At 53.8% G+C, this 57,671-nt stretch carries 42 protein-coding genes (1 of these 42 running past the window's edge); 6 read left to right on the forward strand and 36 right to left on the reverse strand.

Translation table 11 applies throughout. The annotated features are described in order from the left end of the window. Window positions 1-390: 390 nt before the first annotated feature. From OEZ10_10955 to oxyR, 21 genes are all read right to left on the reverse strand, one after another. A complete protein-coding gene (locus tag OEZ10_10955; GenBank protein MDH5633498.1) occupies window positions 391-1,011 on the reverse strand; it encodes a hypothetical protein in 621 nt (206 codons plus the stop codon). Then, window positions 1,001-1,966: an RHS domain-containing protein gene (locus OEZ10_10960; protein ID MDH5633499.1), complete on the reverse strand. Its 966-nt coding sequence runs from the start codon at window positions 1,964-1,966 to the stop codon at window positions 1,001-1,003. The genes OEZ10_10955 and OEZ10_10960 overlap by 11 nt, the downstream gene beginning before the upstream one ends. Window positions 1,967-2,252: 286 nt before the next feature. Beyond that, window positions 2,253-7,391 (reverse strand): OmpA family protein, encoded by a 5,139-nt coding sequence (locus tag OEZ10_10965; protein MDH5633500.1) that lies wholly within the window; start codon window positions 7,389-7,391, stop codon window positions 2,253-2,255. A 26-nt stretch (window positions 7,392-7,417) separates the two neighbouring features. Then, window positions 7,418-17,011 (reverse strand): isopeptide-forming domain-containing fimbrial protein, encoded by a 9,594-nt coding sequence (locus OEZ10_10970; GenBank protein MDH5633501.1) that lies wholly within the window; start codon window positions 17,009-17,011, stop codon window positions 7,418-7,420. Window positions 17,012-17,363: 352 nt separating this feature from the next. Continuing rightward, window positions 17,364-18,683 (reverse strand): AgmX/PglI C-terminal domain-containing protein, encoded by a 1,320-nt coding sequence (locus tag OEZ10_10975; protein MDH5633502.1) that lies wholly within the window; start codon window positions 18,681-18,683, stop codon window positions 17,364-17,366. 24 nt (window positions 18,684-18,707) lie between these two features. Then, window positions 18,708-19,205, reverse strand: a complete 498-nt coding sequence (locus tag OEZ10_10980) for a biopolymer transporter ExbD (GenBank protein ID MDH5633503.1) — start codon at window positions 19,203-19,205, stop codon at window positions 18,708-18,710. Beyond that, window positions 19,202-19,699, reverse strand: coding sequence for a biopolymer transporter ExbD (locus OEZ10_10985; protein ID MDH5633504.1), 498 nt, complete (start codon window positions 19,697-19,699; stop codon window positions 19,202-19,204). The genes OEZ10_10980 and OEZ10_10985 overlap by 4 nt, the downstream gene beginning before the upstream one ends. A 6-nt stretch (window positions 19,700-19,705) precedes the next feature. Next, on the reverse strand, window positions 19,706-20,359 hold the full coding sequence (locus tag OEZ10_10990) for a MotA/TolQ/ExbB proton channel family protein (protein MDH5633505.1): 654 nt from the start codon (window positions 20,357-20,359) through the stop codon (window positions 19,706-19,708). 32 nt (window positions 20,360-20,391) lie between these two features. Further along, on the reverse strand, window positions 20,392-20,676 hold the full coding sequence (locus OEZ10_10995) for a hypothetical protein (protein ID MDH5633506.1): 285 nt from the start codon (window positions 20,674-20,676) through the stop codon (window positions 20,392-20,394). Next, window positions 20,673-21,281 carry a tetratricopeptide repeat protein gene (locus tag OEZ10_11000; protein MDH5633507.1) on the reverse strand — a complete coding sequence of 203 codons (609 nt, stop codon included), beginning with the start codon at window positions 21,279-21,281 and terminating at the stop codon, window positions 20,673-20,675. The genes OEZ10_10995 and OEZ10_11000 overlap by 4 nt, the downstream gene beginning before the upstream one ends. 5 nt (window positions 21,282-21,286) lie before the next feature. Next, on the reverse strand, window positions 21,287-24,448 hold the full coding sequence (locus tag OEZ10_11005; protein ID MDH5633508.1) for a tetratricopeptide repeat protein: 3,162 nt from the start codon (window positions 24,446-24,448) through the stop codon (window positions 21,287-21,289). Next, complete coding sequence (locus tag OEZ10_11010; protein MDH5633509.1) at window positions 24,445-26,430, reverse strand: hypothetical protein; 1,986 nt, start codon at window positions 26,428-26,430, stop codon at window positions 24,445-24,447. The genes OEZ10_11005 and OEZ10_11010 overlap by 4 nt, the downstream gene beginning before the upstream one ends. A 54-nt stretch (window positions 26,431-26,484) precedes the next feature. After that, window positions 26,485-27,009 carry a hypothetical protein gene (locus OEZ10_11015; GenBank protein MDH5633510.1) on the reverse strand — a complete coding sequence of 175 codons (525 nt, stop codon included), beginning with the start codon at window positions 27,007-27,009 and terminating at the stop codon, window positions 26,485-26,487. 520 nt (window positions 27,010-27,529) lie between these two features. Continuing rightward, entirely contained in the window at window positions 27,530-29,029 is a 1,500-nt protein-coding gene (locus OEZ10_11020; GenBank protein MDH5633511.1) for an ATP-binding protein, read from the reverse strand. Between the two features lie 342 nt (window positions 29,030-29,371). Continuing rightward, window positions 29,372-30,064, reverse strand: a complete 693-nt coding sequence (locus OEZ10_11025) for an aspartate/glutamate racemase family protein (GenBank protein ID MDH5633512.1) — start codon at window positions 30,062-30,064, stop codon at window positions 29,372-29,374. A 48-nt stretch (window positions 30,065-30,112) separates the two neighbouring features. Beyond that, window positions 30,113-30,502, reverse strand: coding sequence for a GNAT family N-acetyltransferase (locus tag OEZ10_11030; GenBank protein ID MDH5633513.1), 390 nt, complete (start codon window positions 30,500-30,502; stop codon window positions 30,113-30,115). A gap of 72 nt (window positions 30,503-30,574) precedes the next feature. Further along, window positions 30,575-30,823 carry a hypothetical protein gene (locus OEZ10_11035; protein MDH5633514.1) on the reverse strand — a complete coding sequence of 83 codons (249 nt, stop codon included), beginning with the start codon at window positions 30,821-30,823 and terminating at the stop codon, window positions 30,575-30,577. A 75-nt stretch (window positions 30,824-30,898) separates the two neighbouring features. Then, on the reverse strand, window positions 30,899-32,182 hold the full coding sequence (gene bioA / locus OEZ10_11040; protein ID MDH5633515.1) for an adenosylmethionine--8-amino-7-oxononanoate transaminase: 1,284 nt from the start codon (window positions 32,180-32,182) through the stop codon (window positions 30,899-30,901). 113 nt (window positions 32,183-32,295) lie between these two features. Then, window positions 32,296-33,576: an NAD(P)/FAD-dependent oxidoreductase gene (locus OEZ10_11045; protein ID MDH5633516.1), complete on the reverse strand. Its 1,281-nt coding sequence runs from the start codon at window positions 33,574-33,576 to the stop codon at window positions 32,296-32,298. Between the two features lie 11 nt (window positions 33,577-33,587). Then, complete coding sequence (locus tag OEZ10_11050; GenBank protein MDH5633517.1) at window positions 33,588-33,926, reverse strand: hypothetical protein; 339 nt, start codon at window positions 33,924-33,926, stop codon at window positions 33,588-33,590. A gap of 175 nt (window positions 33,927-34,101) precedes the next feature. Further along, window positions 34,102-34,998 carry a DNA-binding transcriptional regulator OxyR gene (gene oxyR / locus OEZ10_11055; protein MDH5633518.1) on the reverse strand — a complete coding sequence of 299 codons (897 nt, stop codon included), beginning with the start codon at window positions 34,996-34,998 and terminating at the stop codon, window positions 34,102-34,104. A 157-nt stretch (window positions 34,999-35,155) separates the two neighbouring features. On the opposite strand from oxyR, the gene OEZ10_11060 reads away from it, so the two are divergent. Then, window positions 35,156-35,905: a glutathione peroxidase gene (locus OEZ10_11060; GenBank protein ID MDH5633519.1), complete on the forward strand. Its 750-nt coding sequence runs from the start codon at window positions 35,156-35,158 to the stop codon at window positions 35,903-35,905. Window positions 35,906-35,974: 69 nt separating this feature from the next. Here the strand turns inward: OEZ10_11060 and OEZ10_11065 are convergent, their stop codons facing one another. The 3 genes from OEZ10_11065 to OEZ10_11075 are packed head-to-tail and all read right to left on the reverse strand — an operon-like array spanning window position 35,975 to window position 37,086. Beyond that, on the reverse strand, window positions 35,975-36,355 hold the full coding sequence (locus OEZ10_11065) for a GFA family protein (protein MDH5633520.1): 381 nt from the start codon (window positions 36,353-36,355) through the stop codon (window positions 35,975-35,977). A gap of 9 nt (window positions 36,356-36,364) precedes the next feature. Next, window positions 36,365-36,715 carry a GFA family protein gene (locus tag OEZ10_11070; GenBank protein MDH5633521.1) on the reverse strand — a complete coding sequence of 117 codons (351 nt, stop codon included), beginning with the start codon at window positions 36,713-36,715 and terminating at the stop codon, window positions 36,365-36,367. A 26-nt stretch (window positions 36,716-36,741) separates the two neighbouring features. After that, the gene (locus OEZ10_11075) at window positions 36,742-37,086 is read right to left on the reverse strand and encodes a 4a-hydroxytetrahydrobiopterin dehydratase (GenBank protein MDH5633522.1); all 345 of its coding nucleotides are present in this window, start codon (window positions 37,084-37,086) and stop codon (window positions 36,742-36,744) included. Window positions 37,087-37,326: 240 nt separating this feature from the next. Between OEZ10_11075 and OEZ10_11080 the strand changes: the two genes are divergently transcribed. Continuing rightward, a complete protein-coding gene (locus OEZ10_11080; GenBank protein MDH5633523.1) occupies window positions 37,327-37,779 on the forward strand; it encodes a VOC family protein in 453 nt (150 codons plus the stop codon). Window positions 37,780-37,818: 39 nt separating this feature from the next. Here OEZ10_11080 and OEZ10_11085 read toward each other — a convergent pair whose 3' ends face one another. Further along, entirely contained in the window at window positions 37,819-38,190 is a 372-nt protein-coding gene (locus OEZ10_11085) for an STAS/SEC14 domain-containing protein (GenBank protein ID MDH5633524.1), read from the reverse strand. A gap of 249 nt (window positions 38,191-38,439) precedes the next feature. Here OEZ10_11085 and OEZ10_11090 point away from each other — a divergent pair, with 249 nt between their 5' ends. Beyond that, a complete protein-coding gene (locus OEZ10_11090; GenBank protein MDH5633525.1) occupies window positions 38,440-40,512 on the forward strand; it encodes a hypothetical protein in 2,073 nt (690 codons plus the stop codon). 262 nt (window positions 40,513-40,774) lie between these two features. On the opposite strand, the gene ccsA is transcribed toward OEZ10_11090, so the two are convergent. The 6 genes from ccsA to OEZ10_11120 all read right to left on the reverse strand — a co-directional run bounded on the left by ccsA (window position 40,775) and on the right by OEZ10_11120 (window position 49,737). Then, window positions 40,775-41,593, reverse strand: coding sequence for a cytochrome c biogenesis protein CcsA (ccsA, locus tag OEZ10_11095; protein ID MDH5633526.1), 819 nt, complete (start codon window positions 41,591-41,593; stop codon window positions 40,775-40,777). Beyond that, complete coding sequence (locus OEZ10_11100) at window positions 41,586-42,554, reverse strand: cytochrome c biogenesis protein ResB (GenBank protein MDH5633527.1); 969 nt, start codon at window positions 42,552-42,554, stop codon at window positions 41,586-41,588. The genes ccsA and OEZ10_11100 overlap by 8 nt, the downstream gene beginning before the upstream one ends. Before the next feature lie 4 nt (window positions 42,555-42,558). After that, window positions 42,559-43,128, reverse strand: coding sequence for a tetratricopeptide repeat protein (locus OEZ10_11105; GenBank protein ID MDH5633528.1), 570 nt, complete (start codon window positions 43,126-43,128; stop codon window positions 42,559-42,561). A 145-nt stretch (window positions 43,129-43,273) separates the two neighbouring features. After that, complete coding sequence (locus OEZ10_11110; protein ID MDH5633529.1) at window positions 43,274-44,347, reverse strand: hypothetical protein; 1,074 nt, start codon at window positions 44,345-44,347, stop codon at window positions 43,274-43,276. A gap of 10 nt (window positions 44,348-44,357) precedes the next feature. After that, window positions 44,358-48,281 carry a hypothetical protein gene (locus OEZ10_11115; GenBank protein ID MDH5633530.1) on the reverse strand — a complete coding sequence of 1,308 codons (3,924 nt, stop codon included), beginning with the start codon at window positions 48,279-48,281 and terminating at the stop codon, window positions 44,358-44,360. Window positions 48,282-48,303: 22 nt separating this feature from the next. Next, a complete protein-coding gene (locus OEZ10_11120; protein ID MDH5633531.1) occupies window positions 48,304-49,737 on the reverse strand; it encodes a hypothetical protein in 1,434 nt (477 codons plus the stop codon). A 233-nt stretch (window positions 49,738-49,970) separates the two neighbouring features. Between OEZ10_11120 and OEZ10_11125 the strand changes: the two genes are divergently transcribed. After that, window positions 49,971-50,255, forward strand: coding sequence for a hypothetical protein (locus OEZ10_11125; GenBank protein ID MDH5633532.1), 285 nt, complete (start codon window positions 49,971-49,973; stop codon window positions 50,253-50,255). A gap of 156 nt (window positions 50,256-50,411) precedes the next feature. Here OEZ10_11125 and OEZ10_11130 read toward each other — a convergent pair whose 3' ends face one another. Next, on the reverse strand, window positions 50,412-52,595 hold the full coding sequence (locus OEZ10_11130) for a PhnD/SsuA/transferrin family substrate-binding protein (GenBank protein MDH5633533.1): 2,184 nt from the start codon (window positions 52,593-52,595) through the stop codon (window positions 50,412-50,414). 351 nt (window positions 52,596-52,946) lie between these two features. Between OEZ10_11130 and OEZ10_11135 the strand changes: the two genes are divergently transcribed. Beyond that, window positions 52,947-53,573 carry a chemotaxis protein gene (locus tag OEZ10_11135; protein MDH5633534.1) on the forward strand — a complete coding sequence of 209 codons (627 nt, stop codon included), beginning with the start codon at window positions 52,947-52,949 and terminating at the stop codon, window positions 53,571-53,573. An 18-nt stretch (window positions 53,574-53,591) separates the two neighbouring features. Beyond that, complete coding sequence (locus tag OEZ10_11140; GenBank protein MDH5633535.1) at window positions 53,592-54,320, forward strand: FprA family A-type flavoprotein; 729 nt, start codon at window positions 53,592-53,594, stop codon at window positions 54,318-54,320. On the opposite strand, the gene OEZ10_11145 is transcribed toward OEZ10_11140, so the two are convergent. From OEZ10_11145 to OEZ10_11160, 4 genes are all read right to left on the reverse strand, one after another. Next, window positions 54,317-55,087: a CYTH domain-containing protein gene (locus OEZ10_11145; GenBank protein MDH5633536.1), complete on the reverse strand. Its 771-nt coding sequence runs from the start codon at window positions 55,085-55,087 to the stop codon at window positions 54,317-54,319. The two genes, OEZ10_11140 and OEZ10_11145, sit on opposite strands and share 4 nt — an antisense overlap. Before the next feature lie 8 nt (window positions 55,088-55,095). Continuing rightward, entirely contained in the window at window positions 55,096-56,613 is a 1,518-nt protein-coding gene (locus tag OEZ10_11150; GenBank protein ID MDH5633537.1) for a B12-binding domain-containing radical SAM protein, read from the reverse strand. Between the two features lie 88 nt (window positions 56,614-56,701). Beyond that, window positions 56,702-57,373 (reverse strand): CPBP family glutamic-type intramembrane protease, encoded by a 672-nt coding sequence (locus OEZ10_11155; protein ID MDH5633538.1) that lies wholly within the window; start codon window positions 57,371-57,373, stop codon window positions 56,702-56,704. Between the two features lie 28 nt (window positions 57,374-57,401). Further along, on the reverse strand, window positions 57,402-57,671 hold the 3' portion of the coding sequence (locus tag OEZ10_11160) for a GNAT family N-acetyltransferase (protein ID MDH5633539.1). 303 nt of this gene lie beyond the right edge of the window; only the last 270 of its 573 coding nucleotides appear in the window; its start codon lies off the right edge, out of view — the gene reads right to left on this strand; the stop codon is at window positions 57,402-57,404.

Below are 57,671 nucleotides of genomic sequence, written 5' to 3' on the forward strand. Positions count from 1 at the left end.
GATCATTACAACCATGTCAGGCCGCACAGTTCACTGGATTATATGACACCGGTTGCCTATGCAAATAATGCAGCTTAAGATGAATATTCTCTACTTGGTCGTGGTACTAAGCCGGGGGAAAGGTCACCCAAGCTTCGTGTTTTCCAAACCCGGCCTGCAGAAAGCCGGCATTACTTTCGTAAACCGGGCTTTTCGGATCCGGTAACCGGGGCCTAAGGCTGGAAGCTGGGCAATTCTGAGGACTTAATGGCTTGTTATTAATGGTTTGGGCAGGTCCGACCCCGTGCTGATCAGACCCCGTGCTGATACTTTGTTACAAATCGGTTACGCGGGTCTGACCGCGAGCGGTGACGAACTGTGATCACAAAATATTCTTTCGCTCTTTTTGTTTTACCAAATAATATTTGCTGACTTATTCAAGTAAAGCAGCACCCTTCTAATATTATTAACAACAATATCCAAATATTGATCTTGGTCAACTCTAGGCCTTACGCTATTACGCTCTGTAATACTTTTTGTCCCCCGATATTGAATTGTTAGACGATAACAATTTCCATCTTCTTCGGGCTCACCAACTACATTTACAGAATCTGTAATTTCCAAAGTTTGGAATAAATTAACAACCTCATTTGTGTTTAGTCTTAATGTTCTCATCTTGTTATATATCCACTTACCGCCCTCGCTAAATATCATATTTGTTCTCATCATGGACTCTTCGTTAGATAGACTAATTAATGAATAATTGTATTCTGCCCACCCAACGCCTATTGATTCCAGCAGTATATAATCCATGCCTTCTTTTATGAATTTTCTATCCAGATCGGCCTTGGCTGGCCCAGACATATGGCACTTCAGCTTGCCGATACTGTCATTTAGCGAAATCTGGTCATTATTCCTATCGTCTTTAACCTCAATATCATAATATTCATTGTACCTCGACGCACATCCCGCTAATACCACTATGGCAATAATTGTAGCGCCAATGAATTTATCAGAAAAATTAGTTTCCATATAATGTTGATGTCTCTAAGGGCATGTTAGAATATCTAGTTCTATCACCATACAGACCCAGATCCCTTCTAACTCTATTCTCCGTTAGAACCGCCTCCTCCTCTGAAAAACGAATGTTGGATTTCTTATTTGTATCTCTATTTAGTGTGCCCCTGTTATGGTCATCTAGATGATGCAATTCATGACCGAGAACTGACAACGGAGTGGAGTCATCTGCTCCAGGCATTAAATCCAGCTGGCCCGGTGACCACTGGGGATCAAAATAAAAAGTACTACCACTTCCAACGCCATGTGTTTCTGCGTTATTACGATTAGCGGGTATTGCTTCTGGTCCGCCAGCACGTTTACGAACAGCAAATACATGTTTCGACTTTTCTAAATCTCTAATGACAACTGACATGGTCGGAGACGAATTTGATAAAATATTCAGCATTGATCGAAAATTATTTTCAAAATTTGGATCATTAAATTGAAACTGCTCCCCATCCGGATCAATATATTTATACGGATTATTGGCTGCGTAAGAATATCGGTTGAAAGTATGATGGTTGCCTTCCTGGTAATGGACAGGATCCGTACTCAGAAACCGTCCTATCGTAGGATCATAATACCTTGCTCCCATGTAAGTGAGGCCAGTATTGCTGTCTTCCGGGTGGCCGGTGAAATAGCGGGTATTGGTGGCACTATTGGGTTCCTTGAGTCTTCTGAGACCGTAGGATTCATAGGATTCCCGCCAGAGTACGGTACCTGTTTCATCCGTAGCGGCTTCCGGAGAGCCCAGGGCATTGGTGTGATAATAGGTGACGGTTTCAAGGGCATGGGCGGGAGTGGCGAGACTCATGCCCAGGGCCAGGAACAAGGTCAGTGCCAAGACCAGGCCAGATGGCAGGCACCGTGCAACACCGCAGTGATCTGCCCTGCCTGGGAATGAACGAAGACGGATGGGTCGGTTCATGGGAGTCTCCTGGAAGCCTATTCTGGGCGGTTACGGGGTTCAGGGCAAGGGCGCCGGCTTGTTGTCAGCCGGGGTAATGGGCTTTTTGCGCTTACCGGGAGGTATCGGCGCCAACGTCATGCCCCTGCCAACACGCGGAGGAAGCGCCGCCGCAGGCACCGCAGCAGGTTTGGCTTTTTTGGTTACCGGCTTGGCAATCTCACCCGCCTGGATGTTTTTGATTTGATTGATGACAGACTGGCCGGGGCAGGCATCAGCTGCTCGTAATACACGCTTATAAATTAGCCTAGAACTTGCCCACCAGGTTCACAAACCAGCCCTGGCTGTCGTAGTCGAGATCGGTGAGATCGTCGGAGAAGTCGGTGAAGTTATAACCGGCGCCGAACCTGACATGGTTGCCCATTTGCCGGTAGAGCCCGACCAGTGCACCGCTGCGGCTGTCGCCAATATCCGGCTGGGAAAGCTTGCGGCCTTCCAGCATCAGGTCCCACTTGTGGACGAAGTGCCAGTCCACGCGAGCAATGTACAGGTCCGCGCTGTTGGCAAAGAATACCGGGTCAACACGATCCAGCGCAACTTCACCCTCGCGATGACCGTACTTGGCGCCGATGCTCCAGCGACTGGTCAGGTCATAGGTGATATCCAGAGAAACAATATTACTCTTCTGAATGTATTCCACCGCAGTGTTGGCCACGGTGACCTGGTCCGCTGCCGGCAGGTTATAGAAATACGTATACTTGGCCAGTACATTCAATCGATCATTATCGATCGGCCTGTAACCGTAACCGAGCACCGCCTCGGTAAAGTTGCCATTGTAAAATTCACCCAGGCTGCTTTCGCTTTCCGAGTAATTGACCTTGCCGATCAGTCGCGAGCTGGGCGTAAACTGGTACTTGAAGGTATTGCGCGTCAGCCAGGTGGTGCGCTCGGTTGTCGTGGTATCGGCCTGCTCGGTTTCATCAACACGATACTCAAAGGCGCTGGACAGCTTGATGGCATCCTGGCCATAACCGACGTTAAAGCCATAGGCCTGGCGCTTGGTCAACGCGCCGGTGGTATTGTCTTCCAGTGAGCCGACATCAATCCGGGCGCCGAGATTCCACTTGTCAGCCGGTACCAGGTCAACACCAACCGTACTGGTCAGGCCGGTGGGCACGTCACCGTGAGTGTATTTCTCTTCGGCGTATACACTGGCGCTGTCCGAGTACCTGGTCTTGAAGCCCGTCGCCACGTTACCGCGGCGTGACCGCACGCCGTTGTCGGCTCGTTCATCGCCCAAGGTATAGTTGGCGTACAAGGTGGTGGTATCGGTATACAGGTACTCGGTGCCCAGTTTGCCGGCACCACCCAGGTCGCCGCCAGAGGCTTCGGCGCTGAACTTGAACCGGTCACTGGCACGGTAAGAACCGCCAACACCGGTACGATCATTTTCTTCACGATTGCCCGTGGTCTCTACCGTGCCCTGGGTAAACAGGTAGGCATTCCATTTTTCCATGGAATTGTAATCCACGCGCAACAACGCATCGCTGCGCTCACCCTGCTTCTGGGTCAGCGGCACCACCGGCGAGTTATCGACGCGCTCATCCTCACGATAACCAACACTCAGTTTCCAGTTGGCATTGATGCTGTAGTCTATATTGGTTTCGGTTGCCGACGTCTCCAGGCCCTGGTCTACCGTCTTGGTATCGGATTTGATCTTCACCTGTATCGACTTGGTCACCGGCAGACTGGCGGCAACACCGGATTGCTCGGTATCGGTCAGCGCAACGATACCGGGCGATGAATATCCCGCACCGACTTCCTGCTTGTAGCCGGTAATGCTGCCGTTATAGCCGTCAAACAGTTCACCGAGGCCAATGCTGGCGTCCACGCGGCTGGCATCCGCGGTAACATCGGTACCGGCTGGTTGCGCCACCTGGCCAAAGCCGTAACCACCATCACTGGAGACCATGGTTTCCGGACCGAGGCCGACGCTGGTTGCGTTTTGTACTTTCAGCCACGTACGCGCGCTCTTGCGCAAGGTGACGTCCGTACCCTGCAAGCTTGATGTCGTGACACCATCATCGGTTTCGGTGGCAGTGACGCCAATCTTCACATACTCACCCAGCCAGGCATGACTGCGGCCACCGGTAATCACGGTATCGATTTCTTCAAAGCCGGGCGTATATTCATAGCGGACAACGAGATAGGCATGATCACCGGCGCTGCCGCCGGTATTGATGAGCATGCTGTCACTGGCAAAGGCGGAAAGCGGTTCGGACAGCATGATGCGACCCTGGATGTAATCGATATCATAATCCAGTGCCGCGCTGAGATTCTTGACGCCGACAACCATGCCCGAATCCTTGTCACGAATTTCGATACGCACACGATCAGAACCCATGAGAATATCCTGGTGACGCATGAAGTACAGCGATCCACCGGTGCCACGGAACTCGTCACGACCGGCTATTGTGCCGGGATCAGCAGCAAAGCCATCAAGACTGAAATACTTTTCGCCGAAGCTGGTAGCGCCATCAGTTTCGTAATGCAGGTTGGCGCCATACAGGCCGCGATCCACGTGTGCCAGGTCGTTGTCGGTATAACTGCTCTTGAAATTACCCCAGAGCAACTGGTTCTTGTTCTTGTTCAGCTTCAGGTAGAACTTGCCCAGTGTGGGCGCACCCTCTTCGACCGTGCCGTCATCACCGTAGGTCGGGTAGTAGTAATCCGAATCCATGCGACGGAACAGCGCATCCGGTGACTTGTCGACAAAGTTGCTGAACATGTCATCTACCGGGCCTTCACGGGTATCGGCACTGGTAGTCAGTTCCCAGTCGGTCCAGAACTTGCCCTTGGCATACCAGGCAACACGACCATCGACCGCCAGGTCGTTGTCGTAATGGGTCTCATCACCGGTGACCAGCCTGGCCGGACCATTGGTGTTGTCCTTGCTGGCTGTAACGTCAGCAATGCCGACGTAGAACCATTCGCTGGAATCCAGCTTCAGGTCACGCAGGAACAGCTCACCGCCACCATTCTGGTCGAGCACCGCCACTTCCAGCGTATGCAAGCCAACCGGGATGATTTCCTCGAATACAAACTTGCCGTCCTTATCAAGCGGTGCCGCGCGCCCGGCCACCCAGACGTTATGACCTGCAGGGATATCGGCGCCATTGACCTTGATCGTACCGCCGGCCTTGTTGATATTTTCCAGCGCCAGGCGGTTCTCGCCGTACCCGGCCAGCAACTCTTTCGCGGCATCACGATCGCGCACGCCCGGTTCCTGCATGTCCACTACCCACATCGGTTGAGCGCGGGTCTCATCAAATCGCCCGTTGCGATCATAGGCGCGTATCACGAATTGCAGTTCACGCCCCGGTGCCTGGTAGTCCGCAAAGTTGGCGCGCCATGTCGCCAGGCCCTTGGCATCCACCGGCGCAATCGCCAGCGGCGTATCACGAACGGACTGGGCCTTGTCAAAAATCCGGACCTCGGCCTTGTCAATAAAGGCCGGGTAATTGCTGTACAGCCTGAATTGCACTTCGTCTTCAAAGTGTTCGGTTTCCGGCAGATCGCTGAAACGGATGGTATGCGGCCACGCGGTAACATTCAGACGCGGCTTGAGTTCAAGACCATCATAACGCAGCTGAACCCTGGCCTTTTCCAGCGAGGTGTCAGTGCAACGCTGCACATCCTGGGAACTCTTGTTGGGATCATGCAGTGGCTTGCCGTCAACGGTAATGCGCATCAGGTTAAGCATGTACGGATCCTTGAGCGTCACTTCGCGCTTGAAGCGGGTGACTTCCAGGCCCTCTTCTTCCTCGGCCGATGCCAGGTCATCATAGACCGCCTCGATCAATACATAGGAAGCGCCGCTGTTGCCAAAGCCCTTGTTGACTACATCTTCGGACTGCACCGAGCCGCGACCTTCGTGCTCCACCTGCTTGTCAGTGAGCTTGAGTTCTTTCTGCACCAGCTCCATGACCCGTCGCGCGCGGGCGGCGGACAGGCCGATATCGTCGCCATAAACCATGGCAGTACGACGATCGAGGCGCTCGTTACCGGTAAAGCCGACAAAGCGCAGGCGTGCATTGGACTTGCCCTGCAGGCCACGCATAATCATGTTGATCTGGCCGGCGTAGTTCAGCGGCATCACCGGCTTGCCCTTGTCAAAGTAGACAGGCTGCACGTTGCCTGCCGGCGGATCATAAACACGCGTTACGGTTTCTGCTGCTGCCTGCTCCGGGCACACCTGCGGCTCATCCGGCAATTCCTGCAAGGCATCGTCATACCAGAATTCCACTTCAACGCGACGGTTCTGGGCGCGGCCACGCTCGGATTCGTTAGAGGCGATGGGGAATGCTGAACCCTTGCCATCACTGCTGATGGCGCGATTGGGCAGCCTTAATGCTTCCTGTACCGACAGCGCAACCCGGCGGGCACGCGCCTTGGACAGTCCATCGTGCGTACCATAGATCCTGGCTTCGCGACCGGTAAGCGAGATGCTGTCGGTATGACCGATCAGCTTGATAGCGATGTTGTCCTTGCCTTTCAGGTTGCCCATGGCACGGGCAACTTGATCAATGAAATAGTCCGGCACACCGGTAGTGCCTTCCTGGAACTGCAGCGGTGGAACCAGGTTGCGTATACGCGCGCGCTTGGAGTGACCTTCCTTGTAGCGCAACTTGCACACGGTCTCGATGCGGCACACCTTGATGCGCGTCATCTCGGCGGCAACGACTACATCTTTCTCGACCATCTTCTCGTTGATCTCGTCGTACCAGACCTGCACCTCCACGCGACGGTTTTTCGCGCGACCGGCTTCAGTCTTGTTGTCCGCCAATGGCTGCTGTTCACCGACACCATCATAGGAAATGGCCTCCGGCGGCAACTTCAGCGCACGCTGGAAGTATTCCGCTGTTGTGCCTGCGCGTTCGCGCGACAGGCCGGCATTGTTGCCGTACTTCTGTTTCAGCTTGCCCGACAGCTTGACGTCATCCGTATGACCAATAAAGTGCAGGCGCACGTTCTTGCGATCCTTGACCTTGTTCAGCGCCTCGCGCAGCAGCGCCACGTAATTCTCGGGGATCTCGGCCTGGCCGGACTTGAACAGGATCGGCGGCACCACGTTGGTCAGTTTCTTTGTGATCACTTCCTGCTCGAGCACGTTCTTCTTCTCAAGCTTGTCTTCTGCCTGGTCCACTTCCTTAAGCTTCCAGTCCGCTTTCTTTTCGTCTACGGACAGGTGTTGCTCCTGGTTGGGTTCGATGCCTGCGTTGACCTTCAGCGCATCAGACTCCTTGACCAGGACAGGCTCATCTTTTTTCGCGCTGACTGTTTCGGCGTTGACAGCAAGTGGTGCCAGGCTCGCCAGCGCAATCACAAGCATGCCCATCCTGTTGCGCCAGCAACCGGACAGGTCAGTCATGATCATTCTGTTCATCCTGTTCAACATTCCTGCTCTCTTTGCTATCGCGCCGGTCTGCCGCGGCGCCAGAATATTTCGGTTTCAATAGTCAGCGCATCACAACACTTTTGTTGCTCACGCAGCTTTTCGATCGCATCCCTTATCGCTTCAATACGATCACTTGCAAGACCACTGGATTCAGTGTCGCCAAGATACGAAATTCGCAGAATCGCCGGACCCTTGGCCAGTTCCTCGATCAATAGATTCAATCTCGGCTTCCATTGCAGGCGCATCTCGGTACTGTTGTTCTCGAATACCGGGTCGGCCACATCCAGGCGAATCACCCGGTGAATGCTGGCGCCGAAACTGAATTTAACCATCTTGCCCCGGGTAACACGCTGGACACGCGGGTTCTCGGTAACAATGCGATAGCCGCTTGGCAAGCTGCGCTCATCCACCTTGAGAATGAAGTTGGAACCACGCGCTTCGTTGGGTACCGCGGCGCAGGTTATATGGAACCGGCCATGAGCATCAGTCTTCATGATCAGGCCGCGTGCACTGACCACGCGCACATTGGCGATACCGTTTTCGCCACTGTCCTGGTAACCGTTGAGATTACGGTCATCAAATACCTTGCCGACAACATCGGTGCAGTCAAAGGTCGGGTCCGGTACGACACGCACCGTGGCTATTGCCTCCTGCGCCGCAGACTGGTTGCTGATGTTGTCCCAGACATTAGCCCGGTTGACATACTCACCTTCTGTAACACCGGAGCCAACTACCAGCAACAGCTTGATCACATGCTGGGTATTGGTATTGATCGACATGTTGGCCCAGGTGAGATCACGACCATTGATGGCGGGCTCCTGGGCCACTCCATCAATGCGCGCCGAACCTTTCACATACTGGAACCCGGCCGGGAACGTATCGATGATATTTACGTTGGGCAATGCGCCGGCCAGCGAGTTGGTCGCCGTAATCGTATAGGGCACCAGCTGGCCACGGCTGACATTCAGTATGCCGGCAGTCTTGGTAATGGTAACCGCGTTGGCCAGGTCCGGATCAATAGGAATATGGTTATTGAACAGCTGGCTGTTGCGCGGACGATCAACCGGATTGACACCGTCCAGCGTCAGGTGCAGGTAGTAACTGGTGCCCGGACCGGCAGCGATGGTCTGGGCCGGCGCAAACTCGGAACCCTGGGCTTCACACTCGGTCGTACCGGCGACCGCGTCGGCGGTACACACGGGAACTGAATACGGCAAGGTACTGCCGTCAGTAGTCGGCGGTATGACCACTGACGGCGAAGCACGGTAACTGCCGCCCGCCGGCAGACCGACATCAATAATATAATCAGCTCCAGGCGGACACGCCGGGTCACTGAAGTTAACATCGAATTTGTAGTAGCCATTCGCAAGTGTTACCTGCCCCTGCTGACCGGCATCATCAAAACAACCGGCCGGCAATGCGGTACTCGTTGTCGCGTTGAGCATGGTCAGGGTCGCGCCGGGAACCGGTACGCGGATCACCGAATCGTAGACCACACCATCGGGATCGATGGGCATATTCATTCCTGGCGTACTGGTACCGGGACCAAATGCGATGTCCGATATACGTTGAAGATTGTTGGTGAACGGCGAATCCGCCAGGCCCAGCAAGGCCGTATTGGCGCCAGCTGTCGGTTCGCGGAACCGGATTTCATATGTATCACCGGTCGGGTTACCGTAAATCAGATTCGGTTCGAGCCCGGTAACCTGCCAGGCACCGGCTACATCCGTGGTCGCCGTGACCAGCAATGCCCCGTTTCGATACACATCAACCAGCCATCCGGACAATGGCAGCTCGGCAGCGTCCATCACGTTATCAAAATCAGCATCGTGCCAGGCAACACCATTCAATGCACCAACGCCGGTCACATCAACAATATCTATGGTGGGATCATCATCAATGGGTGTACCCGGATCATCCGTCGGCTCTGGCACCAGGATGCCACCGTTGGCACCATCGCCGCTGACGACGCCCTGGTTCGAAATCACCATTCCGGCAACAGCCGTCGGCGTCACCACGACGTCAAAGGTGATCGTTGCCGTATTATTGGCGGCTGGATCCGGATCGGCTCTCATGAATCCTGGCGTTGTATTTTCCGGCGCATTAATCAACATGCCGGCTTCCAGTGCCGAAACGCCGGCAGCCGGGTCCGCTACCGTCGTACCATTCAGTGATGTACTGCCCGGCACATAACTTGTATTGGCCGGGATGGAATCCTGCAAGGTGGTGTTGATCGAATCTTCACCTGCCACGTTCTTGACCGTAATGGTATAACGCAGGGTATCGCCCGCTGCCAGGCTTGCCGGGTCGCCGGTAATATCGTCGGACGTTTTCCACACTTCCAGCACCGGCGCCGAGGTAATGGTTATGGGTGTCGGATCTTCGTCACCGTTTACTGCCGGGTCATCAACGCCATTGGTGTTGGGATCATCACTGTTCCATACACCGGTGACAATGGAATCCATCTGCGCCTGGTTCAACACAACCGTGGCGTTTGGAATAATGCCGGCAAGCGTAATTTCAAATTCGATCAGAACCGTATCATTGGCCCCGCCTGATGGATCGAGGTTCAGCCCGCGAACATCCACCAGGCCGGTGCCATTGGCGCCGCCATTGGGATCGGTATTGGTAATATCGGCAGTAGCCGGGTAAGTCACCAGGCTAAGACTGCCGGGAACAAACCATGGCGAGCTGTTCAGTGCATCCAGCTCATCCCGTATTGTAAAATCAAACAGCGGCGCACCACTGACATTGGTTGCCAGGATACTGTAGCGCAACACATCGCCCGGTGTTGCCGTTGTCGCCGGACTGGTTGCGGTGGTGACGTTGGCCACGGTTTTCTGGAACAGGATAACCGGAGACAACGTGTTCAACGTGTGGGCATCTTCGTGATCCAGGACACCGGGCGTACCGTCGGTGAGAACACGCGTATAGGTACGAATCTGTCCCGTCGCACCTGCACCATTGGTATTACCGCTGAACCACTCGGTTGCGCCGGCGATATTGGTCAACACCGTGCCTTGCGGGTTATCAAGATCCAGCGTTGCCTGGTAACGAATGAGCAGGCGGTTATCGGCAGGTATGGACGCGGCAGCAGACAAGCCCGTAAAGATCAACGTACACGCCGGCGCTGCCTGGAAGGTCACCGTATAGTCGGTGCCGGGCGTCAACACCGGTCCTGCTGGTGTTACACCGTCAGCCAGGAATCTCTGCGCAGTAATATTGGTCGGTGCTGTATCGCACATGCCGCCCGGTGCCGGATCAGGCAATACGTCCTTGATGGTAACGTCCCAGGCAGTACCACTTCCGGCATTATGAATATTCAGTGTAAACACATCCGGCACACCGGGTACCATCTGCACCGGTCCGCTCTTCTCCATGGTGACATTGTCCGGACCGATAATCTGCATGTCCGGTGTCGTATCACCACCGCCTGGTCTACGGGTAGATGAATCATCGTTGACCTGGTTATAGGTGTAGGTAGCGGTATTATTGAAGAACAGTCCGGGCACATTGGTGGGTGTATCCATAACCAGTACAGCAATATCAATGACGATTTGCTCACCTGCCGGAATATCAATACCGATACCGGTATCTTCAATTACCAGGTTGGTAAGCGTGCCCGTATTAACCGGCACCCAGGGCTGCGAGCCCGAAACCTTGGTAACGCTGACAAACTGCAGATCGGCGGCCGATGCTGCCAGGTTATCGAGAATACGAACATCGTTGAGCGCCACCGACATCGGCGTAGCCGGTACCGTAACGCGGTAGCTGAATACTTCACCTACTGCGACGGTAGTCACCGCCGGATTCTGCTTGCTCAGTGCGTTGGGTGCCGCCGTTGTCAGTGTAACGGACGAAGTATTGGTCGGGCCATATACCTGGCGAACTCCTGTTACACCACCGACACTCGGAATCGCCTCATCATCCAGGGAATAATAGGTCTGAACCTGCGCCTGGTTGACAAGCGTCATGCCGGCACCAAGAGTAGGATCGGCCTGTACACGGTAAACAATACGCAAGGTGTCACCGGCCGGAATGGTATAGGCGTTGGCATTACCCGTATCAAAATTCCAGGTCGCAACGCCCGTGGTGGCGTTATACGCTGGCGCCAGGTTTGGCAACACGGTGCCGGCCACAACCAGCGATGTGCTGACCATGGTAATCGTGGCGGCGCCATTGCGCAGACCGACCGGAACGATATCCCTGAGCACCACGTCGTAGGCCGGTGCCGCACCGGTATTATTGATATCAACGGTATAGGTTATCAGCTCGTTGGCATCAATAACTGTGTCGCCACCGGCAGGCGCCGCGGTCTTGGCAACATTCAGCACAGGTTGCAATACGGTCAACGTAGCGCTGGCCGTTTGGGTTACCGGTCCACCGGCGGACGTGTAATTGAAATTTGCGGAATTGGGTAACAGTACCGGGTTAACCTGGGTCAACGCATCATTCAGCACCCTGGCGCGATAGACAATTACGAAATCATTATTGGCCGGATTATTGTCTCCGGCGTTGATAATATTGCCTACGGTCCACGTTACCGTAGTCGGTCCCGTCTGTGCGTTCCCTGTTACTGTCGGCGCGGCTATGTCAGCATGACTGAACGGGGCCACGGCGGAATACGGTGCTGCCGTGTCGCCGTTAATACTTACCACCCGCTCGAACTGCAAACCTCGCGGCAGGCCGTCCACTACAGATACCGCCTGCAGCGCGCCCTCCTGCAATGTCAGGCGAATTTCGTAATCAATAACATCGCCAATACGAACCGTGTTATCCAGCGGCGCCCAGGTCTCACTGACAATGGACTTGGTAACCGAGTTGGTGTCCGGTATTGTCAAGGTAGTGGTAACCGGTGCGGTGAAGTAGTCATTGAGCGCGGGGGCTCCACTACCGTTACGCTCAAAACCGCTTGCACCATCCAGGCTGGTCCACCGTGCCAACGCGGAGTTGGATAGTGTCTGACCGGCAGAAGCAGTATTCAGGACAACTACATCGTACGTTACCGTAACCGCACTACCTTCAGGTACATCGATATCCGCATTTGCCGATGCAAGACTCCATTGAAGCAGCTGTGGTGTTGTTACGCCATCACCCGTTATTGTCGGTGCGGCTATCGTGTTGCCGGCACCGGTAACAGTCGGGTTTCCACTATAAGCGAGACCAAGACTCAGGTTGTCTTCAATAGTAATGTCCTGGGCATCGGAGAAGTTATCACCCGGCGCGCCACCCGAAGCCGTGAACGTCAGCGTATACCGCAGTACATCGCCAGCTGTTGGCGGCAAGCCCGGACTGGTCTGATTGGCTACCGCCTTGGCAATAGCAACCAGGGGCTCAACTACGGTAACCGCAACCTGGGTACTTGTCAGCGCTGGTTGAACCGGTCCGCCTGCACTGTAGGCAAAGACATAACTCACGTCATTGTTGATCACCACCGCTTCCTGGGCGCCGGCGATATTTCGTACTCGGGCACGCAATTCAATTACGGCCTGCTGACCGGCGGCTATCTGCGGTACCAGGATATTCATCTGCGCAGCGGTACTGCTGTCAACGGCACCGGCAACACCGGTTACCGTGGCACTGACAAACGCCAGGCTGGCATCGAGTATGTCGGTAACCTGGACATCATAAAGTGCGCTGGAGCTGACCGAACCGGGTACCGTTATCTGGTACACCACTTCGCTGCCAATGGGGACTTCAGCTGATACCGGCGACAACAACGCCTTGGTGGGTGGCGAGCCGGTATAAAGCGTTGTGCTGGCTGTGTTGCTGGGGCCATAGACTTCACGCACACCGGTAACACCGCCAACAAGGGGAACGGCTTCATCGTCGAACGAATAGTACAACATTGCTGTTGCCGCGTTGGTCAGGGTCAGGCCGGCAGCCAGCACCGGGTCTGCCTGCACCTGGTAAACAATGCGCAAGGTATCATTCGCCGGGACTGTGTAGCTGTCTGCCACGCCGGTATCAAAATTCCATACGGCGACACCGGTGGCGGAGTTATAGGTTGGCGCCAGATTCGGTAACACGGTGCCGGCCACAACCAGCGAGGTACTGACCATGGTAATAGTGGCGGCGCCGTTGCGCAGGCCGGCCGGGATAACATCCTGCAGAACCAGGTCATAGGCTGGCGAGCCACCGCTGTTGCTGACATCAACGGTATAGGTAATCAGCTCATTGGCATCAATGCTGGAGTCCCCTCCGGCAGGTGCGGCTGACTTGCTCACTGTTACCATCGGCTGCTGAACATTGATTACAGTATCGATATCTGACTGGGTTGCCGGACCGGCACCGGTTACGTAGTTCAGATCGACACTATTGTTCAGCGGTGTTGCGGTTGCTACATGGGCAAATACATTATCCAGCACCCTGGCACGATAGATAATGACAAAATCGTTGCTCAGCCCGTCTGCCGGGGTATTGGACAGCGTACCAAGGGTCCAGGTAACAATACTGGGCCCGGTAGCCGGGGTGCCGGTAACTGTCGGCGCAGCCAGATCTGCATGGACGAATGGCGCAACAGCCGAATAAGGCGCCGTAGTGTCGCCATTAATACTGACAACGCCTTCAAATTGAAGTCCTTGGGGGAGTGTGTCGACCAGCTGAACACTGCCCAGCGTTCCCTCGGGCACGGATAGTGTCAGGGTATAATCAACAATATCGCCGATGCGCACGTCACTGTCCGCAGCACCCCAGGTATCAGTGCTGCGCTGCTTGTTGATTGTTGCGACTATATTGGGCGTGGTAACAGTTTCAATAACCGGCGCGGTGATATAGTCATTCAGATTGCCAATTCCATCTGTGCCATTACGCTCAACGGCAGCAGGGCCATCAAGACCGGTCCATTGCGCGACAATACTGTTGGACAGTGTCGTACCTGCCAGTACCGTGCCAAGCACCTGTACATCATAGGTGACTGTTACCGTTGTTCCGGCCGGAATATCGATATCCGAAGGAACCGTACTATTAAGATTCCAGTCCAGCGTTTGGCCGATGGTTATTCCATCACCAACAATATCCGGATCACCGATGACATTATCGGCAGCAACGCCTGCGCCAACAGTTACCGTTGCGCTGCCGGGAACATAGACAAGGCCCAGGTCCAGCGTATCCGTCAACCAGACATCAAACACGTCCGAGTAGCCCGCGCCGCCCTGGGATGTCATCGTCACGGTGTAAGTAATCGTGTCACCGGACGTTGGCGCAGTATTACTGGCCAGCTTCGTTATTGCCGCAATGTGCGGTTCAACGATGGACATGCTCGCCGTTGTCGAGGGGTATCCATCGGTCCGGGTGGCAGTTGAACCATTTGCGCGGTTGTAGGTAAAACCGGCGGTATTGTTGAATGTCACACCCGTCTGATTCGGAAGTGTATTGGCGATTCTTACCGTGACCTCGATCACCGCCTGGCCATTGGCCGGGATATCAATACCTGTCGTGGTGTCCTCGAGCACCAGGCTGGTCGGGGTACCGGTATTGGCAATCACCCAGGCGCCACCGGATACCACGGTTGCGCCGATAAACTCCAGGTCTGCGCCAGTAGCAGCCAGGTCATCCAGAATGCGCACGTCGTAAAGCGGTACATTGACCGGCGTTTCCGGAACCGTAATGGTATAGGTGAACGGTTCGCCAATGGTCGCCAATGGCTGGGTATTGACCTTCAGCAGTGGCCCCGGTGCCTGGATCAGTATATCTGTTGAATCCGGTACCGGATCAGCAGGATCGGGAGGATTCTGGGGTGGTGGCGCAATACCGTTCACATTGGGGTCATCACTGGGCACAGTAATGGTCGGGTTGGGCTCAGGCGGCGAGTTGGGGTTGTCAAACGTCATGTATGCCTGGTTCGGCACGACCGTGCCGTTGGCAAGCGGGTTCGCCAGGTCTATTTCAAAATTAATCAGTATCTCGTTGCCGAGAGGCAGGTTTAGCGGGAAACCAAAGGCGCCGTATATACTCAGCAAGCCGGTCGCTGCGTCAAACGTATGGGCCGCACCTGGAGCTATAGGCGAAATCGCCGTGAATGAAGCCGTATCAAACAATGTAGGATCAAGTACGTCACTAATCGTGACATTCTGGATTACCTGGTCAACGTTGAAAATGCGTAACTGGTAACGCAACCGATCACCCGGTGCCGCGACAGCGGCCGGGCTGGCGCCAGTAGTCAGATTGGTAACCGTTTTCTGGAAATAGTAGCCAGACAATGCCGTGGTGATGGTATAGGCATCTTCGTGGTCAACAATGGCCAGCGTGCCATCGGTACGCGTCCGGTTATAAGTGATATATGGATAGGGGCCTGCCGTGTCCGCGCCATGCCATTGCACGGCGGCGGCGACATTGGTTAGCGCTTCGCCGTTAAGCAGGTATCCCGGGTCCAGGGCAGCCTGGTAATCTATGATCAGTCGCTCGGTCGAATCAATCGGAATAAAACTTGCCACCGTGACTGTGAGCAGGCATCCGGAATACGTCGCTGTATACTGCGATGCGGGAACAATGTACCAGACAGTGCCATCTGCGCGGGCCAGGGCCACTCTGAAACCCGGCAACGCAAGTGGATTGGTGGCGCACATACCTACGGGCAGCATATCCTCGACTGTTGCACCAAAAGCCGTTACACCACCGATATTCTGAACATCGATAGTAAAGGGTGCCGGCGATAAATGGCCGATATTGGCGTCGGTACTGGATTTGGTCACCACCAAATCCGGCGCCGAGATAGTCATAGGCGACGTTTCGCCATCCTCACCAGGCAGGTTAAACAACTCATCGGGCTCAATAACACCGCTTTCGTCAACATCAACACCCTTCCAGAAATCCCACTGCGCCCTGTTTCTGAACTGCACGCCATTGGCATTGGCCGGCACATTATCCAGCACCACGGTCAGTTCGACCCGGACCAGGGAGCCGGCCGGGATATCAGGGACGGTAAAATTAAGCAGCTTTGTTCCGGCCGCGATACCGAGATCAATAGCCGGGCCGCCATCCACGGAATAGGTGGCGCTTACCAGCGACAGCTCGGCACCGGCAATACCCAGGAGCGGATCGGCGGTTCCGGCGGCGGTCAGGTCGTCCCTGATGGTAATATTGAACAGATCGTCATTTGACGGGGTCGAGGCAATGGTTCCCAGGCTCTGGTCATACATGACCGGGAGATCCAGCGTGTAGGTAAAAGGCGCACCTATTGCAGCGGTAGTCTGCCCTGTCGGATTTTGCTTATCAATTTTCTCCGTCAGCAATACGATAGACTGGCAACCCTGGAGAATGGTTGACGATGCACCGTTTACGAACCATACCTTGTGGCCGGCAACCGTGTTACAGGACATCTGCCCAGTGTGATAGACGTTGTCAAAAATGATCAGGTACGGGGTGGGATCGTTATTGTCAAAACTGAAGTTCGTACTCATCCCGGTGGGTGCGGGATAGTTCTTTATCGTACAGTTTGTATTTAGTTTGACGTTGGCAGGCGGCGTTGGATAGATATTACCGTCAATTACTCCATTGTACGGGGCATCGGCACAGTTAACCTGTACTGCTTGCGCAGGTACGCCCCAGCCCATCATCAAGATGGACCATAACACGAGGATCAACCATGCCGCCGGATGCCTGCGCATCAGCTCGCTCCACGCAGCCTGCTGAATCGATGACTATTTCCACAACCTGGAAAGCTGCTGGCACGAATGAACAATACAAGACGAAGCGCAGAAGCAACCGCTGCGCCTGTTTTGCTCGTCAAACCCGCCACAATTCCAGTCATCTATTCAATCCAAACCAGTACACACAAAAACGGCATCATAGTGACAACCCCCATGATGCCCTGCCAATTCCGCCCGTCTTGATATTCAGCCTGTTTATATAGTAGTACTGTTATATTCAGTTCGGGCTGCCTATCAACTGTTTGTTTCAACCGTTACTCAACTTCAGCTCCGTTTATCAGTTTGCTTCGACCTTTCCACTAGCTGTCGATCAGGTCGCCGGCAGGAAATCAATCGGGTAAAGAATCGTCATTTTCGGCGCGCCTTTCCTGTCGCCGAACTGGAATCGCTTAACCCGGTCGATAATTTGCGCTATCAATGCCTGCGACTTGATATCAGCTGACTCCAATGTACAGGAGACCACGTTGCCATCCGGGCCAATGACGATACGCAACACCATGTTGCCACGTAGCGTCGGGTCCTTGCGAAGCTCGCGCTGGTAGATTCTGTACAACGACGCCTTGTATCGATCAAATACGATCTGGATTTCTTCATCGGTCCTGGGTGGCGCAGATGATCCTGTCGGCCTGTCCGGCCCACCATCGCCGATACCAATAGAGCTTTCGACGCGGGTGAACTGAACGCCGCCTTTCAGGCCTTCGCTGGCGCCGCCGGTATTCCGGCTAAGTGAAGCAGAACTGATACCGCTGACAGCTGAAGACTTGGCCACGACAAGGTTACGTGCCGCCTGGGTTGACTGCTGGCCACCGCTGCTGACATCAGCGCTGGCGCCCAGGTTGGCTTCCGTCGCCACGTTCATCAATTCGGTAAAGTTATCCTTGAAAGCCAGCAGACCGGTCTTCTGAACCTTCTTGCGGGCCTCGGCGCGCTCCTTGGATACCTGCTGATTCTGCTGCTGCTCGGTCTGCTTCTCGGGTTCAGGCTTCGGTTCTTCCTTCTTGATCAGCTTTGCCAGGCGCTCGGGTATTTCCACTTCCTCGGCAATATCAGGCAGCGGTACATTGATCATCGGGATCACCAGCCACATCAACACGCTGTATAGCAAGGCGATACTGACAAACTTGCGAAGCTGCTTCTCGTCAGGGTTGTCCTTTGACCATGGCATAACCATGGGCCTGAACGGCAACGGCGCAATATCACGCTCAATAACAAACTCGTGTTTCTTGCGCTCTTCCTGCTCGACCAGGTCAAGAATGGCTTCCTGCCTGAGACCAATGTTGTTGTTCTGGGTCCTGATATCGACCTGGAGCTGCTCACGCTGCCGGCGCAATGCCTGCAGATTTCTTTCATAACCGACAACACGCTCATAGACAGTACTGACAAACTGGTCATTGTCCTGGTTGCTGTCTTCTCCCCAAAACAGCCAGGAGCCGCCGAGCTTTTCAAGACGTCCCAGGGACTCACAAACATCACCCAGGGCAGCGAACTTGTCCTGGTCGCTTTCTTCCCTTTCGAGGTCAGTACTGACTACGTGCAGCGTTTTCTCAAGCTCGACCAATTTGGCCCGAGCCTGATCAATCTCTGCATGCAGTTCCGCTTCGCGTGGATTGTCGGTTTTTAACTCAATCACGGAATCAACATTCTTTCTTCATTATCACTGGCTTTGCGATGCTTTTTGTATGACCGCAAGCGAAATCTTCGAATAACCGGCACCTGAGCACGTGCCCATAATCTTCTTGAGCACCTTGAACGGTATGGACTTGTGCGCAAGTATGGTGACCTCCTTGCTCTCCGCAACAGTTTTGGTACTGATTCCGATTACCGAATTCCTCAGCTCAATAAGCCTGTTTGCGACCGGCACAATGATTTGTTCCTTGCTTTGAAGCAAATCACGGGTATCAGCAACAATTTTTCCCTGGACCAGGATGTCAGTTTCGGAAACCATGATCACAACATTCTGTTTCGGCTTGGTTTCAACAACCGAGTCCGGAAGCGTGATCTCTTTTGGTGGATCGATGGCCTGCTCGCTGGACGAATTTGTCAGCAGGAAGAATACCAGTATGGTGAATACGTCCATCAAGGATGTCAGGTTCATACCCTGCACCTTGCGCGAACGTCTTGCCATGCGCTTCAATCGCCTGGATGACTTCATGGCGCATCTCCAACTGAAATATCGGGAAACAGCACCTTCTTCGGCTTTTGCGGTTCACCCTCTGCTGCCGGCGGCGCATCCTTTACACGTATCGCGTCCATTACCTGCACCAGGTACTGGTACTCGATATTGGGCTCCATCAAGACGGTTGCATCTTCCTTGTCAGGATAATCATTTTTCAGTCTTTCCAGTAACTGGGAAAGCCGTGGTATATCGTAGTTATCTCCGACATTGGGGATATTGGCAATAATGCTGCGGCCATTCCCGAGCTGAAGCTTGTTCTTGCGCACAATAACTTCAATGGTGACCTTGGGTTTGTTGCTGGCAGCACCGCCCGCTGACGCCGGCATATCAAGATCCAGTACCGTAATACGGGTAAACACGGCTGAAATAAGCAAGAACGGCACCAGCACCACCATCAGGTTCAGGAACGTGGTGATATCGAGCTCCGGTGGCTCTTTGGACGACTTGCGATAGTGATGTTTGCGTGCCATTCCGGCTTATCCCATCTGCCTCTTGGCTGCTGCTGAAATAATATTCAGCGTCTTGACCGAGGCCATTTCCAGGCTGTCGACAATTTCACCGGTCTTGGATACCAGGATGGCATGAGTAATAAGCAACGGAATACCTGCCATCAGGCCAAAGGCCGTAGTGTTCATGGCTACCGAGATACTGGCAGAAAGCAGGTCGGCCTTCTCCGCCGGGTTAGCATTGGCCACCGCGGTAAACGCCTCGATCAGACCCATAATGGTTCCAAGCAGACCGAGCAAGGTGGAAATATTGGCAAACAGGGCAACATAGGGTGTGCGCTTTTCCAGTTGCGGCGTGATTTCCATCATGCTTTCTTCCATGGCGATTTCGATATCATCGCGACGACGCACCGCGCCCTGTCTTGCCAGGCCCATGCCCAGCAACTGGGAAATGGTGGACTTGCTCTCGTCCTCTGCTGTCATCTGCCGGGCTGTGTCAAAATCGCCCTCTTCCAGCACAGGATGCAGCTTTTCCCACATCTCCTGGTTGGCCTTGCGCACGGTATTCAGTTTCAACCAGCGCTCAACCGCAATTGCCAGGCCGACTGACATTACGAGCAGGATGGGATACATGAACGCCCCGCCAGTCTGAAAAAATCTCAAAATTGTATAAAGAAAATCCATCATTCATTCCTCACGATATACCAGATGGCTGTTCATTTTTTTACGCTGATCTCATGAAAATCAACCTCACGCATGAACACGTCACGGTCCACGGGTGTCAGACTTTCATTGAGAAGATTGGAAGAAAGATCAGTCTCCATGCCGATCTCCGAGCTTTTCCAGGGCACGATATACAACGATTTGGGGGTTTCATTATTGCCCACGATCGACATGCCTGATATGGACTTGACCTCTTCTGCCGAAACAACACCTGCGCCAAATGTAGCAGATAGCCCTATAAAAGCCAGTATCACCGCTAAAATCGGGTTGTTATTCATTGCTTCGCTCCCATTCGCTTTTCCAGGTCGGCAATCCACATGGATACCGCTTTGTCGCCCGGATCCGCCTTGATATATATCTGGTAATTGGCCATGGCACAGCCTAGGTCATTAATATACAGGTCGCACAAAATCCCCAGATTTTTTCGTGCCGGGAAAAAATCGGGAAAACGCTCAAGAATGCGCTCGTACGTCCGGCGCGCCTCGGCAAATTTGCCGAGCTTGCGATACACCACCCCCATTTCATTGTTGGCTGCGGGGTGATTCGGATTCAGTTCAAGCGCCTTGGACAGGAACTCCTCAGCCTTCTTGACCTCTCCTGATTCCCGGTAGGCAATGCCCAGGTTAATGTACGGTGCAATACTTTTATCGGACCGCTCCGAGACCCGGTGCAACAGCCTGATTCCACGCTCGTACTCCTTTTTCTGCAGTAAATCCACGGCCTTTTCAAAATCCGCCTTGACCTCCGGCCTGACGTCCACATCCTCGCGTATCACGAAGTTTCCGCTGGTGCCGCTCGTGGTCGTGGCGCAACCGGCCAGGACAAGGTACGCCAGCAGGAACAGGGCCGGGAGCGCCCGGCCGAGCATTGTCGTTTGAGTCATCCGGATCATTGCTCTTGCCCTCCGGCTGTTGCGATCACGGCTGTATCCTTGTCAAGCTGCGCCGAACTGGTCTGGTCCGGTGTTGCGCCTGCCGCGTCTGCGCCTGGTTTTGTGTCAGGCTGGACTGCCGGGACCGGGGCTTGCGGTTTTTGTTCAATGGCAGAAGCGACAAAATTGTATTTGAACGAATCCATCGATGCCATGAAACCCGTACTTTCCTCAAACTTGGCGTAACGTGCGGGCATCAGCTTGCCCAGGCGATCAAGACTCTTGTCAATCCAGTTGCTGTACACACCAATAGATATCAACTCGAGATTCTTCTTGTGAACACCTATCGCTTTCTCTTCAAACGGAAACGCCTGCTCCTCGATGGCCAGTTCGTACTCTTCCTTCTCAACATCACTTAGGCCGCCAGGCCGCTCGGATTCAATCAGCGACCGGCTGAAATTGTAATAGATCTCGGCCAGGTAATAGGTCGCCGCCGCGGTGACATCACCAACCTTGTATTTGACCAGGTCATTAAAATCAGCAATGACGGACTTCATTGTGTCTTTCTTGCGCTTCAGGTTCTTCTTGAACGGCTTGGTCAGCTTGATCGCCGCAAAGCTGTCATACTCCGGCTGAACCAGTACCAGTGATGCCTTCGCCGCCAGGTAGCGCGTGCGATCGGTGCGCTCGGCTCCGGCGGTGGAATCTATGGAAATCACGCGTTTCAACTCCAGGCGATATTGCCTGTCATTGTCCCATGACCGGTACAACTCCGCCATCTTGTAACGGGTCTCAAGGGCAAACTCCAGCGGTTTTGGAAACAGGTCCACGTAGCGCTGGTAAACATTCAGCGCCAGCTTGTGTTTTTCAGCCTTTTCATACATATCGCCGGCAAGAATCAAGGCCTCCCGGCGCACTTCGCTTTCCTTGGTATCCACGGCAATACGCTCAAACTCGGGACCGGCATCGCTGTAGCGCTCGGCTTCCCGGTATACCACCGCCAGCTTCTTGGTGGCTTCATGCACCATCTGGACATCGGTTGAATAGCTCTGGCGGAATGCAACAAGCACGGACGCGGCACGGTTCCAGTCGTTAATCTTGATCAGTACGGCGGCTGCATCAAACTCGGCAGTCTTGCGAACTGTCGAACGTGGCGCCACCGCGGCAATGCGCAGGAAATGATCGACTGCTGACTTGTAGTCCTCTACCTTGTTGGCTTCTTCTCCCTGCTTGTAGATCGAAGCCGCCAGGTTGTTGACCAGGCCCTCGTGATCCTTGTGGGTCACCTCGGTCAGGCCGATGGTTTGTGCATAGGCCACCTCTGCATCCTTGTATAACGCAATCTCGTAAGAAGAATGCGCCACAATCATCCAGGCACCACGAACAAGATTCTTCTCGGCAGACGGATAGTTTTCCACCAGCTTGCGCGATGTCGAGATAGCCAGCTTGTAGTCTTTCATTTCGAACAGGTCTTCACCGACCGCAGCCAGTACAATCACGGCCTTTTCATGTTTCGGGAACGCATCGGCAAACTTCAGTGAACTGCGAATGACCTCCTGCTTGGCAATCGGCACTTCCGCCATCTGTGCAATTTTCAGGCTCTCGCGGAAGGAATATACCGCTGCATAGCCGGCGGAAGATGACTTCTCATGTTCCGGGTAATTATAGGCTACGCGCTCATACTCAAATGCCGCCTTGCTGAACTCCTTGCCCTGCAGCAACAGTTCCGCCAGCTGGTAATGCAGGCCGGGCGTCGTGCCGTCACGCGGGAACGATTCAATATATTCACGATACCAGCGCGCCGCCTCGGCATAGTGCTCCTGCTGTTGTGATCTGAAATTGGGATCCCGGTAAAGCGCATGGTAATGAACGGCAAGATCCTTCAGGTTGGTCTGCACGTGCGCCACGACTTCCGGGTAGGAGTTGATATCGAAATGTTTCCAGTATTCCGATTTCACGCCGTAGGCACTGGCAAAACTGCGCTTGGCCTCGACAACCAGTTTCGGGAACTTGCCAACCTTGTAGATTTCCACCACGCGCATATGAAAATGCGGTGATACCTTGTGCAGCGGATTGCGCTCGACGAACGCATTGTAGGTCTGGGCAGCATCATAGTATCGACGTTTGACAAAATAGTGCTCTGCCAGGTTGCTGTAAATACCAACCTCGTAAGGCTTGCGCCCGACCTTGCTGAAATAGCCAACAATGGAGTTTGCACCGGAAAGATTGGAGAAGCTCAGACTGATAACACGATAGGTGTCATCTATACGCTTCTTCTCAATCTTGTCCTCGGCCTGTTCGAAGTCATAACCAATGGAAACCTTGTGATCAAGCAATGACATGAAATAGGTCAACGCTTCTTCATACATTTCCTGCTTGTAGTATGTCCAGCCTGTTTTATACAGGGCGATGTCATAATAGAACGAGTTTGAACCAATCTTGACAATAGCCTTGTAGGCATCCTCGGCATCAAGAAATTTCTTGCGAGTGAAATAATATTCGGCCCGACGGAACTGCACCTCGTCCAGGTAACGTGAACCAGGGTATTCCTTGACGATGCGATTCATGATCTTCATTGCCTCTTCTACTTCACCCATTTCCTCATAGGCTCGAGACATCTGGTACAACACCTGGTCATTGCGTTCGTACATCGGGAATCGTTCAAGCAATTGCTTGTACAACGCAATGGCCTCGGTAGCATCAACGTTGTTCATGTCCGCGGATGAGCCATCTGGCAACGGCGCCGCATCCTTCACGCTCGACTCGATCTCCTGGGCCGCTGTCGTACGCTTTTCAAACTCCTCGTCAGTCTCACCCTTGACGCTGGCGATAACCTGCTTGCCCGGGTTGGACTGCTTTTTCCCGACCGGCTCCGACTGCGCCGGCGCTTTTGGTTTTGCCGCAACCGGGGCCGGCAACTTGTCCAACTGGGCGTTCTGGCGCTCAATCTTGAGATCAGCAAGGCGACGAATGGCTTCCGGCGTCATGGCGGTTTCCGGTGTTTGCTCCAGAAAGCGCTGGTAACCCTGCATGGCTTTCTCGATACCACCTTCAATCTGGATATCACTGAGGTCTGCGTTGACACCGCGAAGCTGGGCCAATGTGCCCTGTTCATCAATGGTGGCGCAGGCTGTCAGTGTCGTCGATAGCATCATAACCATTATGCGAGGTGCATTCATGGTGTTGCACCTCCGGTCGGCTTGTCTGTTGCTGCCGGCTGGCCGGTTGTCTTTGGTGCTGCTTCTGACTGCTTTGCCGCTTCTGCTGCAGCGGCATCTTTCTCTGCCTGCTCGGCAACCTTCTTGGCCTGCTCAGCCTTTTGTTCAGCGACCGCCTGGAATGCTGCATCCGTTTGCGCCTTCTGCGCACGATCGTAACTTTCCGCGAGCGCAAACCGGGCTTTCACCTGGTCGCCCTCTATGCGCTTGCGACGAACATCCAGTTCATTGATGGCCATCACTTCAAGCATGTGTCCTTGTCGGAGCATGGTGGACTTTACCCGCTCCCTGGCTTCGCCAATCTTGATACGCAAGGTATTCAGGCTGCTGTCATAACCTTCGTAGCTCAGGCTGGCGGCCTGGCGAGTTCGCACAAAAGAGCGATAGGTCTGCTTGAGTTCGGCCACAACCCCATCCAGCTCACGAAGACGCTTGAATGCCTGCGTCAGGCGTTCGTGATAGCCGGTATAGAGGTTCCAGTTCAGCGCGCCCCGCAGGCGCTCGACCCGTTGGCGTTGGGCATCGTCGTCCGGCAGGTGTTTTGTGCGCCGCTCCATGAGCGCAATACGTTGACCATAGATGCGCTCGGGGACCGTCGCCAGGAACTGCGGACGCGGGGCAATCAACATGGCCTGGAGCTTGTTTTCCAGGTTGTCACGCTGCTCTATACGCAGGCGCATGCGCGAGTCGAGCAACTGGAACTGCTTCTCGATTTCCGGCAACAGTGGCTCGTAATACTTGCGCCGCAACTCGATCATATCCTCGTAGGCAACAAGGTCACGCTCCCAGGTCTCCAGGCGCTTGCGAATTTCCTCGAGATCAAAGTAATTCTGCAGTGACTCCTGGAAATCGTGTGATGCCATCAAACTGATCAGGTAATGGGTCTCCGGTGTATCCGGCAGGTCACGCAGTTGCACCACCCAGTTCCGATCCTTCTTTAGCTCTTCTCGCGCCAACGCTTCGAGGAATTTTCCGTCCTGGATACTCTTGATGGATGTATCCAGCTTGCCCAGCTCCTTGTCATAGGATTCCAGCGCCTGGCCGTACAGCAACGCCGCACGGCCATGCAGCCCAAGCTTGCCATAGGCGAAAGGCACACCCATCATGACTTCCTGAACAGCGCGGTCAGTAACGTTGCGTTTTAGCAGGATATTCCACGGCACCAGCGCCCGGTCGTATTTCTTCAGCGCAACATCGGCCCAGCCAGAGCCCAGGAGTGCCCGGTTGGAAAACGGGCCATTCAGGCGTACGCGATCGAGGTACTGCTTTGCCAGTTCCGGCTTGCCCGATTCGAGCAGTTTGTAACCCAGGGCCAGGTTGGCCTTGTCTCGAATCGAAGCTGCACCATTGTCGTTGCCACTGGTGCGCCCTGCCCTGTCCAGCTGGGTGATCCCGTCATCATCCTTGCCCAGCTGCAGCAGTGCAATGCCGAGGTTATAGGCCGCAAACCCGCCATGGGTCGAACTGCCCTGCAAACCTTCCAGTATCCTGACGGCATCAGTCGGACGCCCGTTGGTCATATAAATGACAGCCCTGGTATAGGCGGCATCATCGCGCACGGAATCAGGGATCTCGCCCTTGATCTGCTCTATCGCGTGCAGAGCATTAATGGGCTGGTTCTTCTGCAGCAGAATCTTTGCCAGTCGATAGATTGCCTCGTTCCGAACAGCAGGTTCTACATTGCCTTCGATGACCGATTTGATGGCGCGACCGGCACGCTGGTGCATGCGGTAGTACAACTCAAAGTCACCGACGGAAAACTGGGCGCTATCTATATTAAAGTGAAGCGTATCGAGACCCGGTTCATCCAGGCCGTAATATTGTCCGAGTTCCGCGTCCAGACGCGAAATGGCATCAAAATACTCGTTGGTATGGGCATGGAAGATGGCTTCGCCAAAATACAGGTCTGTAGACGCAGAAACGCGTGCGGGGTTGAGTACCATCAACCCAACCCCAATACCTGCGCAAATTGACAGAAATGCCAATGGCCGCATCAGTTACCACTCTTTGACGGCAATGCTCTCACCGAGACCGGGCCCGGCTACCTTGATTTCCACGAGTTTAGGCTTGACGCCCTTGCTGATACTGAAGCTCGCATTCTTTCGGTAATCCCCGGTCAGCGACTGCCCAAGAAAGCTCACTTCCAGCTGATGATCACCGGTACGAATATTGCCGGTGTAAATCCGCTGCACGCCGCCATTGCGTAACGCCTCCAGCTCCTTCGCCGTATATAAATGGTGTGCCACTTCCTTGCCGTCCAGCTTGATATCCATGGCATCAAGCCGGAAACCGCCTTTTTTGGCAAAGGAAACAAACACCGAAACCTGGGTATTGGAGGGATAGAGCAGCTTTTCTTCCAGCTGGGCCAACTCGGCGGATATGCCGAGAACATCCTTTTTTATGTCCTGAACTTGCTCGTCGAGACCCTTGATCTGGGCCTTGGACACATCTTCGGCATGTACGGCGACGTTGGCGCCACTTAGAAGCGCAATGGCCAATAAAATATAAAAATATCGTTTCATATCAACAATTTATAAAAATTACGAAATTCACCTGTCAAATCGCAAACGGACAAGTCCTGTCACCAGTCCAATGTCCCCCGAAGTGTAGACAACATTCCAGATGTCGCGTCGCCGCTAGTCCTTGCGAAAAGCACCGATTAGCTTGTTGACCGGCATGAATGAACTTGATCGCACCATTTCGGGCGATGTTCGGCAAACAGGATTACGCCCGATAGATACGGGTTCGTATGGTGTGTAACCAGTATGTGCAGTCATGCTCTATCCTCATCACATTAATCCATTTTTATTATATAATTCAATATCTTGTGTATATATCTGGCCGGGTCGCGTCACACTCTCCAGCATCGCGATAAAATTATACATTCATGGTAGTTCAGCTACTACTCTGCTGCCAGTCCGGGCTGGGAAGCTAAAAAACCATTAGGCCCAAACGTGACACAGTTCACAGTCGACGTCGGTTTCGTGTAGATAACGACTGTACCAGCGAAACTGATCCCTGCCCGATTGACGCCCAGCACAATCAGGATTCAGTTTTCTTCAGCTCGACAGAGAACACGCTGCCGCTTCCTGCCGTGCTCTGAACATCAATGCTGCCCGCCATAAGTTCAACCAGGCGCTTTGATATCACAAGCCCGATACCCGTACCTTCCTGAATATCATCCACTCCCAGTCTATCGAAGGATGTAAACAGTCTGCCCATTTGCTCTTCGGTCAATCCACGACCTGTATCGGTAACACTAACTCGAAGGCTGTTCTTGCCGACACTGTTGACGTCAATAAAGATACTGCCGCCCTGCTTGTTGTACTTGACCGCATTGGATAACAGGTTGAGCATAACCTGCTTGAACCGATTCATGTCCGCAACAACGCTGTAATCAGAGCCATCCATGTTGTTGGTGACACTAATATCGCGTTCCGACGCCTGTTTCTTGATGAGCGATATACATTGCTCGATCACCGGCGCAACCGGAACCGGTTCCATGTTGACCTCCATCTTTCCGGACTCGATCCTGGCAAGATCCAGCACTTCGTTCACAAGATTCAACAGGTGCCTGCCGGCACCCAGAATATCCTTAACGCCATCCATCTGGTTCTCGCTCAGATTTTCCGCATCCAGCTCAAGCAACTGGCCGTTACCCAGGATCGCGTTTAACGGTGTACGCAATTCATGGCTCATAAGAGACAGGAATTCCGATTTAGCCTGGCTTGAACGAAGCGCCTCGTCGCGCGCATGGGCAAGAACAATATTCTGTTGCGTAATCTGGGCTTCCAGAGCGCGTCGTCCCGATTCCCGGCGCCGGATCATCCAGACATAAAATACCAGCGCAATAACGCCAAATGCCCAAACCATGCCATGTGTCACCTGCATCGAATAGCGGGTTGCATCTGCCGCAACATAATAAGGACGCAACGGAATGGATACGCTCACGCCGCCTCGCAGATCGCCATCCTCGAAACCGAGATGACCGTGACATTTCACGCAACCTGGCTTCATATACATGGGCTTCATCAACCTGACAAATGGCATGCCCTCTATAAACGATTGCTCTATGACCTCGTCTACTCCATTTTCAAATTTTGTCAGCGCATCCCATTCCCATGCATCGGGAGAATTTGCCGGGTTTAACTGGACTTTTCCGGTAATGCGACCTTTAACCCCGTAAGTCTCCTCGTATTCACGCGTCATCTGGCTCATCATGTATGCCGGGTTCATCAGCGTGAGCTTCTGACCCGTTGTTGTCACCACGTCACGGTCTGGCAAGTGCGCAAGATAAGGGCTTGGCGGTGTACGCTTGTCAGGTTTCACATACAACCCGCCATGCCTGGTAGCCCAGCCCCGAAATGCCTGATCCTTGTTCCAGTTTGTACGAGCCGATTCAATCGCCAACAACACCTTTTCCTTGTACAGATTGTCAATATTCCAATACAAGGAGAATCCAACCAAAGACGTCAGGCTGACAAACAGCAGCAAGGCCGTGCCAATGATGGGCTCACGAATAAATTTGTATTGTTCTGCCATTGCCTAAACTGTGCTTTTTGTATCGATACCACATCGCGGATGCTGGATATATCCCGGGATTTGCTTGTCCGAAGAGGCTGGATTATGGCAAGTAATTCCTGGTCGAACAGCCAATACAGGGATTCAATTACAATTTTTAACAGCAACAACTGACTGGATTGCGCGGATTGTTACAGATTGTAAAGCCCGTTTATGCGCGAACCGCCTTAGCTGGCTAAATGCCGACAATCCGGCGATATATCGCTTGATTTTGGTAGTGGCCGGCAATGCAGGCGTCTTGCCAGGAAGCCGAACACCATTCACCACACAACAGGATAATGCCTGGTAAATCGCAAAGCGATATCAGTTAAATGCACAATCCACCGCGCGCTCGGCATGAATTGCCGTAGTATCGTAGAGAGGAATCGTAGTGTGCTGCTGCTCAACAAGCATGGCGATTTCGGTGCAGCCCAGTATGACCGCCTCGGCGCCGTTACCGCCCAGCTCATCAATTATTGCTATAAAATCTTCCCGTGAGGCCTGGTTAATACTACCCATGCAAAGCTCGTTGTAAATCACGTCGTGCACCAGCTGTCTTTGCCTGTCCCCGGGAATCACCACGTCGATACCATACCGATCCGAGATGCGCGATTTATAAAAGTCCTGTTCCATGGTAAATCGTGTGCCAAGCAAGCCAACCTTCCTGATCCCGTCTTGCGCAAGTCTTTCAGCGGTAGCATCGGCTATGTGTACCAGCGGAATGGAAACAGCCTGCGCCACCTCGTCGGCCACCTTATGCATGGTATTGGTACAGATCAGCAGGAAATCTGCACCACCCGCCTCGATCGACCTGGCCGCATTTGCCAGGATGGTTGCCATAGCAGCCCAGTCGCCCTGTCGTTGTAATTGTTCGATTTCATCGAAGTCGATGCTATTAAGAATAATTTTTGCAGAATGAAAGCCACCCAGCCGCTGCTTGACAGCTTCATTGATCAGGCGGTAGTAGGTCGCCGTGGATTCCCAGCTCATGCCGCCAAGAAGGCCTATGGTTTTCATTGAATAAACATCTCCAATTTACGCTTAATGTAACCTCCGGATAACTTATTACGAAAATACCTTCATACGAAAATGCGTCTCCGTCTCACCGGTAACGCCAAAACCCAGCCTCTTGTAAAACCCAACGGCCGGGTTTGTCTTGAATACCTCCAGCCGAACTACAGCACTACTTGCTCTGGCTTCATGCAGTATTCCGCCAATAACCCGGGTTCCGATGCCATTACCCTGAAACTCCGGCAACAACACAATGCCGGTAATGCAAATCGAATCATCTGATCGCTTCAGTGCTATCCAGCCGATATCCGCATCATCTGCGATAATGATATAAACGTCCGGTGGGACTTTTCCAAATTGATAATACTTCGCCCAGGACTCATCGTCCCACCCCCACGCTTGCTCGATGTTCCTCCCAAGCGCGGTAAACTTGACCCGATACATAAGCTGCAGGTCTTCTTCCGCAGCCTTCCGCAGCCTTCCGTAGCCGGATATTGTTGTCGGTACAATCCCGACTCATTCAAGCGAAATCACGACACGCTCACCCTTTTTGTGATCTTCCACTTCAACCAGGGTGTCATGCAAGTCTGGATTGGCGGCAAGTTTTGCGATTTCATCCATGTCGATGCCTTTTTCGGCCATCGCATCGGTGGCGACGCGAGGCATCAGCTTGGCGGCGGTTTTGATAATGCCGCCGGGTATGGTCACCGTGGAATCCGGTTCAGCATTGCCGTTCTTGTAAACACGAATCTTGAGATCAGCCATAACACCCTCCTTGCATTGGTCATTTCAACAATGTTCAAACCTTGCCTTGCGATAAACCCTGTCGCTGATGCAGCATCACCGGTTTGCCACTACCTTGACCAGGGCGGCAGCCAGGTAGCCAAGGTCTTCGTTACTTATTATATAGGGCGGCATCAGGTAGACCAGGCGACCGAAGGGTCGCACCCAGACACCGGCTTCGACAAAAGCCGGCACCATGGCCTTCATATCCACTGCATGCTTGAGCTCGACCACACCGATAGCACCCAGTACACGCACATCTTCAACAATATCGAGCTCGCGTGCCGGCGCAAGGCCCTGCTTCAGACCTGCTTCGATACGGTTGATATTCGTCTGCCAGGGCGATGATAACAGAATATCTATACTGGTCAGTGCCGCGGTACACGCCAACGGGTTGGCCATGAACGTCGGTCCGTGCATGAATACACCCGGCTCACCCTGGTCGATGGTATTGGCAACTTCGCGCGTGGCTATAGTGGCTGCCAGGGTCATGTAGCCCCCGGTCAACGCCTTGCCGACACACATGATATCCGGGCTGATCTCGGCATGTTCACAGGCAAACAGTTTGCCGCTACGGCCAAAGCCCGTAGCGATTTCATCAGCAATTAACAGCGCCCCGTATTCATCACATAATTCACGGGCGCGCTCGAGATACTCTGCCGAGTAAAACCACATGCCACCGGCACCCTGGACGATGGGCTCAAGAATAACCGCCGCGACTTCGTCAGAATGTGTGGCCAAGGCATGCTCGAGACCGGCAATATCGCTATCCTTGCAGCGCTCACCAAAACGGCAGCGGGGCTGATCCACAAAAATCTGCTCGGGCAAGACGCCAGCGAACAATCGATGCATTCCGGTAACGGGGTCGCATACGGACATGGCACCAAAGGTGTCGCCGTGATAGCCCTTGTGCAGACTGATGAAACGTTGCTTTTTGATCTGGCCACGACTGTGCCAGTACTGGATGGCCATCTTCATGGCCACTTCCACCGATACCGAACCGGAGTCGGAAAAGAACACGGTCTCCAGCGAGGCAGGCGTCAACTCCACCAGGCGCTGCGCCAGCCCGATAGCAGGTTCATGGGTAAAGCCACCAAACATGACATGGGACATCTTGCCCAGTTGCTGTTCCAGCGCCGCGTTCATCAGCTCGTTGTTGTAGCCGTGAATGGCGCACCACCAGGACGCCATACCATCAATGAGTTCGCGACCATCCGCCAGGCGTATGCGCACACCACTGGCAGACTCTACCGGGTACAAGGGCATATCCGAATTCATGGCACTGTAGGGATGCCAGATGTGCTGGCGATCGGCGGCTAATATCTGATCAATCTTGCTCATTTATTGGTTGCACCTGCTGGCATGATCATGAATGAACTATACCAGATGCTCCGGGGCACCAACAAAAAGGCCGTCCGGGGACGGCCAAGGTGAAGGGAGTGAATCAATGAAACTCAGGCGAATGCATCATGTGTAATACTGCTGTACCAGCCGCGGGCATAATCGGCTTCCCTGGCCCGGAAATCTGCATCGACATCCTTCGGGCTGACACCACCCGAACCCTCGACCGCATAGATCCCCTTTTCGTTCAGACGATAGACAGCGGCAACGGATATTCCGTAATCCGGACTGATCAGGCTGTAGCAGGTGTTCACGTAGGAAGGCTCTGGCATCGGTGTCTTGCCGAGCGCACTGACAACAGCCGCGGCGGTTACCTTGCCCTGGCTATTTGCTGCAAAGCCGGACTTGGGCATCTTGCCGGCAATGCAGGCGTCGCCCAGAACGTAAACATCCTTGTGAATCTTTGATTCAAAGGTGCGCTGGTCTACCGGACACCAACCGGAATCATCGGTCAACCCGGCAGCAAATGCGAGCGGCGCTGCCTTTTGATGTGGAATCAGGTTGATGACATCACCTTTGAAGCTTTGCCCCTGGTCGTTGTGCAACGTACCCTCAGCCGCATCGACGCGCTCAATGCGACCGCCTTTTTCTGCTGACACCCATTCGATCATGCCGGGGTACAAGGCTTCCCAGCCCTGCATAAACAGCGGCTGCTTGGAGAACTTGTCCTTGCTGTCCAGGATCAGGATTTTGGATTTGGGCTTGTTATTCTTCAGGTAATGAGCAATCAGGCTGGCCCGCTCGTAAGGTCCGGGCGGGCAACGGAACGGGTTGCCCGGCGGCGCAATAATCACCACGCCACCATCATCCATATCGTGCAACTGCTTCTTCAGAATTTCCGTTTGCGTCCCGGCCTGCCAGGCATGCGGAATTTGTTCAGCCACTTCTGCGCTGTGGCCAACAACCGCATCCCAACGAAAATCGATACCGGGCGATACGATCAGCTTGTCATAATCCAGGGTTTGCCCGCCCTGCAGCTTGACCTTGTGTTTGACCGCGTCTACCTCTGTAACCATATCATGCATGACACGAACACCGCGTGCAGCTTGTGCTTCGTAACCGTGACTTATGTCACTCATGCCGGGCAACAAGCCGCCGAGTACGGCGTTACTGAACGGACAGGTAACAAACCGTTTCGCCGGTTCGATCAGGGTCACATCAATTCCGGAATTAAACTTCTTGATGTACTTGGCGCATGTCGCGCCACCAAAACCGCCACCTACAATCACCACCCTGGGTGCACCCTTGGTGCATGAAATCAGGTTGCTGCCGGCACCGGCCACACCGGCGGCACCGAGGAGACGAATGAATTGCCTTCTGGAAAACTGGTTCATAATCGCCCCCTTTACTTCGAAGTGGAAAAGAAATCAGCAATCAGCTTGATCTCTTCGTCGCTGTAGCCGTTGGCATGACGCCCCATCACCGTGGATGGACGACTGCCATCGCGAAACCCCATTAATGCCTCCTGGATAAATTGTGGCGTTTTGCCGGCAATACTGGGAATACTGCCCGGGCTTTTGCCATCTGTACCATGACAGCCGGCACAGGAATTGGCCAACATCGCGCCTTGGCTAATGCCCTCGGCCTTGATCACCGCAGGGAAAACAATCAGTGCAGTAAAAATGGCAACGATGACTGCAAACCTGGGGGCATGATCGGAAAATATATAATGATTGTTGTACACACTTCCTCCTTTTGGAATATTTCCGGGAATCAAACAGAAGCATTTGTTTTTTATCGGAAGTGAAAAGACGGTACGCCGAATTCTGCTTTTGTCGTTGACTTGAATCAATATGAGTTATTTCGCCAACTTGTTATTAATAACTTCTATTATACTTTATAATAATATAATAATTATATTATGTTATCGGCAATACCTTCTCCCGGATAATTTCCGCAATACGGGAAAATGCCGGTTCCCGGTAGCTGCCGCGACGATATACCATGCCAATACGACGCTGTGGTTGCGGATCAGAAAATCGTAAATAAAGCACCGTATCTCCTTTGCGCCGAATCTCCGGGACTGCGAGACCCGGCATCAGCGTCATTCCCATTCCCTCACCCACCATGTGTCGCAATGTCTCAAGGCTGGATGCGTGGAACCCGCGGGTTTCGTGTGCGCCAGCCGAGAAACAGATATCCAGCGCCTGGCCGCGCAAGCAGTGGCCCTCTTCCAGCAGCAACACTTCCTTGCCATTCAGATCCGTCAAGCTGATCAACTCGTGGCTCGCGAGTTGCTCGGTAACCGGTACCGCCAACAGGAAAGGCTCGCTGTATAACTCCAGCTGTGCAAACTCTTCAGTATCGACAGGCAAGGCCAGGATCAGTACGTCCAGCTCGGCTCGGCGCAGCTTTTGCAGCAGCACATGGGTCTGGTACTCATAAAGCCAGAGCTTCAGCCGGGGGTAATGTTCGGCCAGGGGTTTCATAAACCAGGGCAGCAGGTACGGTGCCACGGTCGGAATCAGTCCCAGGTGCAATTCGCCGGCCATTGGGTCATCGAAGCTGCCGACAATCTCGCCAATCAATCGCGCCTCACCCAGCACCCTTCTGGCCTGATCGGCCACGGCCTTGCCCACATCCGTCATATTGACCTGGCGATTGCTACGCTCGACCAGCAGAACACCGAGCTCTTGCTCCAGTTTTTTCAGCTGGCCGCTGAGTGTCGGCTGGCTGACAAAACAACGCTGGGCAGCACGATGAAAATGGCGCTCTTCGTCTACCGCCACCAGGTATTCCAGCTCCCTGAGATTCATGGCAAAACTCCGGAAAAATCATATTGATCGGTTTTGCCAATCATTATAATCGTAACAAACGATTTTATCTATTACTTGCCCTGCTCCAGAATACTGCCCATACCGCACGGACATGCCGGCGGATTCTGTTTACAACTTTTGCACAGGAGTTCAAGCCATGCTGGAAAATCGTGAAGGCCAGGCCATTCCCCAGGTCATTTTCAAAACCCGTAAAGATGGGCAGTTTGTCGACGTCAGCAGTGACGATATCTTCAAGGGGAAAACTGTCATCGTATTCTCGCTGCCGGGCGCGTTCACGCCGACCTGTTCATCGACACACCTGCCCCGGTTCAACGAACTGGCGCCGATCTTTCAGCAGAACGGCGTGGATGAAATTGTCTGCATGTCTGTGAATGACGCCTTTGTTATGGATGCCTGGGGTGCTGACCAGGAAGCAGCAAACATTACCCTGCTCCCCGACGGCAACGGTGAGTTCACCGATGGCATGGGTATGTTGGTGGACAAACTGAACCTCGGCTTCGGCAAGCGTTCATGGCGCTATTCCATGCTGGTCAAGGATGGCGTTATCGTGAAGCAATTCATTGAACCGGAAGTGGAAGGCGACCCGTTCGAAGTATCCGACGCCGACACCATGCTCGATTATATCAACCCGGAAGCGCGAAAGCCGGAACCTGTCAGCATCATCACCAAGCCGGGCTGCCCTTACTGCGTCAAGGCCAAGGCGTTACTGAATGATCACCGTATCGGATTTGAAGAAATTGTTCTTGGCAAGGATGCAAGCAGTATCAGCCTGAAGGCAATCAGTGGTCGCCATACCGTGCCGCAAGTGTATATCGGCGGCAACCATATTGGCGGCGCGGAAGACCTGGAAGACTATCTCAGGCGCACGCATCGCTCGGCAGCTTAACGCATCGATAACCCGGCACCGGGGGCCTGGATTTCTGCCAGGCTTCCCGAAACCGGCGAGACAGCTAGACTAGTCCTTGCTCAGGTATGCCAGGCTGGCCGCGTGCTGTTCCCAGTTCTGGCCATCAAAGGGCTCGATGATAACTTCCCGGGGCTGGGGGTCGAGGCAACGAACATTGACACTGAAACCGTCTGGATTGGATCTCGGCACGTAGAATGATTTGATACCGCACACTCTGCAGAACCGATGTTGCGCCGTATGCGTGCCAAAACTGTAGGTCGCCAGGCTGTCCTCGCCACGGATGAGGCGAAACTTTGTGGCCGGAACAATATAGTGGAGATAGCCCGAACGTGAACACATGGAACAATTGCAGTCATGCACAACAATGGATTCCGGTGCATCGACTTCATACTGCACGGCACCACAATGACAGCTCCCTGTGTAAATCATGATACTGCCCTAAAGACTTTTGCCATCAAAAAAACTGACCTCAACCTTGTTCATATCCAGGTCATCAATACAGCCGAGGTTGACGCGGAAATGCCCGGGTTTGCGAAACGTGGCATGAAACGTATAGATACCACAGTGTCCGCAAAAGTAATGTTCGGCAATATGGCTGCCAAACTGGTACTTGCGCAGCACATCCTCCGAAGCGGTGATCTTCAATTCATCCGGGGCCAGTGTAAACCCGGACATCAACGCGCCCTTGCGCTGGCAGATGGAGCAATTACACCTGACCGCTGACGTGATACCGGGCTGTTCGAATTCCCACTTCACGGCACCGCAATGACAGCTACCCTGGTACTTCATGCAGCAAGCCTCCGTCTGAACTGTATTCAGGCTTCGGAATACAAGCCATCAGTCTTGGCAGCTACAATGAAATCGTTCTTGTGCAGCCCCTTGATCTTGTGACTCCACCACGACACCTCGACACTGCCCCATTCGGTCAATAGCGCCGGATGATGTCCCTGGGCTTCCGCCAGTTCGCCCACCTTGTTGGTAAATGCCAGTGCTTCAGCAAAGTTGGAGAAAGTGTAACGTCGCATCAGGCGATCAACACCATCAATCGTTACGATGGACCAGTCCGGCAGCTGCGCCATGTATTGCTCGCGCTCCGCGTCTGTCGCCAGCGGCGCACCGATCCTGCAGGCTTCACAATCACAGGTAATGAGTTGTTCCATGAGTACTCCGGTATTCAGCATAATAATGGTGTTTTATCATATTATACTCCTCCCCGGGCATACCCTGACAATCCCTGGTTGCTCTCAAGGGTCACACTCCATGATAACGGTCACGGAGTGCCGCGACCGCTTCCGGGTTTCGGTCCTGTCACGCCAACACACGATTACCCGGGTTAATGGAGAACGGCATCAGGCTATAGTAATGTACCTGCAAACAAACACGGGCTTCGGGATAAAACCATGTCGAAATTCAAAACCGAACTGGGTCACGTGGTATTTTTTGTGTCTGACCTGGATGCGTCCATTGCATTCTACAAGGATATCGTTGGCCTTGAAGAAACCGGGCGCACGTTTAATGGCCGGGCCGCCGTACTCACCGGTGGCAGCACACATCACGAATTGCTGTTGATACAGGTTGATGGTGAACGCGAACCACGACGGCGCGGCAGCATCGGGCTTTATCATGTGGGCTGGTGCGTTGGTGATAATCTTGATCAGCTAAGGGCCGCGTTAAAACGAGTCGAGGCAGCAGGAATTGAACCGATTGGCCTGTCTGACCACGGTATCAGTCACAGTCTCTACCTTTATGATCCTGATGGTAACGAAGTGGAGCTATACGTCGACAACCCGGAATATGACTGGCAAACGCGTACGGACTGGCTGGACTACCCGGTCAAACCCCTGGAGCTGTAACAAACCGACAGCCATCAGAATTGGTGCTTCCCGCAACTGTCACGATGACAACCAGGATTCTGCCTCATCCCTTGTCGTAAATGTCTGGATCTGCTGTGGCAGACCCACGGACAGCTTCTCGTAAAGCCTGGCCAGACCCTTTGCCATTTCCTTGTCCAGCACCAGGGCGAGCCTGGCATTGCCCCGTTCCGGTGAACGCTTTCTCAGGGCAATAATATGATTCAGTAATTTCATGTCGATCATGGCGTGATCCATTTCATTGCAATCCCACAAGGTATTGGCATCAGGAGGAAACTCCGCAGAACTGATGATGCCCGCCATCGCACCGGTCAACTCTTCTATGGTAAAGCGCCCGGATATGGCTCCGTATAAAATTCTTTTTTTGTTGTCGTGATAGAATGATACAGGCACGGGGCATCTCCTGTTGGGCTCGACTGTCTGCGCTGACAGCCGTTAATCCTACATCGCTTTACTGCTGAATCCAACACATAGTGAACATTGGTGCCTCGTTGTACCGGTTTTCATCTGCTTGTCTCCGGCAACCCGATCAATCCTAACAAGAATAATGATAATTTCTATTGTGATCGTACCCAAAACACAGTACCTTGCTGTATTCAGGCACCGCGTTCACAGACAACTTCCAAGGGATGGAGGACACACATGATACCGCGCTATTCTGCATCATCACTGGCCAGCCATTGGCAAATGATCAGCTACTCCGCCAACATTTGCCGCTTCAGCCTGATCACCCTGCTGGCCGGCTGCGTGTTACTGCTGGTTGGCCAGGGACAGGACCTGATTATCAGTACCGCCGAGCATGCAAACAAGCTGATAATGATTGCGCTGTTTGTTGGCAGTACCCTGCTCTGGGCCATGAGCGCAGCATTGTGGGCGCGCATTCTTATGTGGACAGAGTTTCCCGGAACCCCGCATGACAACCCGTTTCTCGACGATTACCGCCGGCAAGTGCCGCGCTATATCGCCTTGTTGCCATTCCTGGTTGTAATACTGGCCTCCTGGAAAGCAGGCGCACCGGCAACAGATTTCATCGGCCCGGCACTGGTCACTGGCATCATTTTTCTTTCCTATTTTTACCGACGGGAAATATTTCAAAAAAGCGCCCACCTGCTCAAGATGAAAACTGACCGGTTTGACCGCCCTGAGCTTCAGGCCACGCCTGCAATCGACCTGTTGTCGCCGATGCAATCGATGAAAGCCTGGGTGGGCCGGTTTGCTTTTGCGACCACGTTGGCCGGCCTGGTGCTGTTGCTGTGGGGAATTGTCAGCCCCTTAACGCTCGGATCGCTGTTCAATGCACTGATCCTGATCATGATCTGGGGTGCGACGTTTCTGCCGCTGGGTAGCTGGATTACCTTTACTGCAAACAAAACCGGTTTGCCACTGGTCACCCTATCGCTGGTACTGGCTGTCATCTTCAGCGCCTGGAACGACAACCACGCCATCAGGCCGCTCAAACGCGAAACCCAGGCGCAGCGAATTTCAGCCAGCGAACTGGTTGATCGCTGGGCTGACAACCATTGCCAGAAGAAAGGCACAACTGTCGATTGCGGACCGATGGTGATTGTCGCCACTGCCGGTGGCGGCATCCGCGCAGCCTACTGGACCGGCCTGGTGCTGGGGACTCTTGAAGACGAGATTCCCGGATTCAATGATCGACTACTGGCAATCAGCGGTGTATCCGGTGGCTCGCTTGGCGCCGCCGTATATGGCGGCGTGGTATCCGGTGCCCATGCCAATGGCTGCAATGGCAAGGTCATGGAGTGCAGCACCGGCGTACTGTCCATCGATTACCTGTCGCCGTTATCGGCAAGCCTGTTATACCCGGATCTGCTGCAGCGCTTCCTGCCGGTTGCATTATTCACAGGTCGCGGCGCCACCCTTGAGCACGCATGGGAACAGGGATTCAGGGAAATCACTGGAACCGATGCGCTGGCCCAGTCATTCAGTGCACTGGGCCAGATTGATAACATGAAACCCTGGCCGGCCTTGTTCCTGAATGCGACATGGTCCAATAACGGCCGACGAATCGTCGCTTCAACTGTAGATATCAGCAGGGAACCGGCATTCCGGCTGGCCAATGATCAGCTTGGTGTCATCAATTACGACATACGCCTGTCCACGGCTGCCCACAACAGCGCCCGTTTTCCGTATGTCAGTCCACCGGGAAGCTGGCACAAGGGCAAGGACAGTGACCTGGTTGCCGGGCGAATCAAGGGTCGATTACAGGATGGCGGTTTGTTTGAAAACTACGGCGCGGAGACTGCCATGGAAATTCTTGCCCTCGTCAAAAGCAAGCTGGCCGGCAAACGCTACCAGCCCATTATCATTCAGATCAGCAGCGATCCAACACTACCGGCCGACCTGGCAAAAAGCCCCAGGGGGCACGTTGCCAACTTCGGCTATGAAGTCATGACCACGATTCGGACCATGGCCAATACCCGCGTCGGCCGTGGCTCAGAAGCTGCCGTACGCCTGAGAGACATGGCAACAACCACCGGCAGTTACGCGCATTTTCGTATGTGCGATGGTGACAACAAGCGTGGTGAGCCGCCGCTGGGCTGGGCGTTATCACCCAAGGCGCAGCGGGCGATTCGCGGCTACCTGCTGAACGAAACCGGCAACGGTACTCATAAAGATGAAAAGTGCAAGCCGGAGAATATCGCTCACGTTACGATGATCGCCCAGTGTTTATCCAGCCAAGGCTGCCGCTAAAGTCATCGAAATGACTGCGGATGTGGCGTTCACGGGCGCCATCGGTCACCGGTGAAACTCAGCGCACCAGGCTACGGCCCAGCCGACAACATCAACAGAGAGATCCCGACCCGGGGTGACGGCGCGCTGCAAACGCTACCCATTCCATCCAGGAACAACGCAATAGCACCCGCTCCGACTCTCGTTACAACCTCAACAGTCCCAACCCGGCGTGAATCAACGAGGAATTCAAAGCCCTGCTACTTTGGATTCCGGATCAGCTTCAAGGCTGACCCGTCATCGTGCTGGACGTTGTTCCGTGAATCTGTGGTAACAGAAAGTCCACGCCCACGTAGGTAAACACCAGCGCAATGAAACCCAAGATTGCCAATATCGCCGCGCGTCGTCCCCGCCAGTCCAGCGTGTAACGTGCATGCAGGTACGCCAGGAAGATCAACCAGGTGATGAAAGACCAGGTTTCCTTTGGATCCCAAAACCAGAGCTGGCCAAACACCCTGTCCCCCCAAAGCGCGCCCGTGACAATGCCCAGCGTGAGAAAACTGAGCGCAAAAAACGCCGCCCGGTAGGCCATCAGATCAAACAAGTCGGGCGATGCCTGGTTCTTGCGCTCCAGGTGCAGGTAACTGACTGAAGCCGCAAAGGTAATTGTCCATGCTGCATAACCAAGCAAGGTGGTTAATATATGAAACTTCAGTAACAGGCTGTTGAAGATCGGGAGCTCAGGTTCAATCTGCGCCGGCAGAAAAGTCGCATAAAGCATCAGTCCCAGGCCTACCGGCAGCAGAAAGACGCCGAGCATACGGTTCCGCTCCCTGAGCGCAAACAACAGAAAGACGCCGATAACCAGCAAGGCAAAAAATAATACAAACTCATAGGCGCTAAGCATTGGCACATGCCCCGCCCGGTACCAGCGCAAGCCAAGCAGCAGCAGATGCAGGACCCAGCCCACCCACAACACCCGTATTGCAACATGTGTCTGTAATACAGACCCAAGTTTCCAGCTACGCAGGTGCCAGCCCCAGGCGACCAGGTATAGCGCCGTAGTCAGGGCAAACAAGGCAAATTCAAGTTTTTCAAGCATCGTCAGTATCTCTTTGCTCTTCGCGTTTGCGGTCCCGGTGGCGGAAATAGAAATGCCACACCAGCCCGGCGAACATGAGGATACTCCCCAGTATCAGTATCGGCTCTTGCGGACGGTTGTATACCTGCATTCCCGTGTACCGTTTTACCGGACCCAGCGACACGCTATATCCCTCGATTTTCAGCGGCCGATCACGGCGAACAATACCGAGGGAACTCTTGGCGCCATCCTTGATGGTAAATAATTCCGCTTGCGGGGATTCACCCCTGACCAGGTTGTGCGCCATCATCGGTGTGTTGCCGAGGTTGATCAAAGGCGGTGACCAGGGTCGTACCGGGATCGTTTTCTCCCGGCGCAAGGGATCCTTTACGATCAGTTCGAAATACCAGCCGGTATCACTTATCGCGGGAAGCAAGGTAATGCCATCGACAGTGGCCGGGCTACCCGGCGCGGCCACCGTTGATACCCACTTTTTACCGTTTTTCAGCAGCGTGAGTCGGCTTTGCTGTTTCTTCTTCGGCAGCGCGGCCAGGTTAAAGCGGGGAAAGTCTTCCTGGCGGTATTCCTCGATCAACAATTCATCCAGCTGGATGGCAAACGGCAGGCCCGGGATAACCGTGATTTCATTTTCGATCAACTTGATCTTGTGGCGAAACCCGCTGAAGCCGCCATAGATGATTCCTGCAATCAACACCAGGATACCGAGATGAGTAGTGATCACGCCGATGAGCGCGTTGCGACCCTTGTGCTTGAGGATGGATGGAATATGGAGAATCGTAATAAACAGCAGGCTGAGACCCAGTAAGCCCAAAAGGCCCAGGTACCACCAGGAGCTGAACACTTCCCGGTCGGGGAACAGACTGGCTGTGGTGGTAACTGCGGTGAGCAACACCAATAAGGGAATGGCGACCTTCAACGACGCCAGAAAGCGGAATACCTTGTTAACAACAGAGAGTATCAAAGACCTAATGAGCTTTGCTGTTGTTGTCGTTGGCCGCAGAAGTCTTTTCCGATTGATGGCCCGGTTGATGAGGGTTGCCGGCCTTGGCAGGTACGTCACCCTGGTTTTCAGCGGCGTAGCGCTCCAGCCTGGCCATGATATCCAGCAGCCCTTTTGCCTGCTCATCATTGGGATTGAGTTTGAGTACCGAAGCGAAATGGCTCTTGGCGAGCTTGATGTTGCCCATTTTGTAATAGGCTACCCCGAGCGCATACATAGCACCGGTATCATGGCTGTCTATCGCCAGGGCCTGCTCCAGGTAAATAACCGCAGATTCGAGGTCCTTTAGCATCAGGTGCGCCGAGCCCTGGAAATACCTGGCTTTCGCTCCCTGGGGGACGTCGGAAGGAATTTGCTCCAGCGACTTGAGTGCTTCCTGGTATTGCTTGTTGTTAAAGCTGGTGATGCCCGTTTGCAACAGCGTGTCCCATTTTGCGGACTGATCCGGTTGCAAAACAAAAAACCAGAGCAGGCCCGACAGGATCAACACAATAGTCGCGGTTGATCCGAGGACAATTTTCTGTTTGTTGGTCATTACTACTCCAGGTAGACGCCGATGCAATCACCCCCGCCGTTAGTGCGGAGATCATTGATATTGATAATGATTCAAGCGGGTATGAAAAATCTTTTCCTGCGAAAAGTCAACGTGGTCAGCCGTACGTCCCCGAACCCGGCTACAACTACTTTTTCTTCGCATATTTCTGCGCGTGGGGCAGAAATTGCAAAAATAGCCGCGGCGATTCACTGGATTGGTCCAGTCTTTCGGTGTGGTCGAACAGGTGAATCGAAAACTGGGTTAGCCGATTGAACTGGACATCCCAGGCGCCGCCGCCCGCGGTAACCCGCTTTCTGCGCAACTCCACGGTCCAGAAACCGTTTTCCCAGTGCCCCTTGGCATGCACATCGGCGGCATTGCCTTGCAGCTCAAAGGGCTCGTATTGCGGTGCATATTTTACCTGGCTGGATGGAGGAGACAGACGGCGGCTGGGCGCTGTCGCGTCGCGGGTACCATCGAGCCTATGGCCGAAATACACGGTGTCCATTATCGGCCAACGCATATACTGCCGGTCCAGTTCATACCAGGAATTGTGCAAGTTGCCATCTTTGCGATCGGTAAACCGGAGATTCCATTCATCCTTTTTGTTTCTGCTCGCATAGGGCGTATTGCCGGGCAACTTTGCATCCTTGACCGATCCGCTCAAATCCAGCGCCCGGGCAACCGGATCTGTCCTGCCAGCCATCCAGTGCCAGGCATCAAAATCAAAAGCGTAGCCGGAAAGGAAAGACGGAAACCATTCGCAGCCGGCTTCAAAACTCAGCAGCAGGGAATCCTCAACCTGTGGCCCGGAAATGTATTTTTTCGACTTGCCGTCCCATACCCACGGATGGTGCAGGCGATCTTCACTGGCGTCGGCCCAACGAACGCGCATATACACATCCTGGTCGGTATACAGGGCCTTGATCCGGGCGGAATTGACACGGCCGAACGACAGCGGCACGGTGACCTCTTCGGCCTGCGCCCAGGCGGCTTCATTGTCGATTCCGTCCAGTTTAAAGTTGCCGGACGCGGTATAGCTAACCGGAATCCTGATGCCCTGCTTGAAGTCATCCGGCTGCCAGCGATTATCGCTGACCTGCACCTTGAGAATGCCGCCGCTGAGGGTCGAGCGTTTGACTTCTGCCTGGGCGTTAGCCGCAAATAGCAGGCCCGCGGCCAAGGACAGGGCGATAAATTTCTTGTCATAGTGTCGCATAGCCATTCCCCTAAAAGTTACCGCCGCCATGCATATGGCCACTCTGGCAACCGAGCCCGTTATTGGTGTCATGGCTTGGCTCGTGGCAGAAGGTACACCAGGCACCCCAGCCGAACTGCTCCTGCTCGCCCTGGGCGTTCAGCGGGAAGGTGTAGGTCGTGCCGCTTACTCCCTGCCAGGCGTTTACGCCACCCACTTGCATCTGCTGTCCCGCTACCGTGATCGATGTGCGCAAATTATAGATATTGCCGGAGCCGTGTGGACTGTGGCACAGCGTGCAGTTCATTGCCGCATAAGCCCCGGTCGGTTGCTTGCCAGCATCATAATCAGCCTGGGTTGCCCAAGGCACTTTCAGGAAACCGCGGGATTGAGAGCTGTTGCCCGTCAGGTTTCCGTGCTGATCCCTGGTGGCGAAAGTATCAGCAATATTGAGCATGGTTGAGCCCGGCGGAAAGAGCACGCCCGGAGGCGGGGTACCGTCATGGCAGGTGAGGCAAAACTGGACGTAATCCGGCTCGGTACAGGTTCCGGGCGGCGGACATATGGCCGATCCAACGGGATTGGTCGGGTCCCAATCCGTTCCCGGGGTACTGGAATAGGTAAAACTGGGCATATCCCCGGTATACGAGTTCAACGGGCTGTAGTCACGCAGCGGTCCTCCCGTACCCGGATTTTTCGGGCGCATGGCAGCGTTGGCGGCATGGGGATCATGGCAATCCTTGCAGCTGAGCGTTGCGCCTGAGAAAGCTTGATCCGCAGGCTGGACATCGTGTTTTTTATTTACCGTACCGTAGTCACTGCCACCGATGTACTCTTGCGGGGTCCCCGAATTGAACTGGGCGAGGACGTTTATCGAGCTTGGCCCATCGGCATCATGGCAAACCAAACAGAATTCGGCGATTGACACGGCGGGACCGCCGGCCGGCGCCAGCAACCTGACTTGCTCGGAGCCGTGGCCGCTGCCATGACAGCCGCCTACGCCATCGCCAAGACAGGTGACCGGCGAAGACGGGAAGGATGCTGAGGGCCGGTTATGTGACGCGTTGGCCCAGGCAACAGGATCGATAATCGGGGGGGCGCCACTGCCGGTAAACGGCGATGTCGCAGTCTGGTCGCTGCCACTGGCAGGCAGGCTACCCGCGTTACCATCGGCATGGCAGCTTAAGCAATGTGGTGCCAGCGATTCCTGGTATGTACTGGTGGTCGAGGTGCCTGGATTCAGCTGCGCGTAACTGGTCACGCCATCATCAAGATTTTTCACTCTCACAGTGCCGGTTTGATGGGTAATCTGGTCATGGCAGACCTGGCAATCGGCCTGGGTGACTACCCCGGAGCCGCCGGTGATATGGCTGCTGAGACCATTGAACTTGGTGGTGATGATCGGCCGTGGGATGGCTCCCTGCTGAGACGAGTGACACGCGGTGCAGTCACCCGCACCCTGGAATTGATTGTTGTGCTGGTGGCAGTTTGAGCAATGCGTATCCGCCGGACCGCAATTACCGCCGCCACCATCATGACACTGATCCGACAATGATACGGACGGGTTGTTGGTATGGTTCTTGGTCAGGGTGTGGCACACCTGGCAAAATCCTCTCGCCTGGTTCGGAGCAGGAGGATTAATGGCATCAACACCACCCTCAATTGCTCGATCAGGGTTATTGGCGGCCACAGGCCCGCCAGGGTACGTCTCGCCCCGCTTGGGCTGGTCGGTATGCAGGAACGCCGGTGTGACCGCGTTGGGCACATATTTGTTCACGTTAGCGCGCAGGTAACTCTTGTTTTGTTGCGTTACGCCTGTCACCGAGTGTGTGCTTACCGTTGTATTGCTTCCTCCTGGATTGTGCAAATCATGGCAAAAGCCGCAATCCACATAGGCAATCGCCGAATTCTTGGTGGGCGTGAGGTGATTGTCGAATTCGAGCTTGGCTGACGCCGGTCCGGTTGGATTATGGCAGGTCTCGCACGTCACCTTCAGCTCTGCGTCACGTGGAAAGAATCCGACATGGCCATTATGACAATCATTGCAAATGAGGCCATTTTCCATGTTGTGGACAAGCACATTCGTGGTCGCCTGGCTGGCTTCTGCCGGGTTTGGCACGTAGGCGATGCTCGCACCGCTGCCGGTATATTCATAGATCGCGACTGTATAATTCGTCAGCTGCGCCAGACCCGTAACCAGCACGCTGTTGCTTGAACCCTGGTAAACCACGAAATTCTGGGAACCGGCCGGTGGCAGTTCCGGGGCCAGCGTGTAGTCAGGGTTGGCCGTGGCCGTGTAATCGTTGCCATCGAGCGGATCGGTTGCGATGGTGAGTGCCGGCCGCAATACGACGATGCTGCCGTCACCGGATCCACGCGTCCAGGAGATGCGCATTGAGGTCGCAGCGACCTGCGGGAAGGTGACATTGGAGGCTTGCACGATGCCGCCGGCTGTAGCCAAAAAGGAACTTTCCGCGGAGTAGCCGGTACCGCTGGAATTGCTTGCCCAGGCGCGGAAATAGATGGTGGCGCCAGTAGGCAGGCCCGTTACCCCCACGGTGAATATACCGGTAGTGGTTCCCCCTTCCGGTACGCTGTTCGGGTAGGGACCACCCGGCGACGTGCCCCATTCCACACCGCGGTTGGTGATAACTGATCCGCCATTTGAGGTGACGTTGCCACCCAGCGTTGCGCTTGTGTCCGTTACGCTGGCAAAAGTCGGAGCGGTTACGGTCGGTAGGCCGGCCGTGGTCGACTGGCTGCTGGTGCCCGGCGCGGTTTGCCGGTAATTGATACCCGTTTGACCCGTTCCAGCACCGGCAGAATAGAACACGGCGACATTATACAGCGTCGCGGCACCCAGTCCGGTGACGATAACGCTGGTTGCCCCTGTGCCACGGTAAACCACGAACTCGGAAGCGCCGATATCGGCACCGCTTCCGTAAGTACTATTGAATACGTGTTCTGTACCGTCGGTCGGCGTGGCCGTTATCGCGTTGGTACTGACAACTACCAGGGCGCCATTACCGTCACCGGCGGGATTGGCCGGCCAGTTAATACGAAAACCGGTTTCGCTGACACTGTCGATGGTGACCGAAGCCGGCGAGTTGGCCGGTTCGGTGTAGAAGCTGTTGTCCGGACCATAGTCGGTGCCCGTACCATTGGTTGCGTAGGCGCGGAAATAAACCAAGGTGCCTGAACTCAGACCACTGCGCAAATGAGAGAAAGCACCGGTCGTGGTACCGCCCTCGGCCAGCGCATTCTGGGTAATAGGCGCCCCGGTGGTATTCCAGACAGTGCCACGGGCTGTGATCGGGTCACCGCCATCACTGGTGATGTTGCCACCCAGGGTAGCTGTCGATGCAGTAACCGCGGCTAACGAGCCAAGCGTGGAAGCACCCAGTGTCGGTGCGGTACCTGCTGCTGCGTTGGGTACTTCGAGTTCGGCCCAGGAAATCTGTACTGATTCATTGCCGCCAAGGCCGCTGGAGGTTAGCTGGAGTGTGAGATTGGCATAATTCGTGATGCCACTGGCATCCGGAATAACAAATTGGTGCAAGGCAAAAGCGCCGCGGGTGGCAGAGACATTGCCACTGTCGAAAATCAGTGTTGCGCCATCGTACAGCGCCGCATTGCAGCGTTCCGGACCTCCGGAGCCCGAGGCCTGGCAGCGATAGCGCAGAATATGGTCATTCAGATTTGCGCCGCCCGGATCGGTAACACTGCTCAGCCCAAAGATCGCTGTGGAGTTGTTGCCATTGCCCGAGTTAATGTAATCGGCGTCGGCAGCGGTGACCTCGTCGATGGCTTCATGATGAGTAGGGGCATTGACGACAGTCCAGCCCGCAGCATTTATCGTCGCATTCGGCCTGGCAAACTGGGCCGCCAACAGCGACGGACTTGCCGCTACGGCAAAAACCAGGCCCAATATCAGCAATAAATTTCTTCTAATCATTTACATCTCTGCCGAATAATCATCATGGAATCGTTAAAACTTCAACCCTGTTACCGTCACCGGTGGTGATTATGGCCGTGCCCATTTGTGAAATCAGCACATCCATCGGCACCCTCAACGTTCCGGCTCCGCTACCGTACTCGCCATAAAAATTCAGAAACCCACCCGTGGCCACATCAAAGACTATTACGGCGGCCCTGAAGTTATCCAGCACGTGAAGCCTTCCAAAGGAATCTGTGTCCAGTGACTGCAAACGGGCGAAAGCCGGCGCGCCAGGAATTTCACATTTACCGGTAAACCAACTACACCTTTGGCCTTTCGTACCGGCAAACGTAATGCTTCTCAACCAGTTTCCCTCAAGGTCATAAACCTGTACGCGTTTATTCCCCTGGTCCGCCACAAATATCTCTTCCCTGTTGGCAATACCATCGCTCATGGTGAGTATCTTGGCATCAACCGGGAACTTCAGTTCGCCCTGCCCTTCTCCGGACTTGCCAATAATACCAACGGGATTATAGGCGATATCGAATACGCGGATATGATTTCTGAGGCTATCGGTGACATAGATATTGCCGAGCATATCGACAGTAATGGCGCTAGGCATTTTAACAAGGCCTTCGCCAAATACCGCCAGCAGTTCACCGTTGGCCGGGTTGTAAACTTCAATATTGTCGCGACCGTCGTTACCGACCAGAATATATCCCCGCCTATCGACCGCCACGCCCAGCGGTTTGTCCAGCCCCTTGATCTCGGCCTTCGGTTTCAAGTCGGCGCCATAGATAAACAGGGAACCCACCCTGGGATCAGTTATATAATAGTCACCACTCATATCGGTGGCCGCGGTAATGCGGGCGAGATATCTCGGCGTACTTTCCAGCAGCAATGCATTGCCGGGAGCTTCACCGCCGGCGCAGAAAGAACGATCGTTAATAAAACTAAGCAGCACCCTGAAATGTTGCAGAAAATACCGGGTAGGACGGCCATTGAACTTGGATTCTGCAATGGTATTTGCGTAGAACAGGCACCAATCGACACTTTCCCAGTAGATTTGCAGATAATTGGTGCTGAAAATGGTCAAATCGGCGAGATCGACAATACCGTCAGCGTTCAAGTCGCTCTTATCGACCGACGGCGGGACGAATTGACAATTGTAGGACCCGACAATGAGCCTAAACAATCGACTGAAGCGGCCTGTTGTGGCCGAGACGTTCTGGCGAAAGTACTTTTCGTTTTGGACGCTTGACTCGTAGAAACGACACCAATCAACCGTTTGCCAGTCCTGCTCAAGATACCTGTTGCTGAAAATCTCAAGGTCAAGAAAATCTACCAATTTGTCGTTGTTGAGATCACTCCTGTCGAAAGAGGCAGCTTCAACAAATGGCGTCCAGGCCAAAACAACAAACAATAAAATTGCGACGATCCCTTGCCTGGCTACATCTTGCATGGACTCGTTCATACCGGCATTCTACGCAGCAGCGCACCTTTATTTTCTGACCACTCAGGTTCAGCACATCCGCCTAAATGAGTGATCTCGTTACCGAATAGAAAATTTCATCCATCCGGCCCAACACTTATCCTGGCATCCTGCGACTTTAAACTTCCGCACCATCGTCCTGATGCTTCCTAATCCCGACTGCAATGGTTTGTTATACACATACAATTTTAGTCTATATTCGGCCCATATGAAAGGTGGAAAGGAAAGGAAATTTCTTTTCCCGGACACTGCTCCGGGACACTGCGGATGGCGCCCACCGCAGGTGGTGGCATCCGGGCGGCCTGCTGGACCGGCCTGGTACCGGGTATCCTGAAGACGAGATTCCCGGATTCAATCAGCGGACACTGGCAATCATCGGTGTGCCCGATGGCTCGCTTGGTGCCATGGTGATAACAAGCGTGGTGAGTCGCCGCGTGGCTGGTCGTTGTCACACAGGGTGCTTAAAACGATTCAAAACCATCTTCTGGACAAGCAGATAATTCATGGAGAACCGCTTTCCGATCGCGGCTTTCGCAAGGAAAACCAGGCCCGGGCAAGCCGAATCAAACAATGCCTGGCTGGGCGTCGCTGTGGAAAATAACATTTGCTTCCTGCGTCATCCGGGTTGACTCACGACCATGCGCCGCCAGGCTAGGCTAGCCGGATATCGGTGTAACTTCTGCCAATGCCATGTTGGGCAACAAAACCTCGACGCGGGTTCCGCGGCCGTCACTGCTTTCGATACCAATAGAGCCGGACAGTATGCCAGCCAACTCCCGGGCTACAGAAAGCCCTACCCCGATACCGCCGCCGACACGCTCAAACGGGCTGAATACCATGCCCAGCTGATCCTCGGATATTCCGCGGCCGCTATCCTGAACAATAAACTTTACCGTTCCAGCACCGGCGGAAAACGCACTGACATGCACATCTCCATCCCGGTAATTGTACTTGATTGCATTGGACAACAGGTTGAACATGATGTGAATCAGCGCGCGCCTGTCCGTATTCAGCGCCAGGTCCTCAGCTACATCGGCATCCACTTTTATGCACTTTTCAGCTGCAATGTCTTGTACCATCTCCAGGCAATGTGTGACTGCCTCGGCTACATTAAACCGGGTTATACTGATTTCATAGCGGCCCGATTCAATACGTGACAGATCGAGCACGTCATTAACAAACTCCAGCAGCATACGGCCGGATACTTCTATCTCGGCAATATTTTCCGCCACGTCCTCGTCGACGGTAATCTTGTCATTCATTCGCAATAATTCGGAAAACCCGAGTATGGCATTCAATGGGGTGCGTAGCTCGTGACTCATTCTTGACAGGAAATCCGTCTTGGCTGAGTTGGCCTTTTCCGCTATATCCCTGGCTTCAATCAACTCCCGGGTTCGTTCAATGACACGAAGCTCCAGGTCGGCATTGGTATCCTGTAACAACTTGATGGCTCGTGTACGATCCAGAAACTGGCTCAGACGATGCGCAATCTCGTTTACCAGCGCAGTCTCTTCTTCAAGAAACGGGCCATGATCATGCTGTTGGGCCTCTTCGGCACAGAATACTTCCAGCTTGCCCGCTTCAATCCCCGCTTCATTGATCGACGCTGTCAGCCGGGAAGGACTTTCCACAAAGGGACTGGACTTCAAGGTTCGGTCCTTGTAGACAATTCTGGCCGAGGTAAGATCCGGATACTGGAAAGACGCTGGAATAATATCAACAATTTCCATGAACGCGCTCTCTACCAGCGAAGAACGAGACAGGATGTCAGATGTCTTGTACAGGCAATTCAGCTCCTTGACCCGTTCCACGAGCATGAAGTTGGCAGCCGCCTGCTTGCTCTTTTGTGATTGAAGACGCCTGTTAATGATGACGATATAAATCATTGCCAACATCAGCATGGCGGCGCCGGCCAGTGCGACCACTATTGCCGCAAAGTAGTTCTTGAAAAAACTGCGAACATCAAAACTTTGCATGTCGCGATACGGTCCGATATTCAGATCCTTCATAAGATCATGAACCGGCTTGTAGTCTTCGACCACGGTCCAGCCAACATAATTGCCCGCTACCGCGGCAGCATCGGTCTCTGGCATGGTTAAAAGTGCCAATGCCACCTGTTGCGCCAGGTTGTTGGGCGCGCCACTCATTTTCGAAAATGGCCATTCAGGATACAAATCCGTGCTCAGGAAAAACGGAAAGCCTTCGACATGTCTTGCATTGATTACTTTCACCTTGTCCAGGGCAATCTCACCCTGTGCCGCCATTCGCTCAAGCATGTCGGTACGAACCACGCCGGCATCATGACTGCCATTCAGTACTGAATAAACAACCTTGGACTGGATGCCGTCCGCGTAATCAAGCGACCCAAGGTCGGCATGGGGATTAAAGTCATGCCTCAACAATTCTCGCCAGGCCACACGCCAGCCGCCAAACGCTCGCTCGGATACGGCAATCATTTTCTTGCCACGAAGATCGGCTATGTTACTGATTTCGGTATTATCGGCACGCGTGAAAATCACGGCACCAAAATGTGTGTAAGGTCTGCCCTGGCGCCGGTTTTTCAGCGTAACCAGTTGACTGGCGCCAAAACGCATCTCCATTTCAATGGACGAAGTGGGATTGGTAAGAACAAAGTCAAACTTGCCCAGCCTGGCGGCCTCCATCAACTCGTCCAGCTTTATATACGGCTTCATCACAAACTTGTGCGGTGCCAGTTTTCCGGACAAGTAATCCGCTGTTGGCTGCCACTGCTCCATGGCTTGCTGTTCACCATTATGGGCACGCAGGCCAATAGTTATCGTATCCGCCTGTGCTGTCACAGATGAACATATTACAGTCACCAATATTGCCAGTCTTGCTATCACTGCCCAGGAGTACTCGCGCCGTTAATTTCGTCTAAAATAATGATGTAATTATCAATGTTACAGACCTACCCCTAAATGTATAACAGTATGTATAACAGTTTTATTAGGTAGTTGACCCCGGATTTACAATTGTTTTAATAAGTTTTAGCAGTTCAATGCTAATGTGTAGCGAGAAACCGGGCGCAACTCTAGCAAATCTGCCTGGCCAAATCAGTATCTTATTTGGCCGCATCGCGTTATCCGGCGGGCGCTGTTTCGTCGTCCGGCGCATAAGGTTTGCGCCAAAACAGTCGATATAACCCTTGCCCAAATACGCGTAATCAAACCATGACAACAGTACAACACTCGAACGAACTGGTCTCACTGGCAAGCATCGCCGCTGAATTACACGCAGTCATGACAGTGGCCCAGGGCGTTTCGCTGGCGGCAAAAAATGCCAAGGTGATCTCGGCACAGGCCGGTGAAAAAGGCCTGGGGTTTCAACCCATCACTAACTTTATTGATGAAATTTCACAAACCGCCATCCAGGGGGTCGACGAAATCAATCGCAAGGCACTGCAGTTATCCCGGCTCGCGGTAACCGAACAACGCAGCTACGACGCCTATCGACGCTTTAGCTCGGTCAAAACCCGGTACCAGGATGCCCGGCATATCGAGTCCATGTACGAGTCCCTGCAGGGCGTGCAAACCACCATGCTGGAAACATCGTCGCGCTTCAAGAAAGATCTCAATCACCTGATGCGATTGCTCGAATCCATGAACGAAACGATGTTGTCGGCCCGCTCCATAGCATCGGTATCGCGTATTGTCACCTCGGATGCCCAGGAATACCGTGCCAAGCTGCAAGTCGTGGCAGATGACCTGGACAAGGCCGCCATTTTTATCAAGGAAAAGGTAACCGACAGTTACAAGCATCTTAATCGTGTTGAAGAGCTGGCTCACAAACACGTTTAACTTTTCACGGAGCGATAAATGAAATCAACCTTATTTTATGACCACGGGCACAAATGGTATGCATTCGGGCGCGACCCGGAACGCCAGGAACAAATTATCGATACCAATCAATACATGGTCGTTGCCGGCAACAACGCCCTGCTCATGGATCCAGGCGGTATCGAGGTGTTTGCGCCCATGCTTGGCGCGATCCTGCATCATGCCCGGGTTGACCAGATTACCGACGTGTTCGCCTCACACCAGGACCCCGACATCATTTCGTCGCTCGGCCTCTGGGACCAGGCATTGCCACACGCAAAATTGCATGCACCCTGGTTATGGGAAGGATTTTTGCGCCACTTCGGTATGGAACATATCGAATACGCCGCCATTCCCGATGAGGGCAGCAGCATCAGTTTCGGATCGGTGGAGCTCCAGTTCATTCCGGCCCACTACCTTCATGCTTCGGGCAACTACCATGTTTACGATCCCAAGGCCAAGGTATTGATGAGTGGTGACGTCGGCGCAGCACTGGAAGCATCCAATGCGCCGCTGTTTGTCGAGGACTTTGACGAACATGTTGGCAAGATGAAAATGTTCCACCAGCGCTGGATGCCTTCCAATCGCGCCAAGAACGACTGGGTCAGTCGCGTACGCCAGCTTGATATTGACTTCATGGCGCCACAACATGGCCGCATCTTCAAGGGTGATGACGTCAAACATTTCCTGGACTGGTTTGAAGCCCTGGAAGTAGGCATCGCAGTTTAACGTTGCATAGTGTTGTTGATAAAGCGATCAAGCTGCTCATATTGCTGATCGCTTAATCGACCGATTGATTCATTTGGAGTGGCATCGACCAGAAATCGGGGCAATGCCAGTCCGGTGACCAGCTTGTTATGGCGCCAGGCGCGCAATCCCGGATACTGCCATGTCAACTTCCTGATCACTGCGGCCGCAATGTCGCGGTCGATACTGTCAATCTCAAGCTCCAGTTCACAGTGCTCTATACGCCGGTCCGGTTTGCCATTAACCTGGTACCAGGTTCGATCCAGTGCCAGCTCCATGGATGACATGGCAGCATCGCATTGCAGGTGCCGTACGATGCGCTCTGTTTTTCGGTGTTGCAGCACAATGAAACCGGCATCGCTCATGAATGCCAACGGATCATGATTGCCATTTCCTGCGATGTTAATCTCGCTACCCAGTCGGGATAGGGCTTTTGCCAGTTCAGTCCCGGTGTTTGACTGCCAACGCCGCTCCCATTCGAACCGTTCGACAAGACCGTTATCAGCAATACGTTCATCTGCCTTGATGGCCACCGATGCCTGGCCCGATTCAACGCGTATACGCAAGGCAATCCCCGCCTTGCCGAGGCAACCATCTGTCGAATCAAAATACCGGTCTTCCAGGATTTTTGTTTGCGCGCCGCCGACACTGCAACCGGCGATGGTGTTCGCACCGGACAGTTCGGCAAGCACCTGGTCCGCAGTCGCGGTGACGGCCAGTTTGAATTCAAGCTCAACAGAGTTATCCATATTCACACTCAGGAGTGGCGTCGCTGGCGAGTTTCTGTCGGGCGCTTGCCCACGTCATTTGAATGTTCATGTTTGTGGGCCATGTCGTACATAAAGCGTGGTTCTGATCGCAAGCCGGATGCCAGGTAGTCCTGCATCAATACCGCTTCGGCCTCAGCAGGCGCGATACCGAAATTCCCGGTCATCGCCTGGTAGACAAAACCGAACAACCGCTCCAACGCAATGCCATGGGTGCGTCCGCACCGGGCATGCAGCCAATCGGAAAAATCAAGAAACCGTTCAAAAGGATTGCTGCCGAGCAACAATGTCCGGCTGTGTTTAAACCTGCCGGAGTTGCCGATCATGTCCCAGTACCGGGCAAACCGCTTGAGCCTTTGCATGGTTGCAAAATCAATCAGTTCATTGCTCAAAATCGTATAAGGCGCCAGCGGGCTGTAACGCATGCCAAAATCCCGGGTATGACGAATAATCGGCGTGCCACGCAGTCGTTTCAGCACACCCACCTGGATCTCGTGCGGGTTCAGCGCCACCAGCCGGTTAAAGCCGTTGGCAAGACTGGTGACATCCTCTCCCGGCAAGCCGACAATCAGATCCGCATGAATATGGGCATTGGTTTCATTTCGTATCCAGCGGAGATTGGCTTCTGACTTCTTGTTATCCTGCTTGCGGCTGATCAATGCCTGCACGTCAGGATTGAAACTCTGGATGCCGATTTCAAACTGGATACTGTGTTCCGGGAACCGGCTGATTACGGCCTTCAATTCATCTGGCAGCTTGTCTGGTACCAGTTCGAAATGCACGTACACAGGTTCTTCACGCATCTTGTCCAGGAAGAATTCCATAATACGGATACTGGTGGCCGTCTTCAGGTTAAAGGTGCGATCAATAAACTTGAAGCTGCGAACACCGCGATCATAGAGCTTCTGTATCTCACCCAGAAACCGGTCCAGGTCAAATGGATAGACGGTCTTGTCCAGTGATGACAAACAGAACTCACAGCGAAACGGACAGCCACGCGATGCTTCGACATAGATCACGCGACGGGCAATATCTTCGCCGGTATACTCATCATATGGCAGGGCAATATCTGAAAGCGAAAACGCAGAGGGACGATACACCTTGTCTTGCGGCAAATCCCCTTTCAGTATCAACCTGCATAAACCCGCAAACGCCAGGTCACCCTGCCCCGGAATCACGTAGTCCGCCAGTTTGCATATTTCCTGGTCATCGATCTCGTAACTGACTTCCGGCCCGCCCAGGACAACGACAGTTTCCGGTGATACGGTCTTGATAATCTGCACCAGTTCACGCGCCTCGCTGGCATTCCAGACATACACACCCAGGCCGATAATCCGCGGCTTGTCACGCAAAAGACCCTCGGCAACATCCGCCAGCGAAGTGTTGATATCATGCTCGATCAAGCGGGTTTCATCACGTAACTCGGCCATGTTGGCCAACAGGTAACGCGCACCCAGGGAGGCATGAATATAACGCGCGTTAAGACTGGCAATGACGATAGTGGACATGAGGCGAGTGTATGTGATCAGGCTGCGCGGAAAAAGACCGGCAATTGTTTTACAGGCAGCCCGACAATTCAGCCGGCCGAACTGCCGCCTACCAGGGACCGGTCAAGGATTGATCCAGGTCCAGGTAGATCAGGGTAATACCAAGGGTATTGACGAAACCGTGGGTGAATATGGAATACCACAAATTATATCCTGACCGAATAAACATGAGACCGAAAAACATGGCCAGGAGACCTGTGCTGAGCACTCCGGACAAACCCTGGTACATATGGGCCAATCCGAAGGGTGCCGACGTGATCAATAATATTACCGCCAGGCTGCGTCGCGAATCACCAAACAACATTTTCAGGCGTGTAATCAGGTAGCCGCGAAAGATGATTTCTTCGGCAAAACCGCCAAAGCCCCAGCCAAGGAGCATCAACACCACGTAACCACGGAAGTTTCCGCGCACCCCGTCAAGACTGGACAGGTCGATACGGTCACCGGTGAGTTTCTCAAACAGGGGATCGAATACCAGGTAGGCCAATAACTGGATGATCAGCCCAAAAACCAGCCCCGCTGCAAGCGCGCGAGTCCAGCTCTCCGGCCGAACAAAGCCGATAGACCTGAAGATACCTTGCTTGCGATTAGCGGCGAGCAAAACCGACACAATAACCAGTGCGACTACCACGCCGACACCGGGAACCAGTACAATAGCCGCCAGGATCAGCAGAATGTACACAGCGATGCTGGTTCGGGTTTCGTGTAACGGATTTGTCATACGTCGATCTCTTCAGTACTTTTATCTGTCATTCATGCCTGGCGCTGTCATGTTGGTGCATCCAGTCTGCGTGAGTGATGCGGTACAACACGTATCGACTATACGGACTGTCAGCCGGCTGACCCGGGAACAGGAAATTCTGTTGCGCATCACGCATGCCAATGCGCTCCATCACGCTGCGCGAGCGTTCATTGGTCTCCATGGTGAAAGCCACGATGAAATCAAGCGCGAGCTTTTCAAACCCGTATTGTACAGATGCCCGCGCCGCTTCTGTCGCGTACCCCTTGCCCCAGAACGG

This window comes from Gammaproteobacteria bacterium (genome assembly GCA_029880545.1).
GTDB lineage: Bacteria > Pseudomonadota > Gammaproteobacteria > Acidiferrobacterales > SZUA-150 > JAOUOD01.

Bases quoted from the DNA above. Each gene is read 5' to 3' on its own strand.
- OEZ10_10955 (MDH5633498.1), bottom strand. From the start codon at position 1,011: ATGGAAACTAATTTTTCTGATAAATTCATTGGCGCTACAATTATTGCC.
- OEZ10_10960 (MDH5633499.1), bottom strand. From the start codon at position 1,966: ATGAACCGACCCATCCGTCTTCGTTCATTCCCAGGCAGGGCAGATCAC.
- OEZ10_10965 (MDH5633500.1), bottom strand. From the start codon at position 7,391: ATGAACAGAATGATCATGACTGACCTGTCCGGTTGCTGGCGCAACAGG.
- OEZ10_10970 (MDH5633501.1), bottom strand. From the start codon at position 17,011: ATGCGCAGGCATCCGGCGGCATGGTTGATCCTCGTGTTATGGTCCATC.
- OEZ10_10980 (MDH5633503.1), bottom strand. From the start codon at position 19,205: ATGAAGTCATCCAGGCGATTGAAGCGCATGGCAAGACGTTCGCGCAAG.
- OEZ10_10985 (MDH5633504.1), bottom strand. From the start codon at position 19,699: ATGGCACGCAAACATCACTATCGCAAGTCGTCCAAAGAGCCACCGGAG.
- OEZ10_10990 (MDH5633505.1), bottom strand. From the start codon at position 20,359: ATGGATTTTCTTTATACAATTTTGAGATTTTTTCAGACTGGCGGGGCG.
- OEZ10_10995 (MDH5633506.1), bottom strand. From the start codon at position 20,676: ATGAATAACAACCCGATTTTAGCGGTGATACTGGCTTTTATAGGGCTA.
- OEZ10_11000 (MDH5633507.1), bottom strand. From the start codon at position 21,281: ATGACTCAAACGACAATGCTCGGCCGGGCGCTCCCGGCCCTGTTCCTG.
- OEZ10_11005 (MDH5633508.1), bottom strand. From the start codon at position 24,448: ATGAATGCACCTCGCATAATGGTTATGATGCTATCGACGACACTGACA.
- OEZ10_11010 (MDH5633509.1), bottom strand. From the start codon at position 26,430: ATGGTACTCAACCCCGCACGCGTTTCTGCGTCTACAGACCTGTATTTT.
- OEZ10_11015 (MDH5633510.1), bottom strand. From the start codon at position 27,009: ATGAAACGATATTTTTATATTTTATTGGCCATTGCGCTTCTAAGTGGC.
- OEZ10_11020 (MDH5633511.1), bottom strand. From the start codon at position 29,029: ATGGCAGAACAATACAAATTTATTCGTGAGCCCATCATTGGCACGGCC.
- OEZ10_11025 (MDH5633512.1), bottom strand. From the start codon at position 30,064: ATGAAAACCATAGGCCTTCTTGGCGGCATGAGCTGGGAATCCACGGCG.
- OEZ10_11030 (MDH5633513.1), bottom strand. From the start codon at position 30,502: ATGTATCGGGTCAAGTTTACCGCGCTTGGGAGGAACATCGAGCAAGCG.
- OEZ10_11035 (MDH5633514.1), bottom strand. From the start codon at position 30,823: ATGGCTGATCTCAAGATTCGTGTTTACAAGAACGGCAATGCTGAACCG.
- bioA (MDH5633515.1), bottom strand. From the start codon at position 32,182: ATGAGCAAGATTGATCAGATATTAGCCGCCGATCGCCAGCACATCTGG.
- OEZ10_11045 (MDH5633516.1), bottom strand. From the start codon at position 33,576: ATGAACCAGTTTTCCAGAAGGCAATTCATTCGTCTCCTCGGTGCCGCC.
- oxyR (MDH5633518.1), bottom strand. From the start codon at position 34,998: ATGAATCTCAGGGAGCTGGAATACCTGGTGGCGGTAGACGAAGAGCGC.
- OEZ10_11060 (MDH5633519.1), top strand. From the start codon at position 35,156: ATGCTGGAAAATCGTGAAGGCCAGGCCATTCCCCAGGTCATTTTCAAA.
- OEZ10_11065 (MDH5633520.1), bottom strand. From the start codon at position 36,355: ATGATTTACACAGGGAGCTGTCATTGTGGTGCCGTGCAGTATGAAGTC.
- OEZ10_11070 (MDH5633521.1), bottom strand. From the start codon at position 36,715: ATGAAGTACCAGGGTAGCTGTCATTGCGGTGCCGTGAAGTGGGAATTC.
- OEZ10_11075 (MDH5633522.1), bottom strand. From the start codon at position 37,086: ATGGAACAACTCATTACCTGTGATTGTGAAGCCTGCAGGATCGGTGCG.
- OEZ10_11080 (MDH5633523.1), top strand. From the start codon at position 37,327: ATGTCGAAATTCAAAACCGAACTGGGTCACGTGGTATTTTTTGTGTCT.
- OEZ10_11090 (MDH5633525.1), top strand. From the start codon at position 38,440: ATGATACCGCGCTATTCTGCATCATCACTGGCCAGCCATTGGCAAATG.
- ccsA (MDH5633526.1), bottom strand. From the start codon at position 41,593: ATGCTTGAAAAACTTGAATTTGCCTTGTTTGCCCTGACTACGGCGCTA.
- OEZ10_11105 (MDH5633528.1), bottom strand. From the start codon at position 43,128: ATGACCAACAAACAGAAAATTGTCCTCGGATCAACCGCGACTATTGTG.
- OEZ10_11110 (MDH5633529.1), bottom strand. From the start codon at position 44,347: ATGCGACACTATGACAAGAAATTTATCGCCCTGTCCTTGGCCGCGGGC.
- OEZ10_11115 (MDH5633530.1), bottom strand. From the start codon at position 48,281: ATGATTAGAAGAAATTTATTGCTGATATTGGGCCTGGTTTTTGCCGTA.
- OEZ10_11120 (MDH5633531.1), bottom strand. From the start codon at position 49,737: ATGAACGAGTCCATGCAAGATGTAGCCAGGCAAGGGATCGTCGCAATT.
- OEZ10_11135 (MDH5633534.1), top strand. From the start codon at position 52,947: ATGACAACAGTACAACACTCGAACGAACTGGTCTCACTGGCAAGCATC.
- OEZ10_11140 (MDH5633535.1), top strand. From the start codon at position 53,592: ATGAAATCAACCTTATTTTATGACCACGGGCACAAATGGTATGCATTC.
- OEZ10_11145 (MDH5633536.1), bottom strand. From the start codon at position 55,087: ATGGATAACTCTGTTGAGCTTGAATTCAAACTGGCCGTCACCGCGACT.
- OEZ10_11150 (MDH5633537.1), bottom strand. From the start codon at position 56,613: ATGTCCACTATCGTCATTGCCAGTCTTAACGCGCGTTATATTCATGCC.
- OEZ10_11155 (MDH5633538.1), bottom strand. From the start codon at position 57,373: ATGACAAATCCGTTACACGAAACCCGAACCAGCATCGCTGTGTACATT.